The 53,003-nt window shown below is 67.6% G+C and carries 48 protein-coding genes, 2 tRNA genes and 1 riboswitch (1 of these 51 running past the window's edge); of the genes, 25 read left to right on the forward strand and 25 right to left on the reverse strand.

The window, feature by feature from the left end; all coding sequences use genetic code 11:
• Together IE069_RS12970 and pknB are read left to right on the forward strand one after the other, a co-directional pair.
• Nucleotides 1–1,660 carry the 3' portion of a protein kinase domain-containing protein gene (locus tag IE069_RS12970; protein WP_189350982.1) on the forward strand. It extends 131 nt beyond the left edge of the window, so only the last 1,660 of its 1,791 coding nucleotides appear in the window; its start codon lies off the left edge, out of view; its stop codon occupies nt 1,658–1,660.
• Complete coding sequence (gene pknB / locus IE069_RS12975) at nt 1,661–3,727, forward strand: Stk1 family PASTA domain-containing Ser/Thr kinase (protein ID WP_189350983.1); 2,067 nt, start codon at nt 1,661–1,663, stop codon at nt 3,725–3,727.
• Here the strand turns inward: pknB and IE069_RS12980 are convergent.
• On the reverse strand, nt 3,719–4,381 hold the full coding sequence (locus IE069_RS12980) for an anthranilate synthase component II (RefSeq protein ID WP_189350984.1): 663 nt from the start codon (nt 4,379–4,381) through the stop codon (nt 3,719–3,721). The genes pknB and IE069_RS12980 overlap by 9 nt on opposite strands.
• A gap of 176 nt (nt 4,382–4,557) precedes the next feature.
• The gene (locus IE069_RS12985; RefSeq protein ID WP_229791146.1) at nt 4,558–5,406 is read right to left on the reverse strand and encodes a class E sortase; all 849 of its coding nucleotides are present in this window, start codon (nt 5,404–5,406) and stop codon (nt 4,558–4,560) included.
• A 104-nt stretch (nt 5,407–5,510) separates the two neighbouring features.
• Between IE069_RS12985 and IE069_RS12990 the strand changes: the two genes are divergently transcribed.
• Nucleotides 5,511–5,759: a cell division protein CrgA gene (locus tag IE069_RS12990; protein WP_189350985.1), complete on the forward strand. Its 249-nt coding sequence runs from the start codon at nt 5,511–5,513 to the stop codon at nt 5,757–5,759.
• On the opposite strand, the gene IE069_RS12995 is transcribed toward IE069_RS12990, so the two are convergent.
• Nucleotides 5,756–6,070: a DMT family transporter gene (locus IE069_RS12995; RefSeq protein WP_189350986.1), complete on the reverse strand. Its 315-nt coding sequence runs from the start codon at nt 6,068–6,070 to the stop codon at nt 5,756–5,758. The two genes, IE069_RS12990 and IE069_RS12995, sit on opposite strands and share 4 nt — an antisense overlap.
• A gap of 15 nt (nt 6,071–6,085) precedes the next feature.
• Nucleotides 6,086–6,151, reverse strand: a riboswitch (guanidine-III (ykkC-III) riboswitch).
• 78 nt (nt 6,152–6,229) lie between these two features.
• Between IE069_RS12995 and IE069_RS13000 the strand changes: the two genes are divergently transcribed.
• Entirely contained in the window at nt 6,230–6,718 is a 489-nt protein-coding gene (locus IE069_RS13000) for a DUF3817 domain-containing protein (RefSeq protein ID WP_189350987.1), read from the forward strand.
• Here the strand turns inward: IE069_RS13000 and IE069_RS13005 are convergent.
• Nucleotides 6,692–7,609: an ArgP/LysG family DNA-binding transcriptional regulator gene (locus IE069_RS13005; RefSeq protein ID WP_189350988.1), complete on the reverse strand. Its 918-nt coding sequence runs from the start codon at nt 7,607–7,609 to the stop codon at nt 6,692–6,694. The two genes, IE069_RS13000 and IE069_RS13005, sit on opposite strands and share 27 nt — an antisense overlap.
• A 71-nt stretch (nt 7,610–7,680) precedes the next feature.
• Here IE069_RS13005 and IE069_RS13010 point away from each other — a divergent pair, with 71 nt between their 5' ends.
• Nucleotides 7,681–8,325 (forward strand): LysE/ArgO family amino acid transporter, encoded by a 645-nt coding sequence (locus IE069_RS13010; RefSeq protein ID WP_308425395.1) that lies wholly within the window; start codon nt 7,681–7,683, stop codon nt 8,323–8,325.
• On the opposite strand, the gene IE069_RS13015 is transcribed toward IE069_RS13010, so the two are convergent.
• The 3 genes from IE069_RS13015 to IE069_RS13025 all read right to left on the reverse strand — a co-directional run bounded on the left by IE069_RS13015 (nt 8,326) and on the right by IE069_RS13025 (nt 11,510).
• The gene (locus tag IE069_RS13015) at nt 8,326–9,300 is read right to left on the reverse strand and encodes a GNAT family N-acetyltransferase (protein WP_189350989.1); all 975 of its coding nucleotides are present in this window, start codon (nt 9,298–9,300) and stop codon (nt 8,326–8,328) included.
• Between the two features lie 636 nt (nt 9,301–9,936).
• Nucleotides 9,937–10,848, reverse strand: a complete 912-nt coding sequence (locus IE069_RS13020) for a rhomboid family intramembrane serine protease (RefSeq protein ID WP_189350990.1) — start codon at nt 10,846–10,848, stop codon at nt 9,937–9,939.
• 116 nt (nt 10,849–10,964) lie between these two features.
• Entirely contained in the window at nt 10,965–11,510 is a 546-nt protein-coding gene (locus IE069_RS13025) for a peptidylprolyl isomerase (RefSeq protein ID WP_189350991.1), read from the reverse strand.
• 175 nt (nt 11,511–11,685) lie between these two features.
• On the opposite strand from IE069_RS13025, the gene IE069_RS13030 reads away from it, so the two are divergent.
• Entirely contained in the window at nt 11,686–12,456 is a 771-nt protein-coding gene (locus tag IE069_RS13030; protein ID WP_189350992.1) for a hypothetical protein, read from the forward strand.
• A gap of 130 nt (nt 12,457–12,586) precedes the next feature.
• On the forward strand, nt 12,587–13,405 hold the full coding sequence (locus IE069_RS13035) for a glycosyltransferase family 2 protein (RefSeq protein ID WP_229791147.1): 819 nt from the start codon (nt 12,587–12,589) through the stop codon (nt 13,403–13,405).
• 38 nt (nt 13,406–13,443) lie between these two features.
• Here IE069_RS13035 and IE069_RS13040 read toward each other — a convergent pair.
• The 10 genes from IE069_RS13040 to dnaA form a co-directional block, all read right to left on the reverse strand.
• A tRNA-Ala gene (locus tag IE069_RS13040) sits at nt 13,444–13,519 on the reverse strand.
• A gap of 8 nt (nt 13,520–13,527) precedes the next feature.
• Nucleotides 13,528–13,644, reverse strand: coding sequence for a DLW-39 family protein (locus IE069_RS15680; protein ID WP_229791148.1), 117 nt, complete (start codon nt 13,642–13,644; stop codon nt 13,528–13,530).
• A gap of 27 nt (nt 13,645–13,671) precedes the next feature.
• A tRNA-Ile gene (locus tag IE069_RS13045) sits at nt 13,672–13,745 on the reverse strand.
• A 119-nt stretch (nt 13,746–13,864) separates the two neighbouring features.
• Nucleotides 13,865–14,464: a DUF3566 domain-containing protein gene (locus tag IE069_RS13050; protein WP_189351037.1), complete on the reverse strand. Its 600-nt coding sequence runs from the start codon at nt 14,462–14,464 to the stop codon at nt 13,865–13,867.
• A gap of 143 nt (nt 14,465–14,607) precedes the next feature.
• On the reverse strand, nt 14,608–17,298 hold the full coding sequence (gene gyrA, locus IE069_RS13055; protein WP_189350994.1) for a DNA gyrase subunit A: 2,691 nt from the start codon (nt 17,296–17,298) through the stop codon (nt 14,608–14,610).
• 67 nt (nt 17,299–17,365) lie between these two features.
• On the reverse strand, nt 17,366–19,396 hold the full coding sequence (gene gyrB / locus IE069_RS13060) for a DNA topoisomerase (ATP-hydrolyzing) subunit B (protein ID WP_189351038.1): 2,031 nt from the start codon (nt 19,394–19,396) through the stop codon (nt 17,366–17,368).
• A 343-nt stretch (nt 19,397–19,739) separates the two neighbouring features.
• Nucleotides 19,740–20,318, reverse strand: a complete 579-nt coding sequence (locus tag IE069_RS13065) for a DciA family protein (RefSeq protein WP_189350995.1) — start codon at nt 20,316–20,318, stop codon at nt 19,740–19,742.
• Nucleotides 20,315–21,517 carry a DNA replication/repair protein RecF gene (recF, locus tag IE069_RS13070; protein ID WP_189350996.1) on the reverse strand — a complete coding sequence of 401 codons (1,203 nt, stop codon included), beginning with the start codon at nt 21,515–21,517 and terminating at the stop codon, nt 20,315–20,317. Before recF ends, IE069_RS13065 begins: the two co-directional genes overlap by 4 nt.
• A 20-nt stretch (nt 21,518–21,537) precedes the next feature.
• A complete protein-coding gene (gene dnaN / locus IE069_RS13075) occupies nt 21,538–22,662 on the reverse strand; it encodes a DNA polymerase III subunit beta (RefSeq protein WP_189350997.1) in 1,125 nt (374 codons plus the stop codon).
• A 457-nt stretch (nt 22,663–23,119) separates the two neighbouring features.
• Complete coding sequence (gene dnaA / locus IE069_RS13080) at nt 23,120–24,628, reverse strand: chromosomal replication initiator protein DnaA (protein ID WP_189350998.1); 1,509 nt, start codon at nt 24,626–24,628, stop codon at nt 23,120–23,122.
• Between the two features lie 633 nt (nt 24,629–25,261).
• On the opposite strand from dnaA, the gene rpmH reads away from it, so the two are divergent.
• The 8 genes from rpmH to IE069_RS13120 all read left to right on the forward strand — a co-directional run bounded on the left by rpmH (nt 25,262) and on the right by IE069_RS13120 (nt 33,141).
• Nucleotides 25,262–25,399 (forward strand): 50S ribosomal protein L34, encoded by a 138-nt coding sequence (rpmH, locus tag IE069_RS13085; RefSeq protein WP_189350999.1) that lies wholly within the window; start codon nt 25,262–25,264, stop codon nt 25,397–25,399.
• Between the two features lie 62 nt (nt 25,400–25,461).
• Entirely contained in the window at nt 25,462–25,851 is a 390-nt protein-coding gene (rnpA, locus tag IE069_RS13090; RefSeq protein ID WP_189351000.1) for a ribonuclease P protein component, read from the forward strand.
• Complete coding sequence (yidD, locus tag IE069_RS13095; protein WP_189351001.1) at nt 25,844–26,218, forward strand: membrane protein insertion efficiency factor YidD; 375 nt, start codon at nt 25,844–25,846, stop codon at nt 26,216–26,218. The genes rnpA and yidD overlap by 8 nt, the downstream gene beginning before the upstream one ends.
• Nucleotides 26,219–26,224: 6 nt before the next feature.
• Nucleotides 26,225–27,190: a membrane protein insertase YidC gene (gene yidC, locus IE069_RS13100; protein WP_189351002.1), complete on the forward strand. Its 966-nt coding sequence runs from the start codon at nt 26,225–26,227 to the stop codon at nt 27,188–27,190.
• Nucleotides 27,191–27,192: 2 nt separating this feature from the next.
• Complete coding sequence (locus IE069_RS13105; RefSeq protein ID WP_189351003.1) at nt 27,193–27,714, forward strand: Jag family protein; 522 nt, start codon at nt 27,193–27,195, stop codon at nt 27,712–27,714.
• 95 nt (nt 27,715–27,809) lie between these two features.
• Nucleotides 27,810–28,454 carry a 16S rRNA (guanine(527)-N(7))-methyltransferase RsmG gene (rsmG, locus tag IE069_RS13110; protein ID WP_229791150.1) on the forward strand — a complete coding sequence of 215 codons (645 nt, stop codon included), beginning with the start codon at nt 27,810–27,812 and terminating at the stop codon, nt 28,452–28,454.
• Between the two features lie 79 nt (nt 28,455–28,533).
• On the forward strand, nt 28,534–29,664 hold the full coding sequence (locus tag IE069_RS13115) for a ParA family protein (RefSeq protein WP_373287821.1): 1,131 nt from the start codon (nt 28,534–28,536) through the stop codon (nt 29,662–29,664).
• A gap of 2,427 nt (nt 29,665–32,091) precedes the next feature.
• Entirely contained in the window at nt 32,092–33,141 is a 1,050-nt protein-coding gene (locus IE069_RS13120; protein ID WP_373287822.1) for a ParB/RepB/Spo0J family partition protein, read from the forward strand.
• Nucleotides 33,142–33,525: 384 nt separating this feature from the next.
• On the opposite strand, the gene trxA is transcribed toward IE069_RS13120, so the two are convergent.
• The 5 genes from trxA to IE069_RS13145 form a co-directional block, all read right to left on the reverse strand.
• The gene (gene trxA, locus IE069_RS13125) at nt 33,526–33,849 is read right to left on the reverse strand and encodes a thioredoxin (RefSeq protein WP_189351006.1); all 324 of its coding nucleotides are present in this window, start codon (nt 33,847–33,849) and stop codon (nt 33,526–33,528) included.
• Nucleotides 33,850–33,890: 41 nt separating this feature from the next.
• Entirely contained in the window at nt 33,891–34,883 is a 993-nt protein-coding gene (gene trxB, locus IE069_RS13130; protein ID WP_189351007.1) for a thioredoxin-disulfide reductase, read from the reverse strand.
• Nucleotides 34,884–35,012: 129 nt separating this feature from the next.
• A complete protein-coding gene (locus tag IE069_RS13135) occupies nt 35,013–36,587 on the reverse strand; it encodes a hypothetical protein (RefSeq protein ID WP_189351008.1) in 1,575 nt (524 codons plus the stop codon).
• Between the two features lie 132 nt (nt 36,588–36,719).
• Entirely contained in the window at nt 36,720–38,552 is a 1,833-nt protein-coding gene (gene murJ / locus IE069_RS13140; RefSeq protein ID WP_229791151.1) for a murein biosynthesis integral membrane protein MurJ, read from the reverse strand.
• Nucleotides 38,542–39,078, reverse strand: a complete 537-nt coding sequence (locus IE069_RS13145) for an NUDIX domain-containing protein (RefSeq protein ID WP_189351009.1) — start codon at nt 39,076–39,078, stop codon at nt 38,542–38,544. Before IE069_RS13145 ends, murJ begins: the two co-directional genes overlap by 11 nt.
• Before the next feature lie 113 nt (nt 39,079–39,191).
• On the opposite strand from IE069_RS13145, the gene IE069_RS13150 reads away from it, so the two are divergent.
• On the forward strand, nt 39,192–40,649 hold the full coding sequence (locus tag IE069_RS13150) for a CCA tRNA nucleotidyltransferase (protein WP_189351010.1): 1,458 nt from the start codon (nt 39,192–39,194) through the stop codon (nt 40,647–40,649).
• A gap of 21 nt (nt 40,650–40,670) precedes the next feature.
• A complete protein-coding gene (locus tag IE069_RS13155; protein WP_189351011.1) occupies nt 40,671–41,252 on the forward strand; it encodes a histidine phosphatase family protein in 582 nt (193 codons plus the stop codon).
• A gap of 22 nt (nt 41,253–41,274) precedes the next feature.
• Here IE069_RS13155 and IE069_RS13160 read toward each other — a convergent pair whose 3' ends face one another.
• The gene (locus IE069_RS13160) at nt 41,275–42,465 is read right to left on the reverse strand and encodes a DUF418 domain-containing protein (protein WP_189351012.1); all 1,191 of its coding nucleotides are present in this window, start codon (nt 42,463–42,465) and stop codon (nt 41,275–41,277) included.
• 512 nt (nt 42,466–42,977) lie between these two features.
• On the opposite strand from IE069_RS13160, the gene IE069_RS13165 reads away from it, so the two are divergent.
• From IE069_RS13165 to IE069_RS13175, 3 genes are all read left to right on the forward strand, one after another.
• A complete protein-coding gene (locus IE069_RS13165) occupies nt 42,978–43,151 on the forward strand; it encodes a hypothetical protein (protein ID WP_189351013.1) in 174 nt (57 codons plus the stop codon).
• A complete protein-coding gene (locus IE069_RS13170) occupies nt 43,151–43,291 on the forward strand; it encodes a hypothetical protein (protein WP_189351014.1) in 141 nt (46 codons plus the stop codon). The genes IE069_RS13165 and IE069_RS13170 overlap by 1 nt, the downstream gene beginning before the upstream one ends.
• A 185-nt stretch (nt 43,292–43,476) precedes the next feature.
• Nucleotides 43,477–45,138, forward strand: coding sequence for a formate--tetrahydrofolate ligase (locus tag IE069_RS13175; RefSeq protein WP_189351041.1), 1,662 nt, complete (start codon nt 43,477–43,479; stop codon nt 45,136–45,138).
• A 45-nt stretch (nt 45,139–45,183) separates the two neighbouring features.
• On the opposite strand, the gene IE069_RS13180 is transcribed toward IE069_RS13175, so the two are convergent.
• Nucleotides 45,184–45,663: a DUF2306 domain-containing protein gene (locus tag IE069_RS13180; protein WP_189351015.1), complete on the reverse strand. Its 480-nt coding sequence runs from the start codon at nt 45,661–45,663 to the stop codon at nt 45,184–45,186.
• 183 nt (nt 45,664–45,846) lie between these two features.
• Entirely contained in the window at nt 45,847–46,944 is a 1,098-nt protein-coding gene (locus tag IE069_RS13185; protein ID WP_189351016.1) for an inositol-3-phosphate synthase, read from the reverse strand.
• A gap of 162 nt (nt 46,945–47,106) precedes the next feature.
• Between IE069_RS13185 and IE069_RS13190 the strand changes: the two genes are divergently transcribed.
• From IE069_RS13190 to IE069_RS13210, 5 genes are all read left to right on the forward strand, one after another.
• Nucleotides 47,107–48,069 (forward strand): ROK family protein, encoded by a 963-nt coding sequence (locus tag IE069_RS13190; RefSeq protein ID WP_189351017.1) that lies wholly within the window; start codon nt 47,107–47,109, stop codon nt 48,067–48,069.
• Between the two features lie 57 nt (nt 48,070–48,126).
• Complete coding sequence (locus IE069_RS13195) at nt 48,127–49,533, forward strand: glycosyltransferase family 87 protein (protein ID WP_189351018.1); 1,407 nt, start codon at nt 48,127–48,129, stop codon at nt 49,531–49,533.
• On the forward strand, nt 49,530–51,074 hold the full coding sequence (locus IE069_RS13200) for a phytoene desaturase family protein (RefSeq protein WP_189351019.1): 1,545 nt from the start codon (nt 49,530–49,532) through the stop codon (nt 51,072–51,074). Before IE069_RS13195 ends, IE069_RS13200 begins: the two co-directional genes overlap by 4 nt.
• Nucleotides 51,075–51,153: 79 nt before the next feature.
• Nucleotides 51,154–52,065 (forward strand): ABC transporter ATP-binding protein, encoded by a 912-nt coding sequence (locus IE069_RS13205; RefSeq protein ID WP_189351020.1) that lies wholly within the window; start codon nt 51,154–51,156, stop codon nt 52,063–52,065.
• A complete protein-coding gene (locus IE069_RS13210; RefSeq protein ID WP_189351021.1) occupies nt 52,062–52,940 on the forward strand; it encodes an ABC transporter permease in 879 nt (292 codons plus the stop codon). The genes IE069_RS13205 and IE069_RS13210 overlap by 4 nt, the downstream gene beginning before the upstream one ends.
• The last annotated feature ends 63 nt before the right edge of the window (nt 52,941–53,003 follow it).

Consider the following 53,003-nt stretch of genomic DNA (forward strand, 5'->3'; position numbering starts at 1 on the left):
CAAAGAGGAGTACACCGGTGATCCCGGCTTCCTCAAGCGCTTCCGCGCCGAGGCCCGCCACACCGCCCTGCTGAACCACAACGGGGTCGCTTCTGTCTTCGACTACGGCGAGGAGGAGGGATCGGCCTACCTCGTCATGGAGCTCGTGCCGGGGCGCCCGCTCTCGGCGATCATCGAGCGCGAGCGCGTGCTCAACGCCGACCGCACGCTGTCCATCGTCGCGCAGACCGCCCGCGCGCTGGCGGCCGCGCACGAGCTCGGACTGGTGCACCGCGACGTCAAGCCCGGCAACATCCTCATCCTGCCCGACGGCCGGGTGAAGATCACCGACTTCGGCATCGCACGCCTGGCCGACCAGGTTCCGCTCACCGCCACGGGCCAGGTCATGGGCACGGCGCAGTACCTTTCGCCCGAGCAGGCCACGGGCCAGCAGGCGACGGGGTCGTCGGACGTCTACTCGCTCGGGGTCATCGGCTACGAGTGCCTCGCCGGACGCCGGCCGTTCTCCGGCGAATCGCAGATCGCCATCGCGCTCGCCCAGGTCAACGACACTCCCCCGCCGCTGCCGGACACCGTCGACCCCCATGTGCGCGCCCTGATGATGTCCATGCTGGCCAAGGACCCCGGAGACCGCCCCGCCAACGCCACCAAGCTGGCCGAGGCAGCCGAGGCCCTGCGGGCGAACAACCCGCGCGCCGCCGAGACCGCCGTCCCGGGCATGCTTCTCTTCTCCGCGGGCACAGCCGCAACGCAGATGATCCGGCCGGACTCGACCCCCACGCAGGCCCAGACGGTAGCCGGGACGAACACGTCGTCGCTGCCCGTCGTCGGCACGGAGAAGGACGACGACTTCGCGTCCGTCGTCGGCGCCAGCCGCGACTGGACCCCCGGTGACGAGGAGGACGGGGACGGTTCGAAGCCGCTGGCGCGCGGTCGCCGCAGCCCGTGGACGTGGCCGCTCGTGGCCCTGCTCGTGCTGGTCGTCTTCGCACTCCTCGGTGCCTGGTTGTTTCCCCTTCTGACCGGGAACGACGACGATCCGGAACCTTCCGCATCGCCGTCGACCTCTGCCTCGTCGTCACCCTCGGAATCGTTATCCGAATCGGAGACCCCCTCCGACACCCCGACTCCGACCGAGACGGAAACCGAGACCCAGACCGAGGAACCCGAACCGGAGACCGCCACCATCCGTGAGAACTCGTACCTGGGCCAGCAGCTGGAGGCCGTGATGGGCCAGCTGGAGGAACTCGGATTCGAGGTCGACCCGCAGGGCGAGACCAACGAGGAGTACGCCGAGAACACCGTATTCGCGGTGTCCCCGAACGGCGAGCAGCAACTCGGGACCACGATCCTCGTCCGCTATGCGGTGGCTCCCGAGCAGCCGAACATGGTCACGATCCCCAACGGCCTCGTGGGGCAGACCGAAGCCGAGGTCCGGTCCGCGCTCGACAATGCCGGCCTCGTGCCGGTTCACGGCGGAACCGTCGCCTCCGACGAGCCGGCCGGAACGGTCGTCTCCGTGACGCCCTCGAGCGGTCAGTCCGTCGAGGAGGACTCCGACGTGGCCTACACGGTCTCCGAGGGACCGCAGCAGCCGACGGGTTCGCCGACCCCCGAGACGGCCCCCGAACCCACCCCGACCGCGTCCCCCGCCAGCTAGATGTCAGCCCCCAGAATCCTCGACGACCGCTATGAGCTGGGCGCCCTCATCGGACGCGGCGGCATGGCCGACGTGCACCGCGGCCACGACATCCGCCTCGGCCGCGAAGTCGCCATCAAGCTGCTGCGCCGCGACCTCGCACGGGACCCCATGTTCCAGACCCGCTTCCGCCGGGAGGCCCAGGCGGTCGCAGGGCTGAACCACCCCGCGATCGTCTCGGTCTACGACACCGGCGACGAGCAGCTCGGCCCGGATTCGGAGACGGCCAGCGGGCTCAAGGTGCCCTTCATCGTCATGGAGTACATCGACGGCCGCACCCTCCGGGACCTCCTCGAAGCGGGGGAACTCTCGGTCGATCAGGCCGTCGACTACACGCTCGGCGTCCTCTCCGCGCTCACCTACAGCCACCGCATGTCGATCGTCCACCGGGACATCAAGCCCGCGAACGTCATGGTGACCACCGAGGGCAGCATCAAGGTCATGGACTTCGGCATCGCCCGGGCCCTTGCCGATGCTGCGGCGACGATGACGCAGACGCAGGCCGTCGTCGGGACCGCCCAGTACCTCTCCCCCGAGCAGGCGCGCGGCGAGACCGTCGACGTGCGCAGCGACCTCTACTCAGCCGGTTGCCTGCTCTTCGAGCTGCTCACGGGCCGGCCGCCGTTCGTCGGCGATTCCGCCGTCTCCGTCGCCTACCAGCACGTCGGCGAGGACGCCCCCGCGCCCAGCACGCTGCACGACGACGTCCCGTCCACCTTCGACTCGGTCGTCGCCAAGGCGCTCCGGAAGGACCGCGAGGACCGCTTCCAGGACGCGGCCGCCTTCGCCCACGCGCTGCGCGAGGCCCGCGACGGCGTCCCGTACACGGACTCCCCCGCGGACGTCCCGACGCAGCTCATCGGCGCGGCCGGGGCTGCGGCGTTCGCTTCGGAGGCCGGTGCCGGTGCCGGTGCCGGTCACGACGATGCCGCGACCGAGACCATCGACGTCGCGTCCGTGGACACGTCCGCGCTGCCGGCCCACCCCGTGGCCTCGACGCCGCACGCATCGACACCGGACGAAGCCCCGCAGGAGGATCACGTACTCGCCACCGGGACCCACGTGCGCGAGCGGTCCTCCCAGGAGAAACGGCATCGCCGCGCCTGGATCACGGTCTTCATCCTGGTGGCGCTGCTCGTCGTCGGCGGCGGCGGCTGGTTCGTGTGGAACTGGACCCAGCAGGTCCAGGCGGAGAACGCCCAGGTAGTCATCCCCGCGGTGGAAGGCATGACGCAGACGGAGGCCGAGAACGCCCTGCTCGCCGAGGGCCTGCGGGTCGCGGAGATCGACGAGGAGTACAGCGACGACATCGAATCGGGCCTGGCCATCGGCACCCGCCCCGGGGAGGGCGAGAGCATCCGGGTGGACTCCGCCGTCTCCCTGATCATCTCGCAGGGCCCCTCCTCGGTGACGCTCCCCGATCTGGAGGGCGCCACCGAGTCGAGCGCGCGGGCGACCCTCGAGGAACTCGGGCTGGAAGTCGGCACCGACATGACCACGGAGAACAGCGCCACGGTGGCCGCCGACCGCGTCATCAAGACGAACCCGGGCGCGGACGAGACCGTCGCCGCCGGAAGCACGGTGGAGCTGACCCTCTCGACCGGCCTGGTAACCGTTCCGGACCTCATCAACGACGGCCTGACAGAGGACGAGGCCGCGGAACTGCTGGGCGACCCGGCTGTGGGACTGACCATCGGAGAGGTCACCACGGAGGAGAACTCCGTGGTGACACCGGGCGAGATCATCGGCCAGTCCCCCGGGCCCGGCTCGGACATCGCCCAGAACGGCGAGGTCGACATCACGATCGCAGTCGCACCCCCGGAGCCGGAACCGGAACCGGAGCCGGAACCCACACCGACACCGACACCGACGCCGACGCCGACGCCCGACGAGTCCGAGGACGCCAGTTCCGACGAGCCGAGCGAAACACCGACGACCGACGAATCCCCTAGTGAAAGCACGGAACCAACCGAATCGTCGCCGGGGAACGGCGACGGCAACGGCGACGGGCTCGGTCTCCTAGGGTGACGAGCTGATCAGCGGGCTGAGCGTCGACGCCCGCTGCGCTGCCCCGGCGACGCCGAGCGACTCGAGCCAGTTGCCGAGCATCAGGTAGCCGCCCTCGGTCAGCACCGACTCGGGGTGGAACTGCACCCCCCACAAGGGAGCTGACTTGTGAGCCAGGCCCATCACGGTGCCTCCTGGTGCCGCCTCGTTCGGCGCGGTCCAGGCCGTGATGCGCAGGACGTCCGGGATCGACTGCCGCACCGCGGCCAGCGAATGGTACCGCGTTGCCGTGAAGGGGCTGGGCAGGTCGGCGAAGACGCCCGTCCCGTCGTGCTCGACCAGCGACGTCTTGCCGTGCATGAGCTCCTCGGCGTGCGTGACAGTGCCGCCGAACGCCTCGGCCAGCGCCTGCTCGCCCAGGCACACGCCCAGCATCGGCTTCTTCTCCTCGCCGCACCAGCGGATCATCTCGATGCACACGCCGGCCCCGGCCGGGTCGCCCGGCCCCGGGGAGACCAGCACGCCGTCGCGCGCGCCGGCGAGCTCGACGGCCTCGGCGAGCGTTACGTCGTCGTTCCTGACGACCGTCGTCTCGGCGCCCAGCTCCTGCAGGTAGCCCACGAGCGTGTAGACGAACGAGTCGTAGTTGTCGATCACCAGAATGCGGGCGGTCATCGCGTCACCAAGCCAATCGTCGACTGAGTCCACAGGCTCAGCTGGTCGCTGACCCACGGAAAGACATACATCATCAGCAACAGTATGATCCCGGCGACCAGAACAAGCGAAATGAGTAGCCGGACCCACAGGGGCCCCGGCAGCGCTCTGAACATCCACGCGTACATCGCGGCCTCCTAGTTCCTGGTGTTCTGGTAGGCGGACAGGATGGCATCCTGCGGCCCCGCATCTGCGGGGCGGAACGATTCGAGCTCCGCGTACGCGATGATGCGCTCGCGCGTCGTGTAGAGCGGGTGGCAGCTGGTCATCGTCAGGACGGAGGCGCTCGGTTCGGCGCCCGCCTGGCGGGGGACCGGGGCCAGCACGTCGACCTGGGACGGCGCGACGATCTCGGTTCCCGTGTATCGGTACTGGTAGAACCCCTCGCGCGTCTGGACGTAGACGCGGTCCCCGTCGCGCAGCTTGTCGATGTTGTAGAAGACCTGGCCGTGCGTCTGCCGGTGCGCGGCGACCGCGAAGTTGCCCGGCTCGCCCGGAAGCTGCGTCTCGGGGTAGTGGCCGATGCCCAGGTTGTTCAGCACGTCCAGTCCGACGCCGGACGTCACGGGTCGCACCCAGTCGTCGCCGAAACGCGGGACGTACATGAGCGCGAACGTCCCGGGATCGGTCAGCGAGGCCGCCGGAGGAGACCCGAACTCGTCGGCGTCCTCCGCGGCCTGGTCCCCCGCGTCCCGGGCGTCGGAGCCGATCCCCCCGGGGCCGGCGTCCACGTCGGGCGCCCCGAAGGTTTCGACGAGCGCCGACGTCGCCTCGTCCTGGGAGCGGTCCGCTTCCAGGTTGGTCCACCAGAGCTCCCACGCGACGAACAGGAGCACGAGCAGGCCCACCGTGATGAGTAGCTCGCCGATCACACCGACGACGGCGGCCCCGCGCGACGGACGACGGCGCCCCTGCCTCCGCCGGCGAGGTTCGACCGCGCCGGCGTCGAGCATGGCATCCAGGGACCCGTCGGGCGGTGCAGACACGTTCGGCTCCTCGGTCGTTGCCGCGCACCGCTGCCGGGGACGGCGGTTCGCTAGTATGGTGTAACCAGAGTAACCAAGACGCGACCCACATTTCAGGAGATGCAGTGCCCGAATCCAAGACGCGCCGCAAGGCTCGCGCCCAGCAGGATCCGGCGGCCTCGAGTGAGCGGAAGCCCCTCCCGCTCTGGTACAAGATCGTCATGTTCGGGTCCATGATCCTCGGCCTGCTCTGGGTCGTGACGTACTACATCACCCAGGCGCTGTTCCCTATCGCCGCGGCCGGCGGCTGGAACATCATCATCGGCTTCGGCATCGCGATGGTGGGCTTCTTCATGACGACCCGCTGGCACTAGTCCACGAGCTTCAACCCGACGATGCAGGCGATGAGCCCCGTGATGAGCAGCACCTTGATCCAGCTCATCGACTCGCCGCCGAAGACCATCCCGTAGCCGACGGCCAGGGAGGCCCCGATCCCCACCCAGACCGCGTACGCGGTGCCGGTCGGGATCTCCTTCATCGCCCACGCGAGTCCGGCCATGGAGACGACGAGGCCTCCGGCGAAGACGAGCGACGGGACCAGTCTGGTGAACCCCTCCGACTTGCCGAGGGCCACCGCCCAGACTGCCTCGAAGATCCCTGAGAGCACGAGAATGAGCCAAGACATGACTGCCTACCTTTCGACGGCCGTCTTGTCGCCCTCCGGGTACGGCTCCCTCGTCCGGGGACCGCTGCCATCCGGCAGGGTCCAGCGCCAACGTAGCACCACAGCAGGCCCCGCGTCTGTGATCCCTGCCCCCACCTCCCACGACACCAGGACTGATTCTTGACCGACACCGTCGCCTCCACCCGGAATCCGCGCGTCTCCCCGCGCCGGTTCTACGCCGCCGTCGCCCTCGCCGAGGTGATCACCTGGGCCCTGCTCATCATCGGCATGGTCTTCAAGTACTCGGGCGTGACCGACGTGCTGGTCTCGATCTTCGGCATGATCCACGGCATCGCGACCGTGGCCTACGGCCTGACCAGCCTCTTCGTGTGGGTCAACGAGCGCTGGAGCGCCGGCACCGGGATCGCGTCCCTGGTGGCCGCCATCATCCCGTTCGCGACGCTCCCGTTCGAGAAGTGGGCCGAGCGCACGGGCCGGCTGTCGTCCCGCTGGCGCCTGGCGGGCGCGAACGCCGAGTCGCCGCGCACCGTCGTCGAGCGCGTCCAGGCCTGGTGCCTGGCCCGGCCGTACGCGGCACTGGGGCTGGGCGTGGTCGCCGTCGCGGTCATCACGACGGCCCTGCTACTGGCGGGCCCGCCTGTCGGATAGCCCGCGCGAGGCCGCGTAGCGCACCGCGTCGGTGAGCCAGTCGAGCCCGGGGGAGTCGAGCGTCCACCGCTGCCAGTAGAGGTGCACGTCACGGGCGACCTCGGGCTCGATCGCCCTCAGCGCGCCGCCCAGCTCGGCCTCCTGCCACGCCGGGATCATGCCCCACCCCATCCCGGCGGCCACCGCCCGGCCGAACTGCGTCGTGTCCGGGACGCAATTCGCCGGAGGCCCGCCCGCCGCCGGGTCCACGGTCACCGACGCCGAGCGCAGCACATCGTTCTGCAGCGGGTCGTCCTTGCCGAAGTTCACCACCGGGGCGGCGGCGAAACCGGCGGCGCCCGGCCCGAACCAGCGCTCGGCGAACTCCGGGGCGCTCATCGCCCGGTAGCGCATCGTCCCCAGCGGCGTCGAGGAGCAGCCCTGGACGGGCTGCCTCTGCGTCGTGATCGCTCCCATGGCCCGCCCCGAGCGGAGATGCTCCTCCGATCGATTCTCGTCGTCGCGCAGGATCTCCAGCGCGTACCCGTCCTCCGTCGCCGCAGCGTCGAGGACGGGGGCGAACCACGAGGCCAGCGAGTCCGAGGGCACCACGATCGTCAGCAGGCGCGGCGCCGAGGCGGTGGCCGCCTCCCGCGCCCCGCCGAGCTCCGCGATCGCCTCCGCCGCGACCAGCTCGACCTGCCGCGCCAGACGCACCAGCACGCGCCCGGCCGCCGTGGGCTCCGCGGGGTTGCTCCTGCGCACGACGACGGCGCCCACCTGCCGCTCCAGCGCCCGGATCCGCTGGCTCACCGCCGACGGCGTGACGTGCAGCCGGCCGGCGGCCGCCTCGAAGGTTCCGGTGTCGACGACGGCCGCGAAGGCGCGGAGCTGCTCTGCTGGGAAATCCACATTAGCTACTCTAAGGTACCCGTAGAAACATTAGCTGTACTGCATATGATCTGGACCCCTAGATTGATCTGGTGACTTTCCTGATCCCCGCCGCCTCCGGCCTCGCCATGGGCCTGTCCCTCATCGTCTCCATCGGCGCGCAGAACGCATTCGTCCTGCGCCAGGGACTTCGCCGCGAGCACGTCCTGCTGTGCGTCGCGATCTGCGCCGTCTCCGACGTGCTCCTCATCGGGGTCGGCGTGGCCGGCTTCGGCTCCCTGGTCGCGGGGACGCCGTGGGTGCTCCAGGTCGCCCGCTTCGGCGGCGCCGCCTTCCTGGCCGCGTTCGGCTTCATGGCACTCAAGCGCGCACTGAAGCCCGGCGCCCTCTCCGCCACCGATGCGCCGGGCGCGAGGCGCTCGGCGGGCCGGACCGGCGTCGCCCTGACCCTGCTCGGCCTGACCTGGCTGAACCCGCAGGTCTACCTCGAGACGATCGTGCTGCTCGGGTCGGTGGCGGCCGCCCAGGGGCAGCAGGAGGGCCCCGCCGCGCGCTGGTACTTCGGCGGCGGGGCGATGGCGGCCAGCGTGCTCTGGTTCAGCGCCCTCGGCGCCGGCGCCCGCCTGCTGCGGCCCCTCTTCGCCCGGCCTGCGGCCTGGCGCGTGCTCGACGGGGCGGTCGCGGCGATGATGTTCACGCTCGCCGCCCTCCTGGTGCTGCGGCCGCTCCAGGGCTGACTAGGACGGTGCCGGCAGGCGCTTGGAGTACTCGACGCTCGGACGCTCGGGGCGGAAGCCGATCCGCTCGTAGATCCCGTTGGCGCCCGTGGGGCTCGCCGAGTCCACACCCAGCGTGACCGTTGCGAGGCCCGCCTCCTTCGCCTGCCGCACGACGTCGGCCAGGAGGGCCGTGGCCAGTCCGCGCCCGCGGGCCCGGCGCCGCGTGCCGACGAGGGCCACGTACAGCTCGTCCGCGGTGTTCTTCTGGCACAGGACGTAGGCGTCCACGGGGTCGTCCGGGTTGTCCGGGTCGAGGGCCAACCGCGAATACTCCGGGCGGAACGTGCTGCCGGTCGTGAAGTGGACCCATTTCTCGATCGTGCCCGGAGTGAAATTCCAGTGGTCCCGGAAGGCGTCGAGGTGCGCGCGGTGCGCCGGCTCCCGGAGGTCGTCGTCGATGGGGGAGGAGGCCGCCAGGATCTCCCGCTGCCTGCCGTCGGGCTCCGGAGCCGGCCAGCCCGCCAGCTCGATGCGCATCTCGCTGAAGTAGCGCACGGGGGAGTACCCCCAGTCGGCGGCGAGGCGGGCGAATGACGTTTCGCCGGCCATGTTCCAGGTGTCCAGCTGCACCCCACTCCCCAGATGCCTGTGGGCGGCGAGGGCGAGGGCCCGCTGCTGCCCCCACTCCATGATGGCGGTCCCGAGCCCGAGCCCGCGGTGGTCCGGATGGACGAATCCGCTGATGAAGGCCTTGGCCAGCCCGTCGTCGCCCGTCAGCTGCCGGACGGAGACCTCGACGGAGGCGATCATCGCCTCCCCGGCCCACCAGGAGAGGGTGTCGGTCGCCGGCACGAAACCGGGGACGCGCAGGTCCTCCTCCAGCTCGACGGCGGTGAACGTCTCCCCGAAGTCGTCGGCGCGGCTCACCGCATTGAGCAGCTGCGCCCACGCCTCGACGTCCTCCGGGGTGATGGGGCGCGGTCGGGTCATCATGTGCCTCGTTCCAGTCAGTGATTGGGAGCTATCAATCATTTGTTCCCCAAGCTATACGGCTGCGGGCCCCGCGGCAAGTGAGTGTTGCCGGACGAACTCCGCCGCAGTTTTCCACCGCCGGTTCCCCACAGCAGTACACAGAGTGTGAACAACACTTATCCACAAGTGGGGACAACTCTGTTGGTAAGTATGTTCGATTCGCCGGGATCAAGCCGATCGAGGCGACTCCGACAAATCGAATCACACCCTTGTAAGTTTTCGACAGTGTGGAGAAGTCCTGTGGATAACGCGCTTGTTACTTAGGACACCCAACGAGCAAATTGAGCCTTGAAGCAACGATAATCCCCGCCGATCAAGGGATGCAGGTGGCAGCCTCAGGTTATCCACACCCCCTGTGGGTAAGTATCCCCGTCCACGTGCATCCACAGGGACGATGAGGGGCTGTGGATCTGTGCACACGTGTGTACCGCAGTTATCCACAGCTGGGGATATGTATGTGAATAGAGGCACCCGGAAACGGCTCGGGTCCCGTGGATCGGCTTGCGCAAGCCGATCCACGGGACCCGAGATCTGAAAGAACCTGCCCGAATCACACGTGTGTAAGTTATTAACAGTGTGGATAAGGGGTGTGGAAAGCTAGGCGACCCGTTGCGGGACGAGCGAAGCCCCCCAGACGGTCAGCACGACGAGCACCAGGGCGACCACCCCGATACCCACCGCCTGGAGGAGAGTCCGGCGGGCGTGACGGCTGGCGGCCGAGCCGGCGTCGTGCACCTGCTGCCCGCCGGAGCCGAGCCGCGGCGCGTAGGCCATGACCGCCGCGAGGGCGCCGCCCGTGAGCAGACCGCCCAGGTGGGCCTGCCACGACACGTTGAAGCCGGGGATGAACCCGATGACGAGGTTGATGCCGACGAGGATGAGGATCGGCATGAAGTTCCCCCCGCGCGCCCGTGTGATCACCAGCAGCGCGCCGAACAGGCCGAACACGGCTCCTGATGCCCCCACGACGCCCTGCAGCGGGTGGTCGAGCAGCAGCACGGCCACGGAGCCGCCGATGCCGGAGAGGACGTACAGGATCGCGAAGCGCAGCCGCCCCATCATCGGCTCGAGGACCCGCCCGATGATGAACAGCGCGTACATGTTGAAGGCGATGTGCATGAGGAACCCCTGCGAGTGCAGGAACGTGCTGGTGACCATGCGCCACGGCTCGAACGCCATGGGGGAGGCGTACAGCCCGGCCCAGAGCATCGCGTCGGTCAGTCCGGGGGCTGCGTACTGGCCCAGGAACATCAGCGCGCACAGCCCGATCAAGGCGTACGTCACGACCGGTTTTCCGCCGCGCTGGACGCCGCCGAGGGCGGTCCGCTGTGTCGGCATCGCCTTGCTGGACTCCCGAACGCACTCGACGCACTGCACGCCGACGGCGGCCGGACGCTGGCATTCGGAGCACGCCGGCCGGCCGCACCGCTGGCAGCGGACGTAGCTCGGCCGCTCGGGGTGCCGCGGGCACACCGGGACCTGCTGATCGGGGACAGAACCGTAGGACATGTTCCTGCTCTCGACGAGGATGGTTTTAACGACGAGCGGCCCTGCTGCGCGGACGCGGCAGGGCCGGCTCGATGCGTGCGCTGGCCGGTTTCTCCGGCCGCATCGCGCGGTGCTGGCTAGACGGCGACGACGTCGATGCTGGAGATGACGACGTCTTCCAGCGGCTTGTCGCGGCCGTCGGTGGACACCGTGTTCAGCTGGTCGACGATGGCCCGGGAGGCCTCGTCGGTGACATCGCCGAAGATCGTGTGCTTGCCCTGCAGCCAGGTGGTCGGCACCGAGGTGATGAAGAACTGCGAACCGTTGGTGCCGCGGCCCATCTGGATGCCGGCGTTGGCCATGGCGAGCTTGTAGGGCTCGTTGAAGTTCAGGTCCGGGCTGATCTCGTCATCGAACTGGTAGCCCGGGCCGCCGACGCCCATGCCGAGCGGGTCGCCGCCCTGGATCATGAAGTCGGAGATGATGCGGTGGAAGATCGTGCCGTTGTAGAGCGGGGTATCGACCTGCTTCTCGCCGGTCTGGGGGTGCGTCCACTCGATCTCGCCGGTGGCCAGACCGACGAAGTTCTGCACGGTCTTGGGAGCGTGGTTGCCGAACAGGCTGACCTCGATGTCGCCGAGGGTCGTGTGGATGGTCGCCTTGTGCGTGGGGATTGCAGTCATGGCTTCATTCTTCCATGCACACCCCTCCGCATGCGCGGTGTGCGGCAGGCGTTCACTACGCGTTCAGTGAAAATCTGCTGGGAGATCGTCCAATCGGAGGGGTGAATCGTAGTCTGCGCAACACACACGGCGTAGGCTGGAGCGGGAGAGGCTAGATACCTACGGGAGGAAACCTGTGAAGAAGACAGAACGTGTGGCCCGCGACCTGGGCGATTCGGTAACCACTTCGGTCGAGAGTGCCCGCGAGTGGGCCAGTCCTCGTGTCGATGCAGCCGTGACGTGGGCTGCGCCGCGCGTCGAGAGGGGCTTCGAAGCCGCTTCGCCCAGGGTCCAGGCCGGCGTCCAGCGCGCCGCGACGGACCTGTCGGACGGAGTGGCCAAGGTGACCCCGAAGCTCCAGGAGGAACTGGCGAAGTTCGGACCCAAGCTCTCGAAGTTCGTCGATGACGCTTCCCCGCGGCTCCAGGCCACCCTGGACAAGACCACGCCGGCGCTGCAGAGCGCACGCGATCGCATGGTCAACGAGTACCTGCCGACCGCCAGCGCCAAGCTGGGAGAGGCCGCGGACTACACCTCGCACCGTCTCGAGGGCCTGCGGGTCCCGGAGCAGGTCGAGCAGACCGTCTCCAAGGTCACCAAGAACAAGAAGACCCTCAAGAAGGCCAAGAAGGCCGCTGCAGCTGCTGCGAAGGGTGCGGCCAAGGAGCTGAAGAAGGCGGAGAAGGCCAACAAGAAGGGCGGCAAGAAGGGCCTCGTGGTCTTCCTGGTGCTCGCCGCCGCCGCCGCTGCGGGCGTCGCCGCCTGGAAGGCGTCGAAGCCCGTCGAGGATCCGTGGAAGACTCCGACCCCGGTCGAGCCTGCCCCGGTCGCTCCCGAGCCCAACGCCTCCGAGGCCTCCGTCGAGGACGCGAAGGACGCCGTGAACGGCGCCTCCACCGAGAAGTAGGCGGGAGGGCCCGCGAGGGCCGAAACCCCGACCCCGGACGACGGCGGCCGGTTGCATCACGCAACGGGCCGCCGTCGTTCTGTGCGCGCCCACCCCTGACCAGCAATGACACGCTGATACATTGGCGACTGTGACCGGCAGACCGAGCGTTTCGATCATCATCCCCGCCTACAACGAGGAAGACGTCATCCGCCAATGCCTGGAAGCGGCGGTCTATCAGACGGTGCCGGCGCACGAGATCATCGTCGTGGACAACCGCTCGACGGACGCGACGGCCCGGATCGTGGGCCAGGTCGCCCGGGAGTTCCCGGAATCGCCGATCCGCCTACTGCGCCAGAACGAGCAGCAGGGTCTCATCCCGACCCGCAACTACGGCCTGTCGGCCGCGACGGGTCGGGTCCTGGGGCGCATCGACGCCGACTCGCTCGTTGAGCCGACCTGGGTGGAGCGCGTCGCCGAGACCTTCTCCGACCCGGCGGTGGACGGGGCGACTGGACCGGTGCTGTACTACGACATGCCGCTGCGCCGGTTCGGCCTGAAGGCGGACGACCGGCTCCGGCAGCTGGTGCTCAAGGTGGCCTACCGGCAGTACCACTTCCTCTTCGGATCCAACATGGCCGTGCGGGCCGACGCGTGGCGGCGGATTGCCCACGAGGTCTGCCGCGACGAGCAGGACCAGATGCACGAGGACATCGACGTCTCCGTCCACATGGCCCAGCACGAGATGCTGATCCGCTACGTCCCGGACATGATCGCCGGCATGTCGGCGCGCCGGTTGGAGGATTCGCCGAAGGACTACCGCTACTACGTGACCCGGTTCGACCGGACCTACAGGGCCCACCAGATCAACAAGCCCCTGTTGAAGATCCCGACGCTGATCTTCATGGCCATCTACTATCCGGCGAAGGCGCTGCGCTACCTGCACTCGGGCCTGGCCCGGACGACTTAAATGCCGAAGGCCCCGGGCAGTGCCCGGGGCCTTTCGTGTGGTGGAGGCAAGGGGACTCGAACCCCTAACCCCCTGCTTGCAAAGCAGGTGCGCTACCAATTGCGCCATGCCCCCGCACGAGGTCAGTCTACCCGATCGGTTTCCCGCGACCAGACTGCTTTCTCTTCTTCGGTTTCCCGCCATTTGCGGTAGGCGAGGATGCCCGCAACCGCGAAAGCCACTGTCAGCAGCTTGCGCATGCGCTCCTCCTCCACTCGGGGATTCCGTGGGCGTACCAGGACTTGAACCTGGGACCTCTTCGTTATCAGCGAAGCGCTCTAACCGCCTGAGCTATACGCCCCCATGGCCTCTTGGACCGAGATAAGACTCTACAACACGACTTTGCACCGAAACAAATCGGAGCCGCTGGAAGGTGTTGAAGAACACGCTCCAGCGGCCCCGACATCAGACCTGGGACGGCTAGTCGTCGGTCAGCGTGACGCCGATTCCGCCGACCAGGGAGGCCGAGATGTTGTAGAGCACGGCGGCCAGGGTGGAGATCGCGGTGATCAGCACGACGTTCACGACGGCGATGATCGTCGCGAACGCCGCCACCTGTCCGAGCGAGGCGATCTCGGCGAGGTTGAAGCTGCTCTCCGAGCCTGCGATCTCGCCGAGGAGGTTGTTGACGCTGTCGAACACCCCCGTCAGGTCCAGAACCGTCCACAGGACGACGGCTGCAACGACGGTCACGATGCCGAGGGCTACCGACAGGAGGAAGGACAGCTTCAGGACGGACCACGGGTCCAGCTTGCTGATCAGCAGGCGCGCCTTGCGAACCTTGGCCTTGGGCGCGGGACGGACGAGCTTCTGCTGCTGTCCGGCCGGCCGCTGCTGCGGGGCGCCGGCCGGCCGCTGACCCGCTGGACGCTGCTGCCCCGACGGTGCCGGCTTCGAGGCTTCCGGCTGGGATGTGGCCGGCTTCTGGCTACCCGGCTTCTGCGCCGCGGGGCTGGCCGCCGCGGCCTTCTGCGTCGACTGCTTGGAGCCGGCCGGCTTGGCTGCGGCGGGTTTCTGCATCGGCTGCTTGGAGCCTGCCGCCCCCTGGCTGCTGTTCACCGGCTTGTCCGTCGGCTGTCCGGCGGGTCGGCCGGGCCCTGACGAGCGCGGCGCCTGATTACCTGCGGGCCGGGGTGTCCCCGGACGTGGGGTGTTAGGGGTGCTCACGCGTTACCTCCGTCGGTCTCGGCTGTCTCGCCCGACTCCGCCGGCGTCTCGGCCGCGTTCGGAATCTCGGTTGGGGCGACAGCTTCGGACACAGTATCTACTGCGTCGTTGGTCGTTTCAGGGTCCAACGGTACTGCATCCTCATCAGCGTCAGCTGAGAGCCCGCGCTCCGAGTTTCGCGCGAGCGCGATAATGCGGTCCTTCTTGTCCGGTTTCGCGAAGATCACGCCCATGGTGTCGCGGCCCTTGGCCGGGATCTCGTTGACGCGAGAACGCACGACCTTCCCGGACTCCATGACCACAAGCATCTCGTCGTCCTCGCTGACGACGAGCGCGCCGGCGAGGCCGCCGCGCTCCTCGGCGAGCTTGGCGACCTTGATGCCGAATCCGCCGCGGCCCTGGACGCGGTACTCGTCCATCCTGGTCCGCTTGGCGTATCCGCCGTCGGTGATGACCAGGGAGAACGAGTCGTCCGTGACGACGTCCGCGTTCAGCAGCATGTCCTCGTCCTTGAACTTCATTCCCGTGACGCCCGAAGTGTTGCGTCCCATGGGCCGCAGCGCGTCGTTCGTGGCCGTGAAGCGCAGGGACTGGCCGTTGCGGGAGACCAGCATCAAGTCGTCGGTCTCGTCGACCAGGCGGGCCGCGACGAGCTCGTCGCCATCGCGCAGGTTCACGGCGATGAGGCCGTTGGAGCGGTTCGTGTCGTAGTCCTCGAGACGGGTCTTCTTGATCAGGCCGTTGCGCGTGGCGAGCACGAGGTAGGGGGCCTGGTCGTACGACTTGAGCTCCATGACCTGGGCGATGGTCTCCTCCGGCTGGAAGGCCATGAGGTTCGCCACGTGCTGGCCCTTGGCATCGCGGCCCCCGTCGGCGAGCTCGTAGCCCTTCGCCCGGTAGACGCGTCCGTGGTTCGTGAAGAACAGCAGCCAGTTGTGGGTCGTCGTGACGAAGAAGTGCTCGACGACGTCGTCCCCGCGCAGGGTCGCTCCCTTGATGCCCTTGCCGCCGCGGTTCTGCGAGCGGTACTGGTCGATCCGGGTGCGCTTGACGTAGCCGCCGCGGGTGATGGTGACGACGACCTCTTCCTCGGGGATGAGATCCTCCATCGACATGTCGCCGTCGAAGCCCATGAGGATCTTCGTGCGGCGCTCGTCTCCGTACTTGTCCACGATCTCCGCGAGTTCCTCGGAGATGATCGTCCGCTGGCGCAGGGGGTCGGCGAGGATCGACTTGTAGTCGGCGATCCGCTTCTCGAGTTCCGCGTGCTCGTCCTGGATCTTCTGGCGTTCCAGGGCGGCGAGGCGGCGCAGCTGCAGATCCAGGATGGCCTGGGCCTGCACGTCGTCGATCCCCAGCAGGCCCTTCAAGCCCTCGCGGGCCTCGTCGGCCGTGGGCGAGCGGCGGATCAGCGCGATGACCTCGTCGATCGCGTCGAGGGCCTTGAGCAGGCCGCGCAGGATGTGCGCGCGCTCCTCGGCCTTCCGCAGGCGGTACTTCGTCCGGCGGACGATGACCTCGATCTGGTGCGTCACCCAGTGCCGGATGAACGCGTCCAGCGAGAGCGTGCGCGGCACGCCGTCGACGATCGCCAGCATGTTGGCGGAGAAATTCGTCTGCAGGTCGGTGTGCTTGTAGAGGTTGTTCAGCACGACCTTGGCCACCGCGTCGCGCTTGAGCACGATGACGAGGCGCTGGCCGGTGCGGCCGGAGGTCTCGTCGCGCATGTCGGCGATGCCCTGGATCTTGCCGTCCTTGACCAGGTCGGCGATCTTGATCGCGAGGTTGTCGGGGTTCGCCTGGTACGGCAGCTCGGTGATGACGAGGCAGGTGCGCCCCTGGAGCTCTTCGACGCTGACCACCGCGCGCATGGTGACGGATCCGCGACCGGTGCGGTAGGCGTCCTCGATGCCCTTGTGCCCGAGGATCGTGGCACCCGTCGGGAAGTCCGGCCCCTTGACGCGCCGGATGAGCTCTTCGAGGAGCTCCTCCTTGGACGCCTCGTGGTTCTGGAGGAACCACTGGACACCGTCGGCGACTTCTCGCAGATTGTGCGGCGGGATGTTCGTGGCCATGCCGACGGCGATGCCGGAGGAGCCGTTGACCAGCAGGTTCGGGAACCGCGCCGGCAGAATGGTCGGCTCCTGGTTCTTGCCGTCGTAGTTGTCCTGCATGTCGACGGTTTCTTCGTCGATGTCGCGGACCATCTCCATGGCCAGCGGGGCCATCTTGGTCTCGGTATACCGCTGGGCGGCCGCGCCGTCGTTGCCGGGCGAGCCGAAGTTCCCCTGGCCGAGGGCCAGCGGGTACCGCATGACCCAGTCCTGGATCAGGCGGACGAGCGCATCGTAGATGGCCGTGTCGCCGTGGGGGTGGTACTGGCCCATAACCTCGCCGACGACGCGGGCGCACTTGTTGTAGGAGCGCTCGGGGCGGTAGCCGCCGTCGTACATCGCGTAGAGCACGCGGCGGTGCACGGGCTTGAGGCCGTCGCGCACGTCGGGGAGCGCGCGGCCGACGATGACGGCCATCGCGTAGTCCAGGTAGGACCGCTGCATCTCGGTCTGGAGATCGACCGGTTCGATCCGGTCCATCTCCTCTTCGGTGACCGGGGCCGGCGCCACGTCGGTCTCCACGGCGCTCTCCGGGAGGTTGTCCGGCTGGTTCTCTGGGGTCTCGTCGCTCATCGAGTTCTTCCTCTAACTAAATCTGCATTCGCGCAGTTATGGGTATCTGACTGGTGTATATGCCCGGTCAGATATCCAGGAAGCGCACATCCTTCGCGTTCTGCTGGATGAAATTCCGCCGCGATTCCACGTCTTCGCCCATGAGGACGGAGAAGATCTGGTCCGCGGCGGCGGCGTCCTCCATGGTGACCTGCTGCAGCGTGCGACGCGAGGGGTCCATGGTGGTGTCCCACAGCTCGGAGTAGTCCATCTCGCCGAGGCCCTTGTAGCGCTGGATGCCGTTGTCCTTCGGCAGGCGGCGGTTGGCCGCCTGACCCTCGCGGACCTTCCGGTCGCGCTCGGCGTCGGAGAAGACGTAGTCGTGCGGCGCGTTGGACCACTTGATCCGGTAGAGCGGCGGCATCGCGAGGAACACGTAGCCGTGCTCGATCAGCGGGCGCATGTAGCGGAACAGGAGCGTCAGCATCAGGGTCGTGATGTGCTGGCCGTCGACGTCGGCGTCGGCCATGAGCACGATCTTGTGGTACCGCAGCTTCGCCATGTCGAACTCTTCGCCGATGCCCGTGCCGAAGGCGGTGATCATCGCCTGGACCTCCGCATTGCCGAGGGCCTTGTCGAGACGGGCGCGTTCGACGTTGAGGATCTTGCCGCGCAGGGGGAGGATCGCCTGGGTGCGCGGGTCCCGGCCGCGCTTGGCGGAGCCGCCGGCGGAGTCGCCCTCGACGAGGTAGACCTCGCATTCCGCGGGGTTCTTGGACGAGCAGTCGGAGAGCTTGCCCGGCATGCCGAACGTCTCGAGCGGCGACTTGCGGCGGGCGTTGTCGCGCGCCTTGCGGGCGGCGAGCCGCGCCTGAGAGGCCATGAGCGCCTTGCGCACGATGTCGCGCGCGATGTTCGGGTTGCGTTCGAGCCAGTCGCCGAGCTCGTCGTTGACGACACCCTGCACGAAGCCCTTGGCGCTCGAGTTGCCCAGCTTGGTCTTGGTCTGCCCCTCGAACTGGGGCTCGCCGAGCTTGACGGAGATGACGGCGGTCAGGCCCTCGCGGATGTCGTCGCCCGTGAGGTTGTCGTCCTTCTCTTTGAGCAGGCCCTTGTCGCGGGCGTAGCGGTTGAGCAATGACGTCATGGCCGCGCGGAAGCCCTCTTCGTGGGTGCCGCCCTCGTGCGTGTTGATCGTGTTGGCGTACGTGTGGACGGATTCGGAATACGCCGACGTCCACTGCATCGCGATCTCGACGGAGATCTTGCGCTCGTCGTCCTCGGATTCGAAAGCGATGACGTCCGGGTGCACCAGCTCGACCTTCTTCGAGGCGTTGAGGTGCTTGACGTAGTCGAGCAGCCCGTTCTCGTAGAGGTAGTCGACGACGCGGTGCTTCGGCTCGTTGTCCACCGGCGCCTCGACACCACCGGCGGGATCCGCAGTGACGCCCTCGTTGTCGGGGTCCGTGACGTCGTCGGCGGAGTCGTCCAGGCGGCGCTCGTCGGTCAGCGTGATGCGCAGCCCCTTGTTCAGGAAGGCCATCTGCTGGAATCGCGCGCGAAGGGTCTCGAAGTCGAAGTCGATGGCGTCGAAGATCGAGGCGTCCGGGTAGAACGTCTGGGTCGTGCCCGTCTCGTCCGTCTCCTCGCCGCGGGTCAGCTCGTTCTGCGGGACGCCGCCGTTCGCGAACTGCATCCGCCAGACGCTCCCCTGACGGCGCACCTCGGTGTCCACGCGGCTCGACAGGGCGTTCACGACAGAGATGCCCACCCCGTGCAGACCGCCGGACACGGCGTAGCCGCCGCCGCCGAACTTGCCGCCGGCGTGCAGGATGGTCATGACGACCTCGACCGTGGGCTTGCCCTCGGTGGGGTGCATGTCGACCGGGATGCCGCGCCCGTTGTCCTGGACGCGGAGGCCCCCGTCCACCTGCAGGGTGACCTTGATGTGGTCGCAGTACCCGGCCAGCGCCTCATCGACCGAGTTGTCGACGACCTCGTACACGAGGTGGTGCAGGCCGCGGGCACCGGTGGATCCGATGTACATGCCGGGGCGCTTGCGCACGGCCTCGAGGCCCTCGAGCACGGTGATGTCGCTGGCCCCGTACTCGTTCGTCACCTTGTTCGGCGCACCCGACGAGGTCTGCGTCGTGTCGTTGGGTTCCGCCTCGGCGGTCCCCCCGACCAGCGATTCGTCGGCTGATCCTCGGGGTTCGGTGTTCTCAGTATCCACAGGCGCTGCAGACTCCTCAGTACTTAGGGAAGCGGTCTGCCTCGATTCTAGCGCGTCCACGGCCCGAACTTGGTCTGATTGGACCCCGATATGCCGCTAAAAGCCAAAAAACTGGCCCAGAACCGCCATGGACCTCGTTTGTGAGGGTCTCCATAGCTGCGGCCTTCAACTCGTTGTAGGCCGCCTCACCCATTTATGCCCCATCAGGCATACGACGGCGGCGGGTTTTCTACCCGTAGGTGTCCCGGGGTCCTCGCCCCTCGACGGTGCGCATCCCCCTCCTCCACGACGGCGCCTGCGGCCCCAGGACCTGGATGGTCGTGACGACGCCGTGGCCCAGCTTCTCGTCGAACGTCTTGAGCAGGTTGTGGCTCAGCAGCCGCAGCTGGGTCGCCCAGCTGCTGGAGTCGCACCGGACGACCACGGTGGTCGCTTCGAAGCTCTCCGGACGGCAGTGCGCCGAGATCTGGGGGCCGACGAGCGCGTCCCATTCGGAGAGGACGGAACCGACCGCGACGGGAGACGTCCACCCCCGATTGCGTACGAGTCGATCCATGACCGCGCCGACGCCGAGGGGGTCGCGGCCGTTGTCGTACATGGCCGACTCTGTCCGCTTCGCCCGTCGGGCCTTCGCCGAGGCCTGCCGGTCGGCGATCGCGGCGGCGCGCTTGGCGTCGATGCGGGCTTCCCCGCGGCTCTCGGCGATGAGCCGCATCCGGTTCAGCATCGCGTGGGCGGCGTCGAACTGAGGTTCAGGCGTCGTGCTGGCTCGCAGCTGGGAACCGGCCGAGTCGCGATCGCGGTTCATGCTCCCGGCTCCTCCGGAGCGGGTTCGATCCGGCCCGGGACGACCCGCAGGACATGGCCCTTGAGGCTGTCCGGGACATCGGCGCCGACAGCCGCCGTGACGAGGACCTGTTCGGCGTCGGCGACGACCTTGGCGAGCCGCGCCCTCCGATCGGAATCGAGCTCGGCGAAGACGTCGTCGAGGATGAGGATCGGCCCGGCTCCGGGGCGGGGATCGTCGTCGAGCATCGCCTGATAGGACGCCAGCCGCATCGACAGGGCGAGCGACCAGGTCTCGCCGTGGGACGCGTACCCTTTCGCCGGCACACCGCCGAGGGTGAGCTGGAGCTCGTCGCGGTGCGGACCCACCAGGGTCATGCCGCGCTCGACCTCCTGCTGCCGCTTCGCGGCCAGTGCCGCCAGGATCCTCTCCTGGAGCTGGCTGGCGGTCGCCTCGAGCAGCGTATCCGGGGGGCCGTCGAGGGGGATGTCCGCGTCGCCGTCGTCGTCGATATCGGAGACGACCGTCGACCGGTAGTGCGCAGCGGCGATCTTGGAACCGTCGGTCAGCGATGCATAGGCCGCGGCCAACGGCCCGCCGATCTGGGAGAGCACATCGAACCTGCCCCGCAGCACACGGGCTCCCGCCTGGGCCAGGTGCTGGTCCCAGACGTCGAGGGTCGCCTCGTGGTTGGACGTGAGCTTCCCGGCCGCCCGCGCCGATTTCAGCAGGGCGTTGCGCTGGCGCAGCACCCGTTCGTAGTCGCTCCGCGTCGCGGCCTGGTGCGGCTGCAGGACCACCAGGAGGTCGTCGAGGAACCGGCGTCGGGACGAGGGATCGCCTTTGACCAGGGACAGATCCTCCGGTGCGAAGAGGACCGTCCGGACGATTCCCAGGATCTCCCGGGACCGCACCGGATTGGCGCGGTTGATCCGCACCCGGTTCGTCTTCCCGCGGGTGATCTCGAGTTCTACAGACGTGGTCTGCGTCGTCCGGACCACCTGGGCCCTGACGAGGGCCCGCTCCGTGCCGAAGCGCAGCAGTGCCGCATCGGACGTCACACGATGAGAAGACAGCGTCGCCAGATAGCCGATGGCCTCGGCGACGTTGGTCTTGCCCACGCCGTTGGCCCCGACGAGCACCGTGGTCCCCGGAGAAAGTTCCAAGTCAGCCTGGGCATAACTTCGGAAGTCCGTCAGGGAGAGGTGCGAAATGTACACGCTGCTGTCGAAGTGTCGGGCTAGTTGTTCGGCAGGCGTACCGGCATGACGAGGTACCGGTAGGCGTCGGAATCGCTGCCCTCGAGGGAGTCCTGAGCCGTCAGCATGGCCGGCTTCGGTGCGGAAGTGAACGAGAAGCGCACGAATTCGCTGTTGAAGGCGTTCAGGCCCTCGCTCAGGTAGGCCGGGTTGAAGGCGACGGTGATCTCTTCGCCGTCGAGGTGGGCCTCGATCGTTTCCTCGGCCTTCGCATCCTCACCGGTGCCGGCATCAAGGCTGAGCTGGCCATCGGTGAAGGCCAGACGGACGGGGGTGTTGCGTTCAGCGACAACGGCCACGCGCCGGACGACCTCGACCAGCGACTGGGTCGCAACGGTGGCATGGATCGGAGTGTTGTCCGGGAACAGCGAGCGGATCTTGGGGTAGTCGCCGTCGACCAGGAGCGACGTGGTACGGCGGCTTCCGGTCTGGAACCCGATCAGGTCGCTGTTCTCGCCGAGCGCGATGTTCAGCTCGCCCGCTCCGGCGAGAGTCTTTGCGACCTCGCTCAAGGTTTTCGCCTTGACCAGTGCGGACGTCGAGAGTCCCGGCGTGTGCGGGCGCCAGGAGACTTCGCGCATCGCAAGCCGGTAGCGGTCGGTGGCCAGGAAGGTGATCAGGTCGTCTTCGATCTCCATCTTGACGCCGGTCAGGACGGGGAGCGTGTCGTCCTTCGAGGCCGCGACGATCACCTGGGTGATGGCCTGAGCAAAGGACTCGCCGTCGACGACACCCGCAACTTCGGGGAGTGCCGGAAGATCCGGGTACTCCGCAACCGGCATGGTTGCGAGGTTGAACCGGCTCCGGCCACAGGCGACGAGGACTTTGGAACCTTCGGTCTCGAGGGTGACCTGCGCCTGGGGAAGGCTGCGGGTGATCTCGGCGAGGAGTTTGCCCGAGACGAGGATCGTCCCCTCTTCGGAAATGTCAGCAGGGATCTCGATCCGTGCCGAGATCTCGTAGTCGAAGCCGGCCAACGTGACGCTTCCGCCCTCGGCGGTCATCAGGATTCCTGCGAGGACCGGTGACGGCGGCCGCTGCGACAGGGATCGGGCAGTCCAGGAGACAGCTTCCGCCAGCACGTCCCTTTCAACACTGAACTTCACGTAGCGATCCGCCTTTCACAGCAAGGTAGTGACAAGTATCCGGTGCAAGCTTAGCCCGAAGAGTCGGGAGATCGATATCGCTTGAGGATGGTCGCCGATGCCTCGGCTCAGCTCGTATCGGTCGACGGTGCACGGGATGGAGTCTTGTTATCTGGAAGCTTGTTTTTAAGGTTCGTAGTGTTAACAACCCTTGTGGAAACTGTGGATAACCCCTGTGGCTCGTGTCGCCGCACCAATTCTGCTTGTTCACAAGCTGTGGGCGCTTTCCGGTCTGCGCAGGGACTGGCAGTGGATAAAAATCCGCGTCGTTTGAGGGATCCACAGGACCCCCGGACTTATGGGCAGGTTTGGGGCTTCGTCCACTTAACAATCCACAGAGTTGTCCACAGGTGTGATTTTCGCAGCGTCGCCTGCGGCGCGCGGAGGAACCCTCCCGGCAACGCGGCGAGTCCTGGCACTAGCCCTTGCGCTGCTGCTGCTTGATGCGGTTCGTCAGTTCCGTCACCTGGTTGAACACCGACCGACGCTCGGCCATCAGATCGCGGATCTTGCGGTCCGCGTGGATGACGGTCGTGTGGTCGCGCCCGCCGAGTTCGGCGCCGATCTTCGGCAGCGACAGGTCGGTGAGCTCGCGCAGCAGGTACATGGCGATCTGGCGGGCGGTCACCAGCGTGCGGGTCCTCGACTTGCTGTTGAGCTCTTCGATCGTCAGCCCGAAGTACTCGGCCGTCTGCGCGATGATCGCCGACGACGTGATCTCCCGCGCGTCCTCATCCGTGATGAGGTCCTTGAGGACGGCCTCGGCCAGAGCCATGTCGACAGCCTGGTTGTTCAGCGAGGCGAACGCCGTCACGCGGATCAGGGCGCCCTCGAGTTCGCGGATGTTGGTCGAGATCTTGGAGGCGATGTACTCCATCACGTCGTCCGGAGCACGCAGCCCCTCTGCTTCCGCCTTCTTGCGGAGAATCGCGATACGCGTCTCCAGCTCAGGTGGCTGGATGTCGGTAATGAGGCCCCATTCGAAGCGGGAGCGCATGCGGTCCTCGAACCCGGCCAGCTGCTTGGGCGGCAGGTCGGACGTGATGACCACCTGCTTGTTGTCGTTGTAGAGCGCGTTGAAGGTGTGGAAGAACTCCTCCTGCGTCGCATCCTTGTTGGCCAGGAACTGGATGTCGTCGATCAGCAGGATGTCGACGTTGCGGTACGTCTGCTTGAAGCTCGTGCCCTCGTCGTCGCGGATGGAGTTGATGAAGTCGTTCGTGAACTCCTCGGAATTCACGTAGCGGACGCGGATCCCGTTGAACAGGTGGCGCGCGTAGTGTCCGATGGCGTGGAGGAGGTGCGTCTTGCCCAATCCCGAATCGCCGTAGATGAACAGCGGGTTGTACGCCTTGGCAGGACCCTCGGCGACTGCCGCGGCCGCCGCATGGGCGAAGCGGTTCGAGGCGCCGATGACGAACGTGTCGAAGATGTACTTGGGGTTCAGACGCCCGATCTCCTGGGAGTTCGACGGCGGGGTGGGCACCGGGATCGGCTTGTTCCGGGGGCCGTGCTCGTTGTCCGATCGGGCGCGTGCCACGCTCTGCAGGACTTCGTGCTGGTCGGCGGCGTTCGAGATCGACGGGGCCGAGTAAGTCCGTTCTTCCGGCGCAGACGGCTGCGGTGCCAGCTGTTCCTCGGGGGAGGTTTCCGGTTCCAGGGTTGTGTCGACGCTGAACGCCACGCGTACGTCGTCCTGGAAGACCTGCCGCAGGGCGGCGTCCAGCGAGGCCATCAGCTGTGTCTGCAGAACGTTGCGGGTGAGGTCGTTGGGCACGGCGACCAGGAGCGTCGTCCCGATCAGCCCCTGAGGCTGGGCCAGTTCCACGAACGCCCGTTGACGGGGCCGGACCTCGGTGTTGTCCTTCATCAGGTCGACCACCCGACGCCACTGGGAACCGAGGTTGTTGTTTGCGTCCGTGGTCACGGTGCGTGTTTTCCCTTCGCGTGGATGCCGTCGTGCAGGCCGCCGTCCTTCGACGGACCGCGCCATGTTCCGACGGGCCCGAGCTGGGACGCCGGGAGATCAACTGTAGCCGACTATCCACAGATTTATTCACAGGCCGTGGATAACTTCGGGTCTGGCGAAGGGTGGGTCCGAGGTTGTCCCCAGGAGGGGTTGCATCGTTGTCATTCCGGGGATGGATCGGTTCCCTGGCGACGCCTCCGCGTCGTCCGTGACACGCCCGGTCGTCCACAGCTGTGGATAGCGAGTTCACACGTTGTGGACTTCCGCGCGAATCTGCCTCTGACATCGTCCAACGGCGAGCTCCGAGGCCGTTCGGAAGGACTGTGCCGGACGCCACTGGTCTTCCCATTTGACTGATTGTGCGGTAATCCCCTACCGTTGTTTAGTCCTGTGTGTCCGCTTTTGATGGATCCTGAGACCGTGATTACCGTGCAGATCTGCTGTTCAGATCGGCGCCCGCCCCCGTCTGGGGCAGGTTGGAATCCCCGGCGAGGAGTTCGAGAGCGGCACTTGAATATCGAGCGTCAGCCTGTTCTTCCCCCTGTAGCAACGGGTTAAGGCGCATCAAATGATCGTCTTGGAGTTACTACTGTGAGCAAGCGGACTTTTCAGCCGAATAACCGCCGTCGTGCCAAGAAGCACGGCTTCCGTCTTCGTATGCGCACCCGCGCCGGCCGCGCCATCATGGCTGCCCGCCGCACCAAGGGCCGCAGCGAACTTTCTGCCTAAATAGCAGCAGTCCTCGTCGTGAGCACCCAGTTGTTCCCTGCCAGCAGATAGGCATCAACGCCATGTTGCCGAAGGTGCACCGGGTGCGTTCCGCGAAGGACTACTCGAACACTGTACGTTCCGGCGCCCGCACTGGGCGCCGGAACGTCGTGCTATATGCACGCTTTCGGGATTCGGTTCCGAGCCGCTTCGGCTTCATCGTGTCCAAGGCCGTTGGGAACGCGGTGCGCCGCAATCTCGTTAAACGGAGACTACGCGCGGTCAGCGCGTCTCTCCTCGAGGAGTTTCCCAACGGGTACGACGTCGTCATGCGGGCTCTGCCCGTCGCGGCCTCGGCCTCCTGGGACGAGCTGAATGCGGAAGTACACTCCCTGATGCGATCGGCCACCCGGGCCGCGCATCAAAAGCATCGCCGGCGCGATCCGGCAGAGATGGACGGCGACGGTGACTGAGGCACGAACCCAGCGCGACGCCGTCGTACCCTTCATCGTGGACATCCCGCGGAACCTGATCATCGGGTTCCTGCTGGGCTACCGCAAACTGATCTCACCCATCTATGGTGACGTCTGCAAGTACTTCCCGAGTTGTTCGGCGTACGCCCTCGAGGCTGTGACCGTGCACGGTGCGGTCAAGGGCGTCTACCTGGCCACGAAGCGCGTCTTCCGATGCAATCCGTTCAGTCACGGAGGGATCGACCAGGTCCCCGACGGGCGGCGGATTTGGCCGGAGGGGAAGCTGCCCAAGATCATGGTGATGAATCATCCGCCGATTCCCGCGGACGAGGACGAGGACGCCGCGAACGCGGCACGAGGAGCATAGCGAGTAATGGGATTCTTTGACACGATCTTGTGGCCGTTCCAGTTTGTCGTCACGTGGATCTTGCGCATATGCCACGAGATCCTGACCGCGATCGGCCTGAACGAGACCTCCGGTTGGAACTGGACGCTGTCCATCGTCCTGCTGGTGCTGCTCATTCGCGCCGCGCTCATCCCGGTCTTCGTCAAGCAGATCAAGGCGCAGCGGGCCATGCAGGCACTGCAGCCCGACCTGCGCAAGCTCCAGGCCAAGTACAAGGGCAAGAAGGACCAGCTGTCGCAGCAGGCCATGCTGGCCGAGCAGCGCGAGCTCTTCAAGCGCCACAAGACGAACCCGCTCTCGTCGTGCCTGCCGCTGCTGATCCAGATGCCGTTCTTCTTCGCGCTGTTCCACTCGCTGAACAACGCCCGCGGCGCCTCGGAGAACGAAGAGGGCATCGGCCAGCTGACGGTCACCCAGACCCACCACTTCGCCGATTCGTCGATCTTCGGTGCCGGACTCTCCGATACCTTCCTCGGCACCTTCAATTCGGGATCGCCCCAGATCAGCGTCATCCTGATCTCGGTCGTCATGATCCTCGCGATGGTTGCTTCGCAGTTCATCACGCAGAAGCAGATCATGACCAAGAACATGACCAAGGAGGCCCTCGAGGGTCCCTTCATGCAGCAGCAGAAGATGATGCTCTACATCCTGCCGCTCGTCTTCGGCATCGGCGGCATCAACTTCCCGATCGGTGTGCTGATCTACTGGACGGCCACCAACCTCTGGACTCTGGGCCAGCAGTACTGGATCATCCGCAACAACCCCACGCCGGGGTCCCAAGCCGAGCGCGAACTGAACGAACGCCGTGCCGCCAAGGGGCTGCCGCCGATCCACGAAAAGAAGAAGAAGGCTGAGGAGGAGACTCCCGAGGAGCCGGAGCTACCCAAGGTGCAGCGCTCGCAGCCGCAGCGCAAGAACCGCAGGAAGAAGTAGCCATGACCGACACCCAGGACGCAGCCGAAGTCACCGAGGTCGAGGAGAGCGCCCCTGCGCGCCCCGAAGAAGAAGGCGACATCGCCGCCGACTACCTCGAGGAGCTGCTGGATATCGCGGACATCGACGGGGACATCGACATCGAGGTCCGCAGCGGTCGCACCTACATCTCCATCGTGCAGGAAGAGGGGGACGAGTCCGCGCTGCGTGAACTGATCGGGCACGACGGAGACGGACTGGACGCCCTGCAGGAGTTGACGCGCCTGGCGGTCCTGACGCAGACCGGCAACCGTTCGCGGCTGATCCTGGACATCCTCGACTATCGGAAGGGCCGCTCTGCGCAGCTCAAGAAGATCGCGGAGGATGCGGCCGAGCGTGCCCGGGACTCGGGGGAGAACATCCCTCTGGAGGCCATGAGCGCGTACGAGCGCAAGCAGGTGCACGACTTCATCGCCGAGCTCGGCCTGCACAGCGAATCCGATGGTGAAGGCTCCCGTCGCCACGTTGTGGTTTCGGCGGCATAACTCGCCGCACTCTGGTCGGGCTGCCCTGCAGGGCAGCCCGATTTTTGAATTCAACCTCCGGGCCGAAGCCCGTCGAGTGTCCGGAAGGGGCAGAAGTGGAAGAGCACGCGTTGACGGAAACGGACCGGGGGGCCGCGCTGGAGGTCTTTGGCGACCGGCTTGGGCTGGCGGAACGCTACGTGGGGCACCTCGCCACATCCGGCATTGAGAGAGGGCTCCTGGGCCCCCGCGAGGTCCCCCGACTCTGGAGTCGGCACGTTCTCAATTGCGCCGTCGCTGCAGATCTGATTCCGGAAGGTTCCACCGTTGCAGACGTGGGCAGCGGAGCAGGGCTACCCGGACTGACCTTCGCTATCGCCCGCCCGGATCTGGACATCACCTTGATCGAGCCCCTCGAACGACGCTGCATCTGGCTGGGTGAAGTCATCGAGGACCTCGACCTCGACAACGTTCGCGTTCTCCGCGGTCGGTCCGAGCAGTTCTTCGACGACGTCGACGTCGACGTCGTCACAGCTCGGGCGGTGTCCGCGCTGAGCAAACTGGCGAACATCACGTTGCCGTTGCTGCACGGCACCGGACAGCTGCTCGCGCTCAAAGGTCGCAGTGCCGCCGAGGAAATCGAGAAGGCGCAGAAGGCGCTGCGCAAGAACGGCGCCACGGCTACCGAGATCCTGACGGCGGGCGCGGATACACTGGAGGAACCGACAACGGTGGTCCGCATCCGCGTTGGCTCCGCTTGAAACGATAGTCTGTACCAGTGATGATTTTCTGCAGCTCGACCCAGGGGAGTTCGCCGCGGTGAGCCGTACGGGTCGGCGAATGCCTTCGCTCGCTTCGCTCTTCGCATCGGGTAAGCCTGATCCGAAGCGTGAGGTAGAAGTAGAACCAGAGCAGAGACTTGCGACTGAACGAGTGGACGTTCAGACACAACCGATACAGGTTGCGAAGTTGTCATCGAACACTGTTTCACGTGAAACGCATTCGGAAGCCGGCGATTCAGGGGCGATCGTTCCGGTTCACCAACAACTAGAGGCACGGGTTCGGAACATTATGGACACCATGGACGACAGCACCCCGTTGGCTAGCCAGCTGGTCAACGAGAACATGCGCCGTGAGCGGCTCAAAGGGCGGGGCCTGCCGAAGCCGGACAATACGCGCTACTTCACCATCAGCAATCAGAAGGGCGGCGTCGGCAAGACGACCACGACGGTCAATGTCGCGGCCGCCCTCGCTCAGGCCGGCCTGAATGTCCTCGTTGTCGACATTGATCCGCAAGGCAATGCCTCGACCGCGCTGGGGATCGAGCACCATTCCGAGATCGACAGCATCTACGATGTCCTGATCAACGATCTTCCCCTGCAGGACGTGGTGGCACCGTGCCCCGATCTCGAACACCTGGTTGTCGCACCGGCGACAATTGATCTTGCGGGCGCCGAGATCGAGCTTGTTTCGCTGGTCGCGAGGGAGCAGCGGCTGCGGCGCGCTCTGGATCAGTATTCCAAGTACCGCGACGACCAGGGCATGGAACGCCTCGATTACGTGTTCATCGATTGCCCACCAAGCCTCGGCCTCCTCACAGTCAACGCATTCGTCGCAGCCCGGGAAGTCCTCATTCCCATCCAGTGCGAGTACTATGCGCTTGAGGGTCTCAGCCAGCTTCTGAAGAACATCGAGATGATCCAGAAGCACCTGAATGCTGATCTGGTTGTCTCAACGATCCTATTGACAATGTACGACGGCCGTACCAATCTCGCAGCACAGGTTGCCCAGGAAGTGCGCGACCACTTCCCCCACGAGGTCCTGGAAGCAGTGATTCCGCGTAGCGTCCGCATTTCTGAGGCGCCGAGCTATCAGCAGTCGGTCATCACTTATGACCGCAGTTCTACTGGAGCACTGTCCTACATGGAGGCGTCAACGGAAATTGCCGACAGGGGCGTTGCCGAAAAGTAGACGGGTAGTCCGTCCGTCACGCAGCGGATCTACCGATCATTGCCCAAGGGGGCCCGAAGCCATCAGCTTCGGGCCCCCTTCTCGTTCGAACCGGGCTTGTTCAGACAGCAACGGCCGACAAGCGTTTCACGTGAAACATGACCGGAGCCTTATCGGGCAGCCAACCTGGATCGCGTCGGGCGAACCTAGGCACTCTTGTGTCGCACTGTGCGTATCGACCGTTTCATCGCAGCGTCAGATAGTGGAAGAGCTGTCGGTACGCCTTCAGGGGCCTGTTTCACGTGAAACAACGTGGATTCAGGTCCACATTCGACGCCGGGTTGGGCTACGTGTGGCTCGGATCTGGCAGCCATCGGCGAGGGAGTGTCAGACTGGCCCTATCTCGAAGTGCCAGGCTGTGCGGCCCCTTCTTCTTCTATGCACTCGAATCCTTCGCCGGCCTCTCGGATTGAACCGTCTGTTCCCGAGGTTCTTGTGGAAGTACTTGTGTGTTTCACGTGAAACGGGACCGCGGAGCCTGCATCCCACTTGTGTGGTGCGAAATCTCCATCCGTCGTGATTGCATGTCTCTCACACAACGTCGGGCTCCCTGGGCAGGTGTGCGTCACCGGTCAGGGCTAGCCGCAGGTTCAGTGCTACTGCTGAAGCGAGACATCCACAGGCGCGTTCCATTGACGGTGGCGTTCCGACTGTATTCGCAGAGACGAGGGTGAGATTTCTGATCGTCCGTTTCACGTGAAACGGAGCGAGTGCTGATGGCTAAAACTGAGTTCTCGCGCTTGAAAACGTGCGCGGAAGGAGTCCGTGGTCTTTCGATGGCCAATTATGGTGCAGTTTCCTGGTTCTCAATAAAAGCATTCCACGACTCCTCGGCGTCGTCCCTCGGGTGGCCTCCCTGCCAGAGGGACAGAATGGAAAGATCCAACCCGCGACTCGGAGGCTGGATCATCCGTCGGCTCATCTTCTCCAGGAAGCACGATCAGCAATCGGCGCTTCTGCTAGTGGGCCCAATGCGTGATGGGTCGCGGATAGTGCGTTCCGGGTGCCGACGGGTTCCGTGTTCGATGATCGGCGGATGCCAGTGGGTTGGACTGGTGCGGGCGCACACTGCGGGAGAGAGATCAAGGGGCGGTGATCTCCCGATTGCTTCACGTGAAACGAACCTGCGGTAGCGGGTAACTTGCAGCACAGTGCCTCCGGCAAATGTGCATGGCCGATACCGCTCAGGGGGCGACCGTGCGTGGGAACACCTGCCGGTCTTCGCCAGCGTACTCTGCTGAAGTAGCTGCCAGGAATTATGAGCAGTCTGAAACTGTAAAGCGGATCATCCGATTGTATTCTGCTGATCCGGGAGTTCGTGCGTTCAGCTGGACCACGTCAGGTAATGGGTCGGTAATCCAAGGCAGGTCCTGATGTCCCTTCAAGCAGCAGGCTTGCGCGGGGCAGGGAATGGCGTCGTTTCACGTGAAACACGTGAAGTTCCGTAGGTGCACCTGATCGCCAATCTAGAAGTCAAAGAAGCGAGACAGACGGGATGGGCAGCCGCTGGCGTCGACTCGGTGATCACGTCGACTCGTGATCGTCGGCGTTTCACGTGAAACACGTCAGCTCGAGACCCGTGTGGAGGGTACGCGAGTCGCCAGCGCGGGGCAGGGCGGAATGCAGGGGGGGCGCCCCTCGGTTCTCTGAGACCCTCTGGCGCGCCTGTGCCGCGTTGGCCGATCGGGATTCAAGCGGTCACGTGAGGAGTCAAAGATGCAAGAAATCAGCGAACGGTGGCTGGGAACGAACGAGTTCTCCCTCAACTGCGATCCGGCGACATGTTGGAATCGAGTGACAATTGATCTTGCGAACTGCCCTTGTGCCCGATTCCTTCGGTGGTTTCACGTGAAACAGCGAACTCGACACCTTGGGCGATTGGCGGTGCCTGACCGTCAATGTCAGGTTGGCCGAGTAGGATTGCAGTCAGTTTGATGAGGCGCTGTGGGTCGAGGCGCCGGAAACGCCGAGAGGGAAAACATGGCAGAGAAGCGTCGTGGCTTGGGCCGCGGTTTGGGTGCACTAATCTCCAGCTCGCCAGCTGCGGGACCTGATGAGGAAGAGTCGGCGCCGGACGTATTGAGCGGCACCGCCAACGAACAGAAGGCTACGACGACGGACACCAAGCCCAAAAGGCCGGCTGCGGGTGGTTCGAAGACATCCACCAACAGAGGATCCGCTGCGTCCGCTTCGGATACACCAGCGACCGCACAACGGGCCCCTGAGGCGTCCGCGGGCGGGCGGCAGGGGACTGACTCGCCAAAGACCTCCGGAGCTCCTCAGAAGGCGCCTGACAGGCCCGGGGGGAGTGCTACTGGGAACAGCAGGAAGCCGGCCTCAAAGGGCACAGGTTCAACAACACCGCGAACTAAGGCCCGCCCCGTCGACATGTTCTTCACGCCCGGCAGAAGCGCAGACGACGACGGCACCGCACAGTCAAAGGTGGCCGCTGAGCCCAAGGCTCAGGTCCGAAACGCAAAGCGTCCGCAGATGCCGGACGTTATCGGCCAGGCGCGCACGCGGTCCGCCACGTCGGCCCCCGATGTTTCGGATGCCGACCCGACCGGTGATGGATCCCCGACCCCGGACGCGGATACATCGGCTCCGTCTCTTGTGCCCGTGCCCGGGGCCACGTTTGCCGAACTCTCGGTCAAGGAGATCCACCCCAACCGGAAACAGCCGCGCCAGGTCTTCGACCAGGAGGACATGGACGAGCTGGTCCACTCCATCAAGGAGATCGGCCTGCTGCAGCCGATCGTCGTCCGACCGTCCACGGAGGTCGGCGAGGGGACCTACGAATTGGTCATGGGTGAGCGGCGCTGGCGCGCCACCCAGCAGGCTGGTCTCGAGACGATACCTGCGATCGTCCGCAAAACCACGGACGAGGACCTGCTCCGGGACGCCCTCCTCGAGAACCTCCACCGTTCAGAGCTGAATCCGTTGGAGGAAGCCGCGGCCTACCAGCAGTTGCTGGATGAGTTCGGATGCACCCAGGAGGAGCTCTCCGCACGCATCGGTCGGTCGCGTCCGCAGATCTCCAACACCATCCGACTGATGAAGCTTCCGGCCCTCGTCCAACGTCGGGTGGCGGCTGGTGTGCTCAGCCAAGGTCATGCTCGTGCGCTCCTGGCGCTCAGCGATCCCGCGGAAATCGAACGGTTGGCGCAGCGCATCGTTGCAGAGGGCCTCTCCGTACGAGCCACGGAGGAGGCAGTGGCGATGAACGAGGGGGTCGAGAAGAAGCGTCGGGAGACGAAGCCGCGCAGTACAGCACGCCATGAGCGCCTGGACTATCTGGCCAACTCCCTCTCGGACCGCCTCGACACCAGTGTGAAGATCTCCCTTGGTGCCAAGAAGGGGCGTGTCGCGATCGAGTTCGCAAGCGTAGACGACCTCAACCGAATCATGGGCCTGATCTCCCCGGACGGTGACAAGTAGTCCCCGATACCCCACGACGCAGGGAGGCCGTTCGGTCTGTTTCACGTGAAACAGACCGAACGGCCTCCCTGTTTAAGGAGGATGCGGCGAGGCCGCGATGGCGACGGCAGGGGAGGGGCGGGTGCTCTATGCACAGGCAAGCTGTGGGTAAGCGGACAAACTGTGGAAACTCATGAAGGCTTGTTGAATGATTTCGAGAGTTATCAACCGTTCGACGGTGGATAACTCCAAGAATTGTGGACAACGTCTTCTGCGCGCAGAGCAGAGCAGCCGCGGGGTCTCGTCAGGTACTTCTTGTCGGACCCTGGACAGCAGCGGGCACAGAAAAGCGGGACAGGGAATGATTCTCCCTGCCCCGCTCTACCCAGTGGGCTGCGCCTGCGCCTAGAGGTACTCGGCGAACTCCTGCTCGATGACCTGCTTGGGCTTGGCTCCGATGGAGCTGGCCACGTGCTCGCCGCCCTGGAAGACGTAGACCGCGGGAATGGAAGTGATGCCGTACTTGGCGGCGATCGCCGGGTTCTCGTCGACGTTGACCTTCACGACGTCGATCTTCTCGGCGTGCTCATCGGCGATCTGGTCGAGGATCGGGGACAGCATGCGGCAGGGGCCGCACCATTCCGCCCAGAAATCGACGATGACCGGCTTGCCGTTGTCCAGCACGTCCGCCTGGAACGATGCGTCTGTGACGTCCTTTGCGTTGCTCATGACTAGTCCTTTCGGGTACGAAAACTCTACTTGTTGAATCTCTAGACAGAGGCTGTCTCGGCGGTCGCGGCGCCTGACTCCTCCGTGGCACCGAGCGAACCGAGGTAGTGCTCGACGTCGACCGCCGCGACACAACCGGAACCGGCGGCCGTGATGGCCTGACGGTAGGTCGGATCGATGACGTCTCCGGCTGCGAAGACGCCCTTCAGGCTCGTCTTCGAGGTGCGCCCGTCGACGGCGATGTTGCCCTCCGCCGTCAGCTCCAGCTGTTCCCGGACGAGGTCGACGCGGGGGTCCGAGCCGATGGCCACGAACAGGCCTGTCACGGGCAGGGAGGAGACCGAATCGTCGATCAGGTTGCGCACCTTCACGCCCGAGAGTTTGCCGTCGCCCTCGTACCCGTCGACGGCGCTGTTCCACAGGAACTCGATCTTCGGGTCGGCCAGAGCGCGGTCCGCCATGGTCTTCGAAGCGCGCAGCCCCTCGCGGCGGTGGATCACTGTGACTTTGGAGGCGAACTTCGTCAGGAAGAGGGCTTCCTCCATCGCGGAATCGCCTCCGCCGACAACGGCGATCTCCTGATCGCGGAAGAAGAAGCCGTCGCAGGTGGCGCACCACGAGACACCGTGTCCGGACAGTTCCTTCTCGCCCGGCAGGCCCAGCTCGCGGTATGCGGAGCCGGTGGAGACGATGATGGAGCGCGCCCTGTAGGTGGTCCCGCTGGCGAGGGTGACGGTCTTGACGTCGCCGCTCAGGTCCGTCGACGCGACGTCCTCGTACATGATCTCAGCGCCGAAGCGGTCGGCCTGGGCGCGCATGTGCTCCATGAGGTCGGGGCCCATGACACCCTCCGGGAACCCCGGGAAGTTCTCGACATCGGTGGTGTTCATCAGATCGCCACCGGCGGTGACGGAACCGGCGATGACCAACGGATTCAGGTTGGCACGCGCGGTGTAGATCGCCGCGGTGTAGCCCGCTGGGCCGGACCCGACGATGATGACGTTGCGGATCGATTCAGCTGCTTCAGTGGCCACTCGACGTGAACCTCTCTTTGTGGTCGGCGCTTGCGCGCCAGATGGTCTGGTGTGCTCTGCCTAGGTCAACCATGCGGTTCCCAGTGCTATTCCCCGGCTGGGACCCGCCGGGAGTGCGGCGCGACGTCGCTAGGAAACCTTGAATTCGGCGACCTGCAGTCCGTAGGGACGGGCGTCGTCGTACGGGGACGCGAGCCGGGGCAGCTCGGTGACGTTGAAGAACACGTACCGGCCGGTGGCCGCCTCCTCGTCCGTGACGGGTACAGACACCGTAGGCCCGGTGAATGAACCCTGGGTGACGGACTGCGCAGACGAGAAGTCGTCGGTTTCGCCGATGGCGACCTCGAACGATCCGCCCGTGCCGTTCAGGCCCGTGAGTTCGACCTGGCTGATCTCCGCGGATTCCTCGAGCTCGGCGACGAGGATCATGTTGGAGGCGTACCCGCCGAAATTCGGCTGCGTGTAGGAGAACGACGCGTACAGAGTCGCCTCGTTGCCGTCGATCGCCCGCCCCAGCGTGTTGTCGGTCTCCTCGTTGAGCGACGGGAAGTCCGGAACGACGCGATCGATGCCGCTGACCACCGGACTCGCTGCCGGTGCCGCGGTCTCCGCGGGATCCTCGCTGGAACCCGGCTCCTGCGAGGCAGACGGTTCGCCGTTGCCGGCGGACGTCGACGAGTCCCCGCCGGCCTGCGGGGCGTCGTCGCCGCCCAGACCGCCGAGCATGTTGAAGGCGAAGACGACCGCGAGGATCAGCACGATGCCCAGGACGGCACCGACGATCAGACGCGTCCAGCGGTTGCCGCCTTCTTCCTCCTCATCGTCCTCGTAGACGTCGTCGCCGGCGGCCGCGCCGGCCCCGGCGCCGGCACCGGCGACGGCTGCCTCGTCCTCGTAGCCGCGGGCGGCAGCGGGGAACGTCGCAGCCGGACGCAAGTCCTCATCGGCGCCGGCCCGCGGGGTGGACGCGGTCGGAGCAGGACCGGCGGCAGCCGCTGCGGCCGCAGGAACGGCGTGGTCGTCGTCCTCGTCGGTGTCGTCGTACACCTCCACCTTGGGGGAGGTGCCGGTCGCCTCCGCGGGTGCGGGTGCCGCGACCGGGCTCTCCTCGGTGCTGGGCGAACCCGCGGTGTCGGCGCCGTCCTGCGGCTCGGGGGCCGCCGATGCGGCACCGGAGCCCGCGCCGGCGGCTGCCGCTCCGCCCGTGACGCCGGCAACGCCGCGGCTCAGCCGGTCCCTGAATCCGGCGAGTCGGTTCGAGAGCGGGGTCCGGCGCTCGTTCTCCTCGAGCTCGGCGTAGTACTCGTCATCGTCCTCGTGGAGTTCCGGGCGCATCGAACGCTGCTCGCCGAAGATCTCGGAGCCGAGCGTGTCCGTGTAGAACGGCTCGACGTAGGTGGCCTCCGAGAACAGGTCCATCAGGTCATCGGAGTCGGCGGTGTTCGTGATCAGGTAGGTCGCGTCCTCGGAGACGCCGAGGTCCAGCACCTGCACGTTGCTCGGGCGCTCGCCTGTGGCGATCTCGCGGGCGCTCGCTGTCATCCGCGCGGTGTTGTCCGTGGTCGCGACGAGGATGCTGACGGCCCGGTTGAGGACCTGGTCCATGCCGTCGAGGACCATGTCTCCGTCGGCCGAGTTCCGCACGGTGCTCGTCACCTTGTAGCGGCCGCCGAGCACGGTTCCGACGTCGATGGGCTGCGACACTGTTGACTCCCAAGCTTGGTTTTCGGGTACGGGGCACCCAATAGAGGTAATGCTTGAGTACATGCTACCGGCCAAGTCGAGCCCATGCCGCGCAGTCCTGCCGGCAACCGGGAGGAGCCGGCCGCGCCTGCCTCAGCGACGGCTGTGCCGGGCCCCGCGCGGTCGGTCGGAACCGCTGTCCGGTGCGGACTCCGGGGGACGACGGCGGCGCCCCGGCTTGGCGCGCCGGCGGCCCCGTGAGAGGTCCGGAATCCTGCGGGCGAGGGGGCCGATGAACTCCGTGAGCTCCTCCAGGTGCGCGGCGCGCAGCAGCAGCAGGTACACGACGACCATGACGATGCCGCAGGCGGCCAGGGTGCCCAGGGCCGGGATGATGCCGGCGAACGCGAAACCGAACGAGAAACCGCCAAGCAGCCACAGCACGAGGGCGCCGGCGGCCCCGGACACCAGGGCGAACCAGCCGACCCGGATGTAGGTGTCCAGGACGCGGACGACCTGGTAGTCGCCGTGGCGGCGGACGACCAGGACGTGGGCGAGGATCGCGCTCAGCACGTTCGTCACGCCGTAGAGCAGGGCGATGCCGACGACGATGCGCGTCGGCGGGATGAGCTCCGACATCGTGAACGCGGCGATCAGGCCGACGACGGCGATGGAGGTCTGGATCAGCATCGGCGTCTTGGTGTCCTCCTGCGCGTAGAAGACGCGGATGAGGAAGAAGTGGGCGCTCTTGAACGGAAGGCCCAGTGCGGTGAGCAGCAGCAGCTGGCCGATCGCGGCCCCGGCCGCGGCCCCGTCGGCGGACGTGCCGCCGAAGAGGCGCCCGAGGGGTCCGGCGAGGACGACGATGGCGACGGACGCGAAGACGATGGGCACCGCCGTCGTGCGCAGTCCCTTGGAGAGCAGGGCCGGGACATCGTGCGCGCGGTCGTCGTGGAAGGCGCGGGTGAGCTCGTTGAAGAGCACCGTGGCGAGCGAGAGCGCGAAGATCGAGTGCGGCAGCACGGTGATCAGCTGCGACGTGTTGAGGGCGTACTCGCCGGCGACCGAGGAGGCGCCGGAGGTCAGATCCTCGCGGGCGGCCGTCGCCTCGGAGGCGATGCGCGAGTACAGCAGCGAGGCGAGGTTGCCGACCATCATCGACGCGAGCGTCCAGGACGCGATCCTGCCGACGTGGGTCAGTCCCATGCCGCGGAAGTGGAAGTTCGGGCGGATCGTCAGGCCCGTGGTGCGCAGCGGGGCGAAGAGCACGAGCGCCTGCAGGGCGATGCCGAGGGTCGAACCGCCCGCCAGCAGCACCGTCTGCGTGGTGGTCCACTCGGCGAGCTGGTCGGTGTCCGCGCGGAACGCGCCGAACAGGCCGATGTACGTGCCGATCACGGCGATCTGCACGAGGTTGTTCACCACTGGCGCCCACATGAACCAGCCGAAGCGCCCGTGCGCGTTCAGCACCTGGCCGACGACCGAGTAGACGCCGTAGAAGAACACCTGGGGCAGGCACCAGTAGGCGAACGCCGTCGCCAGGGTCAGCATCGACTCCGACCAGCCGACGGTCAGCATCGAGATGATCGGCCCGGCCAGCAGGGTCAGCAGGGCGGCCGCGGCGGCCATGAAAACCACCGTGAGCGTGATGAGCTTGGACGTGTAGGCCGAGCCGCGGTCCGCGTTCTTGGAAGCCTTGATCAGCTGAGGGACCAGGACGACGTTGAAGATGCCGCCGGCGATCAGCATGAAGATGATCGTCGGGATGACGTTGGCCTTCTCGAAGATGTCCGCGACCGGGGTGACGGAGCCGATCGCCACGGCCAGCAGCGCGGTGCGCGCGAAGCCCAGCACCCGGGAGACCGTGGTGCCGCTGGCCATGAGCGCGTACGCGCGCGAATTCGATTGCGGGGCCGGGGCCTCGGGCGTCTCGAGATCGACGGAGCCGGTGGCCGGCTCGGCTTCGGGCCGTTCTCTAGTCGACATGCTGCGGCAGGACCTCGCGGGCCAGCTCGGCGATGCGGCGTTCGTTGGGGAAGGACAGACGCCGGCCGAGCTCCTTGAGCGGGACCCAGGCGACGTCGACGGCCTCGTGGTCCGGGTCGTTCTCGATCGTCAGCTCGCCGCCGGTGGCCTTGAGCAGGAAGTGGTGGACCGTCTTGTGCACGCGGTACGTCGAGACCGTGAACCAGTAGTCGATGCTGCCGAGCGCGGCGAGCACGTTCCCGGCGATGCCGGTCTCCTCCTCGACCTCGCGGACGGCGGCCTCCTCGTTGGATTCGGCGCCCTCCGGATGGCCCTTCGGCAGGCACCATTCGAGGCGGCCGCCCCGGTTGTAGCGGGCGATGATCGCCACGGGGAGATCGGGTTTGCTCAGGTCAACGACCACTCCACCGGAGGAGACCTCCTCCACCGTGGGGAGTGTGTGTTGGCCCTGCTGCTGCGACTGCGCATGGGCCATTGACGCGGTCAACGGTGTGCGCTTCGGAGCACTCGGGACTGGATGGGCCATGCACTCCACTCTATCTATCTTTTGGCCGACCATGCGTTCTTCCCCACGTCCGCCGCGAGTACGCGGGGGCCCGGCGTGGATCCGGCCCGAAAATCTGACACCATTAAGGGACTATGCACCAGCTTCCCGAACCCGCGGCTCTGCGCGAGAGCCTGCCCGCCGTCGTCTTCGACCTCGCGGACCGTTTCAGCGCCGCCGGATTCGAGCTCTCGCTGGTCGGCGGCCCGGTCCGCGACTTGTTCCTGGGCCGCGTGTCGCCGGACCTCGACTTCACGACCGACGCCACACCCGAGCAGACGCTGGAGGCGATCGCCGGGTTCGCGGACGCCGTCTGGGAGGTCGGACGCGAGTTCGGAACCATCGCCTTCCGGGTCGGCCGCGACACGATCGAGGTCACGACCTACCGCGCGGAGGCCTACGACCCCGCCTCGCGCAAGCCGGTCGTCGCCTTCGGGAACAAGCTCGAGGACGACCTCTACCGGCGCGACTTCTCGATGAACGCGATGGCCCTGCGGCTGCCGCAGCTGGAGCTCGTCGACCCGTTCGGCGGGTACACCGACCTCGAGGCCGGCGTGATCCGCACGCCGGGCGCGCCGTCGTCGTCGTTCTCCGACGACCCGCTGCGCATGATGCGCGCGGCGCGCTTCGCCTCCCAGCTGGGGGTCGACGTGCACGACGACGTCCGCGCCGCCATGGTGGACATGGCCGAGCGGATCACCATCATCTCCGCCGAGCGCGTGCGCGACGAGCTGGTCAAACTGATCTGCGGCGCCGCCCCGCGTGCCGGGATCGACCTGCTCGTCGAGACGGGGCTCGCCGACAGGGTGCTGCCGGAGGTGTCCGCGCTCAAGCTCGAGACCGACGAGCACCACCGGCACAAGGACGTCTACCAGCACAGCCTGCAGGTCCTGGAGCAGGCCGCCGACCTGGAGTCGGACGCGGACGGTCCGGTGCCCGGCCCGGACTTCGTGCTGCGCTTCGCCGCCCTCATGCACGACGTCGGCAAGCCGGCCACGCGCCGCTTCGAACCGACGGGTGCGGTCTCCTTCCGCCACCACGACGTCGTCGGCTCCAAGCTCGTCAAGAAGCGGATGCGCGCCCTGCGGTTCGACAACGACTCCATCAAGGCGGTCGCCCGGCTGGTCGAGCTGCACATGCGGTTCTACGGGTACGGGGAGGCCGGCTGGAGCGACTCGGCGGTCCGCCGCTACGTCAACGACGCCGGCGACCTGCTCGAGCACCTTCACCGGCTCACGCGCTCGGACGTCACGACGCGCAACCGGCGCAAGGCCGAGCGCCTGGCCCACGCCTACGATGATCTGGAGCAGCGCATCGCCCAGCTCGCGGAGCAGGAGGAGCTCGCCTCCGTTCGCCCGGACCTGGACGGCAAGGCGATCATGGAGCTCCTGGGCGTCCGCCCGGGCCCGGTCGTCGGGCGCGCCTACAAGCACCTGCTGGAACTGCGGCTCGACAACGGGCCGATGGAACACGACGACGCCGTCGACGCTCTGCGCACCTGGTGGGCCTCCCAGCCGGAGAGCTCGCAGACGCCCGTCGATGCCGCCGAATAGCGCCTTATCAGAGGAGAGATCATGACGAATCGCCCGACCTTGTGGCTAGTCCGCCACGGCGAGACCGAATGGTCGCGCTCCGGCCAGTACACCGGCCTGACCGATCTGCCGCTCCTGCCCGAGGGCGAGGAGCAGGCGAAGGCGGCGGGGCGCACCCTGGCCGCGGCCGGCGTCGACTTCGACCTGGTGCTCTCCAGCCCGCTCCAGCGCGCGTGGCGCACGGCCGAGCTGGCCGGCTTCGCCGACGTCGAGCGCGTGCCGAGCGCCCACGAGTGGGACTACGGGGACTACGAGGGCGTCCGCAGCGCAGACGTGCGCGTGCAGAACCCGGCGTACCGGATCTGGAACGACGGCGTGCCCGGCGGAGAGCCGCTGGCCGAGGTCGCGGCCCGCGCCGACGGCGTCATCGAGCGCGTGCGCACCGAGCTGGGCGACGGCCGGAACGCGATCCTGTTCTCCCACGGGCACTTCAGCCGGGTCGTGGTGGCCCGGTGGCTCGGGCTGCCCGCGGACACGGGCCGGCACTTCCTGCTCGGCACGGCGAAGGTCTCGCAGCTCGGCTGGGACAAGACGACGCCGGCCGTTCAGGCCTGGGGGCTCTAGGAACCCGCAGGTCGGCGGAGGCCTACCGCCAACCGGGTGCGCGCCAGTACGTGAACGCCCGGAACAGGCCCTCGAGCGGGCCGCGCCGCAGCCGGCCCATCCACACCGCGCTGAGGGCCAGCTGAGCGGCGTACACGCCGAGGCAGATGAGCATGGCGGTGCCGGGGTGGATCGTGCCGCTCAGATCGAACCCGTAGTCGGTGTAGATCAGGGCCATGACCGCCGACTGCGCCAGGTAGTTGGTCAGCGCCATCTGCCCCGCCGGTGCCAGCGCCGACCGCACCTTGGCGCCGGCCCGCGAGCGGAAGCCCAGCAGCAGGGCGGCGACGAAGGCGGCGGTGAGGAACGGTCCGGTCAGAGTCGCGACGCCGAAGGCGAAGAGCTCGGCGGACAGCGAGCCGGCGTAGACCTGCAGCCAGCCGGTGGCGATGCCGCCGGGCAGCCCCACCGCGAGACCGATCGCGAGCACGCGGCGCAGTTTCGACGGTGTCGCGTGCTCGATCCAGCGCGCCTTGGCGGCCGCGAGGCCCAGGAAGAACATCGCCAGAGCCACCGGTCCCTGGATCAGCAGCATGTTGGACAGGGTCACCGGGTACATGCCGAGCAGGAACTGCGAGTAGCTGCCCTCCAGCAGTCCGTCGAGGGACCCGGCCTGCATCGCGGCCGCGGTGTCGAGGTCCATGAAGGACTCCATCGCCAGCATGAGCGCCGACAGCGCGACAACCCCCAGCCCGATCACCGCAGTCAGCACGATGGCGAGGGTGCGGGCGGTCGAGACGCGAGCGTTGCGGGCGGCGAGCAGGATCAGCCCGCACAGCGCGTAGGTCAGCAGGATGTCGCCGGTGAACAGCAGCAGCCCGTGGGCGAGCCCCAGGACGAACAGTGCGAGGAACCGGCGCAGGGCGACGCGGGTGACGTCGGCGCCGCGGCGGGCGGTCGCGTCCCAGAGCAGGACGAAGCTGTAGCCGAACAGGAACGAGAACAGGATGTAGAACTTGCCCATGAACGCCCCGGCGGTGACGGCGTTGACCAGGTCCCCGAGAGGGCCGGTCTCGGCGCGCTGGTTCACGAGCATGCCCGGATCCACGAAGATCTGCACGTTGACGAGGAAGATGCCGAGCAGCGCGAAAGCGCGCAGCGCGTCCAGATCCAGCACGCGTGACGGTGCGGGCGCGACGGGCGCAGGGGCATTCGGTGTGTCCTCGTGGGTCATAAACCCAGACTAGAGCGGAGGCGGTCCTCCCGGCGTCGGCCGCTGAGCTGACAAACGCGCGGAAGGGCGCCCCGGTGTCGTCCTCAAGGATGATCTTGAAACGCGGTGAAGAAATTCCCGACTTCCACTAGCGCTCGGCGGGTGGTGCGGGTAGGCTCAATACTGCGATTGAGAAACGTCAACCGACAGTGGTCGGCGGGCGGGGACAATCGGGACATCAGGCTTTCGAGCCCAAGCTTCGCCGACGCGGGAGACCGCGGAGGCCGATCGAATGAGGAGGTGGGATACGTGAACAACGCAATTCAGATGCCGGCACTTGCCGCTGATGCCGCCGGCTGGTGCGCTCCGTTTATGGGCGCAGCCATGACCGCAACAGGCACCGGTACGTCCGATCGACGCCGTCCGAATCATTTCACCGCCCGCCTCCGGAGCAGCCGACTCTAGCGAAACACCGCACCGCTGCAGCCGTCCGGGGGCCTCCACACCGAGGCATACCACCAGGAAGAGCAGCGATGTCCGCGCAGTATTCGCCCCAGTCCGCCCGTCATCTCGCCGCACAGTTGGCCGCAGGCCACGGCGCCGAGTTCTATTTCTCCGGTCCCGAAGTCATCGCAGCGCGCTCGCACAAGACGACGCGCAGCGACTCCGTGGACGCCCTCCTCGAGCGAGAGGAGGTGACCCTCTGATGAAGCGCAACAAGAGCAACTCCAAAGCCGGCGCCAAGCGCCGGCCCCACGAGTTCTACGATGCCGAGGCAGCACGCCGCAAGCAGCACGCACGCCTGGACGCCAACATCCCGCAGGAGATGTGGTTCCGTGTCCGCTGATCGGGACGCCAGGTCCCGAGGGACGAGGGACGCCACCAGAGGACGCATCGGAGAACGATCCGCAGAGCAGCCCGCCGGCTACGTCGGCGGGCTGCCGCCGTTGGTGCCCGCATCGGGCGGGGCGACGAGCCTAGAAAATTTCACCGGAATCGTGCCGCAGCCATGGATTCATTGGTAGCGTCAGCATCGTGAATACCGAAGCTCCTGACGACGCGAGCATCGCGGCCGCCGCCCGCCTCAAGCCCATCGCGGAGATTGCCGCGGAGGCGGGCGTCCCCGACGACGCACTCGAACCCCACGGCCGGCACCAGGCCAAGATCGACGTGAACCGGCTCGGTGCCGGTGGCCCGGCCGGGGCGGTGGTCCTCGTGAGCGGGATGTCGCCGACGCCGGCGGGGGAGGGCAAGTCGACCGTCACGGTGGGCCTCGGGGACGCCCTGGCGGCCGCCGGCCACCGCACGATGATCGCCCTGCGGGAGCCCTCGCTCGGCCCCGTCTTCGGCATGAAGGGCGGCGCGACCGGGGGTGGATTCGCCCAGGTGGTGCCGATGGGCAGCATCAACCTGCATTTCACTGCTGACTTCCACGCGATCACGAGTGCGAACAATCTACTGGCCGCGATGGTCGACAACCACATCCACCACGGCAACGGTCTCGGGATCGACCCGGCGTCCATCACGTTCAAGCGGGTGCTCGATGTCAACGACCGCGCCCTGCGACGCATCCGGCTCGACTCGGGCGCCAGGCGCGAGACCGGGTTCGACATCACTGCGGCCAGCGAGGTCATGGCCGTCCTGTGTTTAGCTCGTGACATGCCGGACCTGAAAGCGCGTCTCGGCCGAATCACCGTCGGATTCACGCGCACCGGGCTGCCCGTGACGGCCGGCGATCTGGAGGCGGGCGGGGCCATGGCCATGCTGCTGCGGGACGCCTTCAAGCCCAACCTCGTGCAGACGATCGCCGGAACACCGGCGCTGGTCCACGGAGGGCCCTTCGCCAACATCGCCCATGGGTGCAACTCCGCCATCGCCACGAACACGGCCCGGCGCCTGGCCGACGTCGTCGTGACCGAAGCGGGATTCGGCGCGGATCTGGGGGCCGAGAAGTACCTCGACATCAAGGCGAGGGCGGCCGACTGCCCGCCGACCGCCGTCGTGCTCGTCGCGACCGTGCGGGCACTGAAGATGCACGGCGGACGCGCGAAGGACGAGCTCGCCGCCGAGGATCCCGCGGCGGTGGCGGCCGGCCTGCCCAACCTGGCGCGGCACGTCGACAACGTGCGCCGGTACGGGTACCAGCCGGTGGTCGCCGTGAACAGGTTCGGCGCGGACACGCGCGAGGAGCTGGCGGTCGTCGAGCGGTTCTGCGCGGAGAACGGCGTGCGCTGCGCGGTCACCGAGGTGCACGAGCGCGGCGCGGACGGCGGGGCCGAGCTGGCCCGTCACGTCGCAGCGCTGCTGGAGGAGACGCCGTCGTTCCGCCCTCTCTACCCGCGCGACGCGGACGTGGAGGAGCAGCTCGGGGCGATCGTGCGCACGGTCTACGGCGGCGACGGCGTCGAATTCGCGCCCGAGGCGCGCGAGCAGCTCGACCGCATCCGGGCCCACGGCTGGGAGCGGCTGCCGGTGTGCATCGCCAAGACCCAGTACTCGTTCAGCGACGACCCGGCCCGGCTCGGGGCGCCGACGGGCTTCACGGTGCGCGTCCGCGAGCTCGTGCCGAAGACCGGCGCGGGATTCATCGTCGCGCTGACGGGCACCGTCATGACGATGCCCGGCCTGCCGGCCGTCCCGGCCGCCGAGCGCATGGACGTGCACGACGACGGGACGGTCACCGGGCTCTTCTGAGCCGCCCGGACTGCTGGCGCCACATGGTGGGGCGTGGCGCGCTGGTCAGTCGTCGGCCTGCGAGGCCACGTCCTCCACGCCGTGGCGGAGGCCGAGGAAGAGCGCGGCGCTGAGGGAGAGGACCACCGCAAGGGTGACCGCGGCGAATCCGGGATCATCAGCCAGCGTGCGCTGGATGGTGCGGGCCGGGACGACGGCCGCGAACACGAAGGCGATCGCGGTTCCCGTGTAGGCGCCGAGCATCCAGCCGGCGTGCGCACGCCACTCGTGCCGGCGGGCGTGGATCCAGCCGACGGCGACGGAGAACAGGGTGAAGATCGCCAGTCCGTGCAGCCAGCTGAAACCGTCGGGCATGATCGCGAAGCTGGAGGCGCAGGTCAGGACCATCGTGGCGAGCCAGACACGCCCCAGATAGCGGTGGACCCGGTCCTTGGTCCGCCGGATGAACTGGACCGGACCCAGGACCAGGACGAACAGCGCTGCCACCGCGTGCACCATGACGACCGTGCCCCCGACGTTCTCCAAAAGCGGTCCCCCTCGGCCTTCGCTTGGACGTGGCCGCCGCGTAGCGGCCCGCTGTCCGGTCAGTCTACGCAGGGCGTTTGACGGTCCCCGGAACAGGAGATGAAGAATGTGCGCCCAGTTAAACGCCGAGGCCGGCGCCATCCCCCGATCGGGAAGGCGCCGGCCTCGATGCGTTCAGGACGCTCAGCGCTCGACGTCGCCGCGGATGAAGGCCTCGACGCTGTTGCGGGCCGTGTCGTCGTCGTACTGCTCCGGCGGGGACTTCATGAAGTAGCTGGACGCGGAGAGGATCGGGCCGCCGATGCCGCGGTCCTTCGCGATCTTCGCGGCGCGCAGCGCGTCGATGATGACGCCGGCCGAGTTGGGGGAGTCCCACACCTCGAGCTTGTACTCCAGGGAGACCGGGGCGTCGCCGAAGTTGCGGCCCTCGAGCCGGACGAACGCCCACTTGCGGTCGTCGAGCCAGGCCACGAAGTCCGACGGGCCGATGTGCACGTTGCGGCCGTTCAGCTTGTCCGCCAGCTCGCCCTTGAGGTTGGACGTGACGGCCTGCGTCTTGGAGGTCTTCTTGGACTCCAGGCGCTCGCGCTCCAGCATGTTCTTGAAGTCCATGTTGCCGCCGACGTTCAGCTGGTAGGTGCGGTCCAGGGTGACGCCGCGGTCCTCGAACAGTTTCGCCATCACGCGGTGGGTGATGGTCGCGCCGATCTGGCTCTTGATGTCGTCGCCGACAATCGGGACGCCCGCCTCGGTGAACTTGTCCGCCCACTCCTTGGTGCCAGCGATGAACACCGGCAGCGCGTTCACGAACGCCACACCGGCGTCGATCGCGGCCTGCGCGTAGAACAGCGCCGCCTCTTCCGAGCCGACCGGCAGGTAGCACACCAGGACGTCGACCTCGGCGTCTTTGAGGGCCTGCACGACGTCGACCGGCGCCTCAGCGGACTCCGTGATGGTCTCGCTGTAGTACTTGCCGAGCCCGTCAAGGGTCGGGCCGCGCTGAACGGTGACGCCCGTCGCGGGCACGTCGGCGATCTTGATGGTGTTGTTCTCGGAGGCGAGGATCGCGTCAGCGAGATCCAGACCCACCTTCTTCTCGTCGACGTCGAACGCCGCCACAAACTGGACGTCGTTCACGTGGTAATCACCGAACTGGACGTGCATCAGGCCGGGGATGCTGGCCTCCGGCGCGGCGTCCTTGTAGTACTCGACGCCTTGAACCAGCGACGTGGCGCAGTTGCCCACGCCTACGATTGCGACCCGGATGGGGTTACCCGACACTTCGACTCCTAGAAACTCATGTGCTGCAGGGACTTCGGCTCCACGCGGAAGCGGCCGCGCATCACAGGATGAAGGCGCGGCAAAACTCCTAAGAGTCTAAGTGACAGACGGCCCCGCGTATTCCCGGAGCGTTCCGGTGGCTCGAACGCTACGCTGGACGGCATGTCTGAAACTGCAGCCGACCTGGCGATCGGCATCGATATCGGCGGCACCAAGATCGCCGCCGGACTGATCACCTCCGAGGGCCGCATCGTGCGCGAGGTCCGCCGGGAGACACCGCGCCACGATGCCGTCGCGGTCGAGGCGGCCGTCGTCGAGGCCGTCCGCGAGCTCGGTGCCGACGCCCCGGGCGCGCCCGTCGGCGTGGGGGCCGCCGGGTGGATGAACCTCGACGGCAGCGAGGTGCTCTTCAGCCCGCACCTGGCCTGGCGCAACGAACCGCTGCAGGCCCGCCTCGAGGACGCTCTGGGGCGCGATGTCATGCTCACGAACGACGCCGACGCGGCCGCCTGGGCCGAGTACCGGTTCGGCGCGGCGCGCGGCGAGAGCCACCTGGTCTGCCTGACGCTCGGCACCGGGATCGGCGGGGCGATCATCATCGGCGGGGAGCTGCGCCGCGGCCGATTCGGCGTGGCCGGCGAGTTCGGCCACCAGACCCTGGTCCCGGGCGGGCACCGCTGCGCGTGCGGCAACCGCGGCTGCTGGGAGCAGTACGCGTCCGGCAACGCCCTCGGCCGCGAGGGCCGGGGGCTGGTCGCCGCCAAGTCGCCGGTCGCGCACGCGCTGCGCGCCGCCGTCGACGACGACCCCGACCTCGTCACCGGCGCGCTCGTCACGGAGCTGGCCGCCGACGGCGATCCCGCCTGCTCCGACCTGGTCGTCGAGATGGGGGAGTGGCTGGGCCTCGGCCTCGCCAATCTCGCCGCCGTCCTGGATCCGGGCGCGTTCGTGATCGGCGGCGGCCTCGGGTCGGCGTCGTCCGCCTTGATCGAGACCGCGGAGGCGAACTACCGCAAGTCGCTCAGCGGCCGCGGATACCGCCCGTTCGCGCGGGTGGCCCGCGCACAGCTGGGCGCGGCGGCCGGCCTCGTCGGGGCCGGCGACCTGGCCCGCACCCACCGTTGACGACCGGGCGCGACGGCCGCCGCGCGTCAGGCGTCCGCAGCAGCTAGTGTGTGGAATATGGCCCCACGTACGCCCAACCGCATCGCGGTCCCGTCGCGCACGGATCCCCTGCTGCGCCGCTTCACCGAGATGATCGGCGGCCCGCTGGGGCGCCGCACCGAGCCGGGGCGCACGCCCACCGGATTCTTCACGGTCGAACGCGTGCTCGTCGCGCTCACGGTCGTCGCCGCGCTCGCCGCCGTCGCGGCCAAGAACGCCTGCCGGGTCGGCGGCTGGGACGGCGCCAACTCCTACATGTGGGCCTGCTACTCGGATCTGCCCCCGCTGTTCCACGCCCGCGGGTTCGCGGAGAACCCGTTCGCGCCCTTCGTCGACGGCGCGAACTTCGAGTACCCGGTGCTGATGTCCTTCGTCGCCTCGATCACGGCGCTGCCGATCGTGCCGGGCGACTACGATCGCGCGCTCGCCTACTTCGACCTCAACGTGCTGCTGATCGCGGCGCTGTGGATCGCCGTCGTGCTGATGACCTCCCGCTCGGCCGGGCGGCGGCCCTGGGACGCGGCCATGGTCGCGATCGCGCCGGGGATGATCCTCGCCTCGACCATCAACTGGGACATGTGGGCCGTCGCGGCGCTGGCGGGCGCGGTCCTCGCGTTCTCCCGCGACCGGACCGTGCTCGCCGGGGCGCTCATCGGCATCGGGACCGCCACGAAGCTCTTCCCCGTCCTGTTCCTCGGCGCCGTCCTGGTCCTCGCCGTGCGGACGGGGCGCTGGCGCGCCTTCGGTACGACGACGGCGGCCGCGGCGGGTGCCTGGCTGGCCGTCAACGTCCCCGCCATGCTCCTGAGCTTCGAGGGCTGGAGCGTGTTCTGGACGTTCACGCGGGAGCGCGAGGCCGGCTGGTCGTCGCTGTGGCACGCCTGGAACACGATCGCGGAGGCGGCGGGGGCCGAGGGCCTCAGCGCCGAGACCATCAACACGGCGGGTTTCGTCGCGTTCTTCCTCTCCTGTGTCGGCGTGGCGGTGATCGGCCTCATCGCGCCCACGCGGCCGCGCCTGATCCAGCTGGTCTTCCTGATCGTCGCGTCGTTCGTGCTGGTCAACAAGGTGTACTCGCCGCAGTTCGTGATCTGGCTGATCCCGCTCGTCGCGCTCGCCTGGCCGAAGTGGCGGGACTTCCTGATCTGGCAGCTGGTCGAGGTCCTGCACTTCTTCGCGATCTGGGCGTTCCTCTACCAGATGACCGTGGAGCTGGAGGCGCAGCACGCGCTCGCCCCGGCCGCCTACGTCCTCGCCGTGTTCGCGCACATGGGCATGGTGCTCTACCTGATGGTCCGGGTGGTGCACAGCATGTGGGACACCAGCGCGGACCCCGTGCGCCGGGCCGGGCAGGACGACCCGGGCGGCGGGCCCTTCGCCGGTGCCCGCGACGCGGGCTGGGTCGCGCGGCTGCGCCGGGCATGAGTGCCGACGCCGCCGTGGTCGGGTCCGGACCCAACGGGCTCTCCGCCGCGCTGACCCTGGCCCGCGCCGGGCTGCGGGTGCGCGTCTACGAGGCGGCCGGCCGGCTCGGCGGCGCCGCGGCCACCGTGCGCGTGGACGGGGCGCTGCACGACGTCGGCTCGGCCGTCCACCCGACCGCGCTCGTCTCCCCGTTCTTCCGCGAGATCGGTCTGCCGCAGGCGGTCGACTTCGTCGTTCCGGAGCTCTCCTACGCCCACCCGCTGCCCGGCGGCGAGGCGGCAGTGGTCTGGCGCTCGCTCGAGCGCACCCTGGAGGACCTGGGCAGGCACTCGGGCGCGGACGCCGACGCCTACCGGCGGCTCGTCGGTCCGCTCTCCGGCCGCGGGCAGGAACTGGGCGAGCTGCTGCTGCGCCCGCTGCTGCCGTTCCCGCCCGCGCTCGCGAGGCCGTCTCTGCGCGGAACCACGACGGCGGCGCGGCTGGGTGCCGCCACGCTCGCCGCGGCCGCGGGCAGCACGGCTGCGGAACTGGGCCGCCAGCCGCAATATATGCCGGAGACGGTATCTTCCCTGCTGGCCGGGCTCCGCGCACACATGCCGGGCGGCTCATATGGACCGGCCGCCCAGGGCGCGGGGTTGTTCCTCGGGGCGCTCGCCCACCACGGCTGGCCCCTCCCGATCGGCGGCTCCGGTGCGATCGCCGAGGCGCTGGCGAGCATGATCGACGCGGCCGTGGGCGGTACGGCTGCGGCGCACCGCGGCGCGGGCCTCGAGCGCGCCTGGCTCGAACTCGGCCGGCCGGTGGCCGACCGGGCCGAACTCGACGAGCCGCTCGTCCTCTTCGCGACCTCCGCCGAGCACGTGGCCTCCGCGGTGCACCGGATGCCCGAGGGGTACCGCGCCGCCCTCCGGGCCACCCGCCGGGGACCGGGCAGCGCCGTCGTGCACTTCCGGACCAGCGCCCCCATCCCTTGGGCGGACTCCCGCCTGGCGGACGCCGGTACGGTCCATCTGGGCGGCACCGCACGGCAGATCGTCGCGGGAGAGCGGTCCGGGCGCCGTCGCTTCGATCCGCGGAACCCCTACGTGCTGCTCAGCCAGCCGAGCCGCTTCGACGCCACGCGCGCCCCGGCCGGGCAGCACGTCGTCTGGGCCTACACCCACGTCCCCCACGGGGCCGACCTGGCCGGACTGGGAGGGGAGGGCGCGGTGACCGGGGCCGTGGCGGCCCAGATCGAACGGTCCGCCCCCGGCTTCCGGGAGACCGTCGTCGCCACGTGGATGCAGGGCCCGCGACAGCTGGAGGCCGAGAACCCCGCGCTCATCGGCGGGGACATCACGGGCGGTGCGGTGGACCTGCGCGGCCTGCTCGCCCGCCCCGCCGCCTCCCGCGCCGCCTGGGCGGGGGCGCCGTGGCGGACCCCGGTGCCCGGCGTCTACCTGGCCTCGAGTTCGGCGGCGCCCGGGCCGGCCGTGCACGGCATGGCGGGCCATCTCGCCGCCCGCACCGCGATCGCCGACCAGCATCCTCCTCAGGGCTGAGACGGCCCGATCGGCGCGGGCCGAAAGATCATCCGGAAGGGCGGCGCGAGCCGGTCCGCCGACGCCTAGTGTGGAATCCATGATCGAGGCGAATGGGCTTACCAAGGACTACGGCAGCAAACGCGCCGTCGACAATGTCAGCTTCACGGTCCAACCCGGTCGTGTGACCGGGTTCCTCGGGCCGAACGGCGCGGGCAAGTCGACGACGATGCGGATGATCATGGGGCTGGACACGCCCACGAGCGGGACGGCGACCGTGGGCGGCAAACGCCTCGCCCAGCACGCGGCGCCCCTCGGCGTCGCCGCGGCGCTCCTCGAGGCCAAGGGCGTGCACAAGTCCCGCAGCGCCCGGAACCACCTGCGCATGATAGCGGCGACGCACGGCATCGAGACCCGGCGCGTCGACGAGGTCATCGAGCTCACCGGGCTGGGCGCCGTCGCCCGCAAGCGCGTGGGCGGGTTCTCGCTCGGCATGGGGCAGCGCCTCGGCATCGCGGCCGCCCTGCTCGGCGACCCGGAGAACCTGATCCTCGACGAGCCCGTCAACGGGCTCGACCCCGAGGGCGTGCTGTGGGTGCGCAACCTGGCGCGCCACCTCGCATCCGAGGGGCGGACGGTCTTCCTGTCCTCCCACCTGATGAGCGAGATGGCGCAGACCGCCCACCACCTGATCGTGATCGGCCGCGGCCGCATCCTGGCGGACGCGAGCATCGAGGAGATCATCGCGTCGACGAAGCAGCAGCTCTCGCTGGTGCGGACCGACGACGTGGAGGCGCTCATGCGCGCCCTCGCCGCCGACGGCGTGCGCAGTACCGCCACCGCGCCGAACACCCTCGAGGTCGTCGGCCTGGATCCGCGCCAGATCGCGGCCGCGGCGCTCGAGTCGCGGATCCTGATCTACGAACTGACGCCGCGCTCCTCCACGCTGGAGGACGCCTATATGGAACTGACCAAGTCCGAGGTCGAATACGTCTCCGGAGGGATCAAATGACCGCCACCGCCGAAACGCCGCTGCGCAACCGCGACCGCGGACGGGGCGTGGTGCACCCGTCGAGCTTCGTGCGGGTGCTCCGCGCCGAGACGATCAAGTTCTTCACCATCCCCTCGCCCGTCGTCCTGATGATCTGCTCGGTCGTCCTCATGATCGGCATCGGCGCGCTCGCGGCCCTGGCATCGGGCAGCATGGCGGCGATGATGGCCGAGAACCCCGACATGGGCGGCGAGATGCCCGCGATGTCGGCCGTCTCGGCACTGTTCGGCGGCGTCGGCTTCGTCCAGCTCATCGTCGGCTCCCTCGGCGTGATCGTCGGCAGCAGCGAGTTCAGCACCGGGCTGGCGCGGACGACGTTCACCGCTGTCCCGCGCCGGCTCAACGTGCTCGGCGCGAAGATCGTCGTGCTCGCGGTGGCGGCCGCCGTCGTCACCCTCGTCGGGACCGCGCTCTCGGCGGTGGCCATCTGGCCCATCGCCGAGAACTACTCGATGAGCTTCGACGTGTGGGATCCGCAGACCCTGCAGGGCCTGTGGACCACGATGGCCTACCTGGTGTGCGTGACCCTGATCGGCCTCGCGCTGGGGATGCTGCTGCGCAACGCGGCCGGCGGCATCGTCATTCTCGCCGCGCTGCTCTTCGTCCTCCCGCTGGCGCTGAACATGATCGGCCACGACATCACCACCACGCTGGCGATGTACCTCCCCGACGCCGCCTACACGGCGATCTCCGGGGTCGGGCCGAGCGCGGCCGAGGCCGAGGCGATGGGCCTGCCGGCACCGCTCGAGGTCTGGCAGGGCTGGCTGGCACTAGGGGCCTGGGCCGCCCTTCCGACCATCGCGGCAGGGGCAGTACTGCACCGCCGCGACATCTGATATGTAGGTTGTTCTTGTCAAGAGGCAGAGTTGAGCGGTCCGCGGCTGGTTGTCGCGGACCGC

Source organism: Zhihengliuella salsuginis (assembly GCF_014651715.1).
In the GTDB taxonomy this organism is placed as follows: Bacteria; Actinomycetota; Actinomycetes; order Actinomycetales; family Micrococcaceae; genus Zhihengliuella; species Zhihengliuella salsuginis.

What these genes read in the sequence shown, in the direction of transcription:
- IE069_RS13120 (WP_373287822.1), top strand. Translation starts at nt 32,092, where the DNA reads ATGTTCTTCACGCCCGGCAGAAGCGCAGACGACGACGGCACCGCACAG.
- IE069_RS13155 (WP_189351011.1), top strand. Translation starts at nt 40,671, where the DNA reads ATGACGAATCGCCCGACCTTGTGGCTAGTCCGCCACGGCGAGACCGAA.
- gyrA (WP_189350994.1), bottom strand. Translation starts at nt 17,298, where the DNA reads ATGAGCGACGAGACCCCAGAGAACCAGCCGGACAACCTCCCGGAGAGC.
- rnpA (WP_189351000.1), top strand. Translation starts at nt 25,462, where the DNA reads ATGTTGCCGAAGGTGCACCGGGTGCGTTCCGCGAAGGACTACTCGAAC.
- IE069_RS13065 (WP_189350995.1), bottom strand. Translation starts at nt 20,318, where the DNA reads ATGAACCGCGATCGCGACTCGGCCGGTTCCCAGCTGCGAGCCAGCACG.
- IE069_RS13195 (WP_189351018.1), top strand. Translation starts at nt 48,127, where the DNA reads ATGGCCCCACGTACGCCCAACCGCATCGCGGTCCCGTCGCGCACGGAT.
- IE069_RS12995 (WP_189350986.1), bottom strand. Translation starts at nt 6,070, where the DNA reads ATGTCTTGGCTCATTCTCGTGCTCTCAGGGATCTTCGAGGCAGTCTGG.
- IE069_RS13190 (WP_189351017.1), top strand. Translation starts at nt 47,107, where the DNA reads ATGTCTGAAACTGCAGCCGACCTGGCGATCGGCATCGATATCGGCGGC.
- yidC (WP_189351002.1), top strand. Translation starts at nt 26,225, where the DNA reads ATGGGATTCTTTGACACGATCTTGTGGCCGTTCCAGTTTGTCGTCACG.
- IE069_RS13020 (WP_189350990.1), bottom strand. Translation starts at nt 10,848, where the DNA reads ATGTCCTACGGTTCTGTCCCCGATCAGCAGGTCCCGGTGTGCCCGCGG.
- IE069_RS13025 (WP_189350991.1), bottom strand. Translation starts at nt 11,510, where the DNA reads ATGACTGCAATCCCCACGCACAAGGCGACCATCCACACGACCCTCGGC.
- IE069_RS13115 (WP_373287821.1), top strand. Translation starts at nt 28,534, where the DNA reads ATGCCTTCGCTCGCTTCGCTCTTCGCATCGGGTAAGCCTGATCCGAAG.
- IE069_RS13210 (WP_189351021.1), top strand. Translation starts at nt 52,062, where the DNA reads ATGACCGCCACCGCCGAAACGCCGCTGCGCAACCGCGACCGCGGACGG.
- IE069_RS13050 (WP_189351037.1), bottom strand. Translation starts at nt 14,464, where the DNA reads ATGCAGAAACCCGCCGCAGCCAAGCCGGCCGGCTCCAAGCAGTCGACG.
- IE069_RS13205 (WP_189351020.1), top strand. Translation starts at nt 51,154, where the DNA reads ATGATCGAGGCGAATGGGCTTACCAAGGACTACGGCAGCAAACGCGCC.
- IE069_RS13105 (WP_189351003.1), top strand. Translation starts at nt 27,193, where the DNA reads ATGACCGACACCCAGGACGCAGCCGAAGTCACCGAGGTCGAGGAGAGC.
- IE069_RS13200 (WP_189351019.1), top strand. Translation starts at nt 49,530, where the DNA reads ATGAGTGCCGACGCCGCCGTGGTCGGGTCCGGACCCAACGGGCTCTCC.
- IE069_RS15680 (WP_229791148.1), bottom strand. Translation starts at nt 13,644, where the DNA reads ATGCGCAAGCTGCTGACAGTGGCTTTCGCGGTTGCGGGCATCCTCGCC.
- IE069_RS13015 (WP_189350989.1), bottom strand. Translation starts at nt 9,300, where the DNA reads ATGATGACCCGACCGCGCCCCATCACCCCGGAGGACGTCGAGGCGTGG.
- IE069_RS13150 (WP_189351010.1), top strand. Translation starts at nt 39,192, where the DNA reads ATGCACCAGCTTCCCGAACCCGCGGCTCTGCGCGAGAGCCTGCCCGCC.
- IE069_RS13160 (WP_189351012.1), bottom strand. Translation starts at nt 42,465, where the DNA reads ATGACCCACGAGGACACACCGAATGCCCCTGCGCCCGTCGCGCCCGCA.
- pknB (WP_189350983.1), top strand. Translation starts at nt 1,661, where the DNA reads ATGTCAGCCCCCAGAATCCTCGACGACCGCTATGAGCTGGGCGCCCTC.
- IE069_RS13145 (WP_189351009.1), bottom strand. Translation starts at nt 39,078, where the DNA reads ATGGCCCATCCAGTCCCGAGTGCTCCGAAGCGCACACCGTTGACCGCG.
- IE069_RS13165 (WP_189351013.1), top strand. Translation starts at nt 42,978, where the DNA reads ATGTCCGCGCAGTATTCGCCCCAGTCCGCCCGTCATCTCGCCGCACAG.
- trxA (WP_189351006.1), bottom strand. Translation starts at nt 33,849, where the DNA reads ATGAGCAACGCAAAGGACGTCACAGACGCATCGTTCCAGGCGGACGTG.
- murJ (WP_229791151.1), bottom strand. Translation starts at nt 38,552, where the DNA reads ATGTCGACTAGAGAACGGCCCGAAGCCGAGCCGGCCACCGGCTCCGTC.
- IE069_RS13170 (WP_189351014.1), top strand. Translation starts at nt 43,151, where the DNA reads ATGAAGCGCAACAAGAGCAACTCCAAAGCCGGCGCCAAGCGCCGGCCC.
- IE069_RS12980 (WP_189350984.1), bottom strand. Translation starts at nt 4,381, where the DNA reads ATGACCGCCCGCATTCTGGTGATCGACAACTACGACTCGTTCGTCTAC.